The organism is Microbacterium sp. HSID17254, from assembly GCF_003989315.1.
GTDB lineage: Bacteria > Actinomycetota > Actinomycetes > Actinomycetales > Microbacteriaceae > Microbacterium.
This window is the reverse complement of sequence record NZ_RBLT01000010.1, coordinates 56,778-114,220: the sequence shown is the minus strand read 5'-3', so window position 1 is coordinate 114,220 and position 57,443 is coordinate 56,778. Positions and strand designations below refer to the sequence as shown.

Sequence of the window (57,443 nt, the reverse complement as noted above, 5' to 3'; positions counted from 1 at the left end):
GCGAGGGCGTGGGTTAGCGGATGTGGAGGGCGGCCGGCTGCACAGTCACGGTGAACGCGTGCGTATCACCGATCTGCTCCCCGTCGATCTCGAACGGGCGCGGCTCGGGGAGGGTCACTTCGAGCTTGCGGGCGCGGGCGTGGGTGACCGTGTGGGTGCTGGTGGTCTCCTCACTGTTGCCGATGAGGCGTTTCAGACCGTTGTCCCACAGCATCGTCTTGAGCGTTCCCGCCCATTGCACGATCCCTTCCGCGCTGAGCAGCAGGTAGTCCAGTTCCCCGTCGGACGGGTCCGCGTCAGGCAGCAGGGTGAACCCACCCTGCAGGGTGCCGCAGTTGGCGATCAGCAGGGTATGGCCCTCTTCGTCGCGGGTGGGCTGGTCATCGGCGGTGATGTGAAACGGCACGATATCGCTGGCGGACAGCGCACGGCCGAGAGATTCCACATAGGCCAGCCAGCCGACTTTGTCTTTAAGGTCGTCGTTGGTTTCGTCGATCATGTGCGCGTCGATCCCGAAACCGACCATCACCACGAACCCGTGTCGCTCGTGCCCCGCAGCGAGGTCCACGTCCACCCACCCGATATCCACCGGACGGGCCTGCCCGGTGAGTGCCCGGGCGAACGCGGCCGGCACATCGTTCAAAGGGATGTCGAGGTTGCGGGCCAGTAAATTCCCTGTTCCCAGGGGCACGATTCCCATCTCTAGGGAGGTGTCGATTCCGGCGAGGTGTTCGGCGACGGCGCGTACCGTGCCATCTCCGCCGGCAACCACCACCAGATCGGGATTCCATTCAACGGCCCGGCCGGTAGCGCCCCCGCCTGGGTCGTCCTCGGTGGTTTCCCACCAGAAAACCTCAGGTGTGGGGGCGTCGGTGAGGGCGGCGTGAAGGCCCTCGGTGAGGGTGTCCTGGTCGGTTTTGGAAGGGTTCCACACGATCGCCAGGCGACGCGTCATCGAGCACTCCTCTATGCGGACGACCGAGCGAGGGGCGGGACGCAAGATCGCATCCTCACCCCTCTCGTGCGGCCCGGGTGGTTGCCTATTCGGCGTGTTCGTCTTCTTCGGGTTCGAAGGTGGACGAGGTGCCCGTGTGGCCGGCGGCGACGCCGCCGGGGTGGTTAGGGATGGTGCCATCCGCACCGAGCCCGTCGGGCTTTGTGGTGCCCTCTGGGTCGTGGGTGGGCACTTCCACGTCCGGTCCCTCGAGCGAGTTCTCGTCCGAGAGTGGCTTGTCGTGGTCGGTCATGATCTGCTCCTTCGCAGGCGAGCGGGGGTGGGGTGTGGGAGGAAGGGAGCACCTTTCTCCCACGGGACGTATTACTTGACTTCGTCCTTGACGTTCTCCACGCCCTTTTTCACCTTCGCGTCGGCCTGGTCAGCGATACCCTCGGCAGCGAGCTTGTCGTTGTCGGTGGCGTTGCCGATCTTCTCCTTGGCCTTCCCGGTGGCGTCCTGGGCGGCGTTCTTGATCTTGTCGTCGAGTCCCATGAGCGGGTCTCCCTTCTTCTCGCGAGCTCGCGCCGCGGGTGCGGCGTGAGTGGTCACTTCTCGTCAGTGTCGATGACGGCGTCTTCTGCGGCGGCCATCGCCGCAGCCCCCTCTTCAGGCGATTCGGACCCGGCAGCGGCAGCGGTGTTGTCGTCCGTGGCGTCGTCGTGATCCTCGGATGCTTTTGAGCTGTTCTTGTCGTGCGATGCGTCGTGCATGCGTTCTCCTGACGAGGCGCTGTGCTATAGCCGAGGGCGGCGGATCCGCCGAGGCCGGGATTAGCGGTGGGTGAGGCGTCGCAGCAGCCCGACGACGGGTCGCTGCTGCTCACCCTGCTGCGCGCCGAGCACGATGAGTGCGCCGGTGAGGGCGGGCAGCACCCACTGCAGGACCTTCTGCTGACGCTGCACCGCGATCAGCTCGTCCGGCGCGTCCGGGTTCGGTTCGGTGACTCCTTCGCCGCCCGCATCAGCGTGCTTGCTGATCTTCGTGCCAAGGATCCCGGCATACAACGTGGCGGCGGCCGCGGCGATCGTAAGGACGAGTTTCACTTTCGTGTTGGTCCGCGCCTCGGGCTGGGATGCCAGCCTGCTCTTGTTCCCGAGGATCAGCCCGGCCCCGCCGGTGCCGTGCACGAGGATCGCGGCCAGCTGTACTGGCGCCCACCGCGCCCACCCGATCGAGGAAAGCCGGAGCCGTTCGGCGGGGTCGTGTGCTTTCGCCGTCGCCCCGTTCAACCCGACTGCGCCCATCAGGGTTCCACCGAACCAGGCGGCAAGTCCGAGGTCGTGCATCGAGCGTACGAGCGTGTTGCGTCCAGCCATGGTGGCGTCCTATCTGTAGACGGTGCTGAATCGGGTGAGGGTCAGGCTTTGGACTTGCGTCCGACGATGAGGCCGTAGATGAGCAGGACGAGGATCGATCCGCCGATGGCGAGCAACCAGGTCTGCAGAGAGAAGAAGTCCTGCAGGGGGGCGTTGAAGATCAGCCCGCCCAGCCAGCCCCCGAGGAAGGCTCCGACCACACCGAGGAGCAGGGTGGTCAGCCAGCCGCCGCCCTGTTTGCCGGGGAGGATGAGTTTTGCCAGCGCGCCGGCGATAAGGCCGAGGAGCAGAAAGCCGAGGAATCCCATGATGTGTCCTTCGTGTAGGTGGTGGGGGTAGTTAGTTGCGGCGGGTGAGGGTGGTGATCAGGGCGAGGAGGCCAGCGAGGGAGAGGAGGCCGATGGTGACCGTCCGGGTGGGGTTGTGCGCGTACGTGTCCCGCACCCAGCCGACCCCCGCCGCCACACCCTGCTGTGCCCGATCTACAGCTGCCGAAATGGCGGCGCTGATTTCTGCGGTCGTGGAGCCGACTGCTTCCGATGCTCGTTCCCCACTGTTGTAGTCGGGGTCGTTCTCGTCGTGGGTACTCATGGTTGTGCCTGCCTACTTGTTGAGCGCGCGAGTGAGCTTCCGGCTGCCTCGCCTACTTGTTGCGCGGGTTGTGCGGCGTGCGGAGCGCACCCCGGGGCTGTTCCACGCCTTCTTCGCGTTCTTTTTGATGGTGCGGTAGCGGCTGCGTCCGGCGCGCGCGCCGAAGGTGTACGCGCCGAACGCGATCGCCGCGACAAGCAGGATGCGTAGATAGGGCATCGGTGGTTCTCCTTTCCGGGGAGCCGAGGTCAGGCGAGGCGGCGTTCGTCGTGCGCGAGTTTGGCGCGCAGTCCGGAGTGCACGGAGATGTAGGTGGGGGTGTCTTTGCCGGTCAGGGTGGCGAGGTTGGTGACCAACTGGTCCACGTCCTTCACGACTTGCCGGGGCGAGGTGTTCTGCCTCGGGGTGACGCTGATGTGCATCACCGGCTGCTTGCGGATGTCGTTGGCGGTGACGGAGGAGAACAGGATTTCGTCCCGTTGAGTGAGGGAGTGTTTCAGCGCGTCCGAGACGAAGGATTCCTGCACCGTGACCCGTCCCAAAGAGGACTGGGACCCAGTGGACCGCAACACCGTGTGCGTGCGGCCCCCGCCGATGCGGGTGAGGGCGACGATCAGCAAGACCACCAGGAACACGATCAGTGCAAGCGCGGCGATCGCGATCCAGCTGACAGCGGTCGCGCCGATCCGAGTCTGGTCCACGGCGTCCTGCAGCCAGGATTGTCCGGCTTCGGTCGCTCCTGTCCAGTACTCGGTCGCGGTGGGCCAGGCGATGATGGTGATCAGCACCGCACCGATAGCGAGAAGGAGGAGTCCGATTAGGAACAGGAGAATCCTGTTCAGTGCACGGTTGGTGCGATTCATTGCTCATCCTCGTTCTGTTTCGGGCGCTCCACACGAACCCGAGGTTTCAGCGTCGGGGTGAGCTCGTAGGTGTCCAGCTCGGTCTGCACGATGGACTTCAGCGGGGCTTCGTCCAGCGGGACGCCGAAGCCGGGTCGGAGGGTGACATCGACGGTGCGGTGGGACACGCCGACGGTGATGTCCTCTCGGGATAGCCCGGTCTCCTCGCTGAGGTGCCGCGCGACCGACGAGGCGATCACCCCGTTATCGACCAGGACGGCCCGATCCCCGAACCGCATCTGGTGCTTGGGGAGGCGCCCGGGGGCAAGGGCGAAGAACAGGAACACCAACCCGATGACCGCCAGCACCGCACCGGCGAGGACGATGATCCACCCGGGTCGTTCGGTGGGCAGCCCGATCAGGAAGCGTGCTTGCGCGTCTGGAGCCAGAAGCAGCGCCGGCTGGGCGAGGAGGGACAGGACGATCTCCGTGCCCAGGTAGGCGAGCACCAGGATCATCAGCGCCGCGGCGATAACCATCGCGACGGTGCGGGGGGAATGGGATTCCCGGCGCAGCACACGCCGGAGTGCGGGGGTACTCATCGGACTCGTTTCTGCTCGGCGATCACGGCGCCTGTGATGGTGACGTTCACCCGGGTGACCTCGCGGCCGGTGATTCGTCCGATGCGGTCGCGCAGCTGCTCCTGGATGCCCGCGACCCGCTGCAGCACCGGGGGGCCAGCGGCGATCGCGGCCGTGTCCTCAAGGTTCGGGATCGGGAGGGGGGTACGGATGGTGACCGCCATCCCACCGCGCGCCTCGGCGACGTCAATGTTCACGTCGCTACGGTCCACCTTCAGGGTGGTCGCGGCGGTTTCTTCGGCGATCTTGACCAGGACGCGCTCTTTCACGGTGATCCGCCCCGGGGCCGCCCCGGCGGCGACCCGCTGGGGGTCTCCGCCGGGGTGACCGGCTCCTGCCGCGACCATTACGAGGTGCGCCGGCCGGAGAACGCGTTCGCGAGGCCGCGGACGTCGAGCTTGCCCGACACGACTCGGCCCACGAGCGCACCGATCCCCATGAACAAGGCGACCAGGAGGAATCCCCAGAACCCGAACAGCAGGATCGACACGGCAAGGATGACGCCCAGCAGGGCGCCGGTCACGGTCGGGCTCATGAGACGCGCGACTCTTCCTCGTTCTTGTCGTCCGAGGGCAGGTGCACGTCGTTGACCTCGACGTTGACCTCGACGACCTCGAGTCCGACCAGCGAGCTGATCGCGCCGGCGACTGCGGCGCGGACATTGGAGGCGACGTCCTGCACGGGCATCGGGTACTCCACGACGATGGTGATGTCGGCGGCGGCCTGGGTCTCGCCGACCTCGACCTTGACGCCCTGGGCCTTGTCGTCCGCGTTCACGACGTTACGGATCGCGCCGAGCGCGCGGGCTCCGCCGCCACCGAGCGCGTACACGCCGGGAACCTCACGGGCAGCGATACCGGCAACCTTGGCCACCACACCGTCGGCGATGGTGGTGGTGCCGGCGGCGGACTCGTCACCGGCCGGGCGGGGAGCGAAGGAACGGTCGACCCGGGAACCGGTGGCCGGCTTGGGCGCGGCGGGAGTGGTGGGAGCAGCGGGGTTCAGGTCTTCAGCCATGGGAATCCTCTAACGGTAGTGATGAGGCACACAACGGTCTGGTCGGCCGCTGTGTCAGGGCGATATGCTCGCGCTTACAATGTAAGAGTCGCCTCCGGGCACATTCGTCACAAATTGGTTGAAAGAATTTTTTGCGACATGAGTTCACGACGCGACATCCCCTCCCCCGACCTGGTCGAGGTTGCCGACGAGATCCTCGCCGAGCGGGCGATCTGCGGGGATGCGGACGCGTTCAAAGCCCTCATCGTCCGGTACGGGTCCCTAATCCGGGCGTATGTGGCGCGGATCGTGGGATCGCTCACCGACGCGGATGACGTCACTCAAGAGGCTCTCTACACCGCCTGGCGTCGACTGCCGGAGCTGCGCGACCCGGCCGCGGTGAAACCCTGGCTGATGCGCGTCGCGAGCCGGCACGCGTTCGCCCATCTCCGACACCGACCCCCCACCGAGCCACTACCGATCCTGGACGCGGCCTACCCCTCCACCACGGAGCCCGAGACCGTCGCCGTCCGCAACGCGCAGCTGACCGCGTTGTCCCAAGCCCTAGACAACCTCCCGGACCAAGAGAGACGCTGTTGGCTGCTCCGCGAAGTCGGAGAACTCAGCTACGACGACATCGCGAAAGAACTCGACATCCCTCGATCCACCGTTCGAGGCAAACTAGCCAGAGCCCGCGCGAGCATTCACGCGCAGATGGAGGGATGGCGGTGACTGATCACAGCACCACCCGCGCACTGGACTGCGGGAAAACCATCGACGAGCTCAGCGACTACCTCGCCATGGACCGGATCCCCTTCGACCCGACCATCGAAACCTGCCCGGAATGCCTCAACGCCCTACACGCCCTCGACCAGGTCGCCCAGCTCTCCCGCGATCTCCTCGACGATGATGCCGCCCACCTGACCCCACCCCCCGCAGGATGGTTGGACACGATCATGACCAGCATCCACCACGACGTCCGCGCGGGAAGATCGCTGCCCCTGCACCACCCCGACCCGAGGGTGCACCTCAGCGTCACCGAGGGTGCCGTGCGGGCGCTGCTGCGGTCTGTCGCCGACCAGATCCCCGGGACCGTGATCGGCAAAGCCCAGATCAACGGTGATGCTGAGAAACTCGGCGCACCCGTGACGATCAGTGTCACGCTCAGCATCGCCTGGGGCACCCCGATGACCCCGACCGCGCACGATGTCCGCCAGCGCATCTACAACGCGCTCAGTACGCACACCCACCTCAACGTCACAGCCGTCGACGTGACCATCGAAGACGTCCACGGCCACGACACCAGCCGTAGGGAGCAGCCATGAGCACCGAGACCCCCGCCTCTGATCACCAGCCGGCATCATTGCTCAATCCGAACGTTCTGACCGCCACCGTCCGCGACGTTGACGGTGTCACAGACCTGTTCGCGCCCGCATCAGCGATCACCCAGGTCCCACATCTGGTCAGCGCGATCGCCACCGGCCAAGACGAACGCTACAACCGTGTCGACATCGCCACCCGCGGCGTCACCACCGACATCACTGCTCGCATCGGTGTCGGAAGCAGAATCCCCGCCCCGGACACGGCACGCCGCGTTGCCGACACCATCCTCGACAGCATCGGCGACCACCCCGACACGATCATCACCGTGCAGATCTCCCGCATCGCCTGAGGGCAAACCCAGTGACAGGTACGGGCGGCGGCGCTTGCGTGCGCTGCGGGCACGACCCCGACGAACACCACAACACCTGCCGGGTAGACCTGCTCACCCGACGCCGCTGGGACAAATGCCCATGCCCTGGACACCTGGAGCTCGACGCTGACCAATAGCCACCCCAGCGGACACCTGCTCGCCCGCGCCGGTATGCGCGCGTCTATCGTGGGTGTCAAGGCCGGGATCGGCCCTCTCACATCCGGAGGTGCGCACCGTGGCGCAAACCAAGACAGACAAGAAAAAGACGGCGAAGAACGAGAAGAAGAGTTCCACGAAGGCCGCGAAAAAGGCCCTCGACCGCGCCGAAGAAGCCGTGCGGAAGGCCCGCAAGGCGGTAGCCCGATCATCCAAGAAGCTGCGCACCCGCGCCGCAGAGCTCGCCCAAGAATCCCAGGAACTCTCCGCCAAACACGCCAAAGCCCTCCGACGCAGCGTCACCTCCATCGAAGAGAAAGACACCCAGAACCCGTCACCCCCGCCGACCGCTACACCCCTGCCCCGCACGTCAACGCGAAAGGCCCGCTCCGCACAGGAAAGAACGTCTTCCACCCCCACGCTGAAAGAACTCCGCACCCAAGCAAGAGAGCAGAAAGTCACCGGGTACTACCGGATGAACAAAGCTACGCTCGTCGCCGCGCTCACCCCACCGCGCACCTAACTCACCAAGTCAGGATCCCCGACCACCGTGCCGCCATCCCGGGCCAGCAGACGACAGCTGGTGGCAAGAAGACGCCATCTCGTGACGGTGACCCGTTGGTCGCAATGGGCGCCCCCTTTCTCGCGAGTCGCAGACAATGCCCTGGAAGCAGGTTTGCTTGCAGGACTCGTCAGCTTGCGACGTGTCGAGAGATTCCCACGATGACAGTTGGCGCGGCCCCGCGTCGATCACGAAGAGGGTTGCTCGGCTTGGGGAGTTACTAGTGTTCCTTGGCGGCCCTATCGTCGATGACAAACGCCCGTCCAGGGCAGAAACATGTCACGGCAAAGTTGCCTCGGCCCGGCCGAAACCAGCCGATATGAGTGACATCTAGTGTCATCCGACGGCATTTCCGACATTTTCCCCGGGGCAGACGGTCCCCACAGCGCAGCTAGCCCGCTGAACATTTCCATTCACATGAATCCACACCGGTATTCCGGGCGTAGGCTGGAGGGAAGGACGGACCGTCCGAGAAGATCTCCCGGCACCGCGCCCGCCCGGGAAGGAGCCCGAAAGTGGCTCAGTACGACGTCTCGAACCGCTCGGCGATCGTGACAGGAGCGGGCAGCGGCATCGGCCGCGCGGTCGCCCTGCTGCTGGCGCAGAACGGCGCGGCGGTGGTGGTCAACGACCTGAACGCGGAGCACGCGAACGCGGTCGTCGAGGAGATCCGCGCCGCTGGCGGCACCGCGGAGGCGTCGGTCGGCGACGCGACGGACCCGGCCTGGATCGCCTCGTCGGTCGAGCTCGCCAACTCGCTCGCCCCGCTCCGCATCGGCGTCAACAACGCCGGCATCGGCGGCGCGACGGCACCCACCGCGGACTACGAGGAAGACGCGTGGGACAAGGTGATCGCCATCAACCTCAACGCCGTGTTCCGCAACATGAAGGCGCAGATCCCGTCGATCCTCGCCAACGGCGGCGGATCGGTCGTGAACATCGCCTCGATCCTCGGCAGTGTCGGCTTCGCCGGCTCCCCCGCCTACGTCACCGCCAAGCACGGCGTCGTCGGCATGACGAAGACCGCCGCCCTCGAGTACTCCGCGCAGGGGGTCCGGGTGAACTCGGTCGGCCCCGGCTTCATCGACACCCCGCTCCTGGCGAACATGGGCGACGAGGCGAAGGACTTCCTCGTGTCGAAGCACCCGATCGGGCGTCTCGGCCAGGCGGAGGAGGTCGCGAACCTCGTGGTGTTCCTCGCGAGCGACGCCGCGAGCTTCATCACCGGCAGCTACCACCTGGTCGACGGCGGCTACACCGCCCTCTGACGAAGAAACGGCATCCGGCTGCCGGGAACCCGAATCCCGGCGGCCGGATGCCGCGGTCGGCGATCGAGAGCCCCCGCTCCGTTCTCGCCGTAGCCGTCACCGCCCGGGATCCGAGAGCCCTTGAAGAGGATCCCGAGGCGGTGAGGCAGGTCTGCACCCCTCCGTTATCAGGCGGACATCGCGTGCAATTCGCGCGATACCGCATCGAGCGCGAGCTCGGGGTCGGTGAGGTCGAGTCCGCCGGTCGAACCCGCGGCCTGCATGAGACGGGCCAGCAGCGGTCGCTGCAGGGTGACCGACGTCTCGACGACGAAGCGGATCGGGATGGACGCGTGGATCCACAGCGTCTCGGTGCAGTCGGCGCCGGTCTGCACCGTGAGCGCGAACGGCTCGTTGCGCCGCAGCTTGGTGACGGTGGCGGCGCGAAGGTGGGCGAGCAGCTCGTCGTCGATCTCGATCGGCTCGGCGAGGTTCGCGTAGGTGAGGGTTCCCATGTTCTTCTCCTCGTGGCAGAAAACCTGGACGAGGATAGTTTACTAGTTTAACTAGTTAAATCAAATCAATTAGGGAAGATCGCCGAGCTCGTCGGTCAGGCGGCGCAAGAAGCGGGAGATCACGGTCGCCTCTTCCGCAGTGAACTCACCCTCGATGGCTGCCACGCGCTGCGCCAGCTCGTCGCCCTGTCCGTGCAGATCGCGGAGCGACGGCCGGAGGACCTTGGACCGCGCATCCAGGGGGTGCGGCGCGACGACGATCTGCCCCCGCTCCGACATCCGGCGCACGACGCTCGTGACGGCGGCCGTACTGATGCCGAGGTAGGTGGCGAGGTCGCGGGGAGTGACGGGCTTCTCGACGGGCGCGGTGCTGATGAAGTGCATCGCCGCACGGTCGGTATCGTTGGGTTCGCGCCGGGCGGCGAGACGGCGGTTCAACTGCGCGTCGGCGCGACGGAAGTCGTCGACATCGCGAGCGAGCGCTGAGGTCGTGACGTCGGTACTCGTGTTTCCCATGCAGAGATCCTCCTTCCCCGAACCCCATGGTACCTCGGCAACCTGACAGTAAGGCTGTCTAGCGATATCGGGGGCGACCAGGGACTTCCGGAGGTGCGATGATGGAACCCTGCCCCCGAAAGGATGCCATGCCCGAGCCACTGAGCCTCGAGGAGGCGTCGTACATCCGCTACGCCGATCTGCTCGCACGCCTGGAGGAACTCTTCCCCTCCGTCTCGCGACGCCGGATCGAGCAGATCATCGCCGCCGAGACCGATGCGATCACGGGCGGTCTTCTGCGCATCGTCCCGGCCGAGGTCGAGACCGGCGCGATGGAGATGCTCGAGCGGGAGGCCGGTTCCAGCGACGAAGGAGAGGTCGCGTGACCGACAGCACCGGCGAGTTCCACGCCTCCGGGTACTGGTACCCCGACAGCGAGCGCGCCACCACGGTCGACGTGCTCAACATGCTGCGGCGCTACCGCAGTGCCGAGACGGCGATGCGCGCCCGGACGCGCGCGTCGATGGGCATGAACGAGACCGACCTCGTCGCCCTCCGGTTCCTGCTGCGCGAGCAGAAGGCCGGTCGCATCGTGCGGCCGATCGATCTGGCGCGCATGCTCGACATCTCCACCGCGTCGACGACGACGCTCATCGACCGGCTGGAGAAGGGCGGGCACGCGCGCCGCGAACCGCACCCGACCGACCGCCGCGCCGGCATCGTCGTGCCCACCGTGAGCAGCGACGACGAGGTGCGCGCGACACTCGGTGCCATGCACCGCCGGATGCTCTCCCTCGTGGACGACCTCACCGATGAGGAGCGCGTGGTCGTCATGCGGTTCCTCGTAGGGATGACCGCCGCGATCCAGGAGGCCGCCGAGGCGGACGCCGTGCACGGCGGCGCCGATCTCGTGGAGGAGCCGGCCTAGTCCGACGCGTTCCGCGGGCGCCGGGCGTCCAGGAATCCCGCGAGCAGCACGGCCACGAGCGCCGCGACCGGTGCCACCACGAGACCCACGCGCAGGCTCTGCGTCTCCGCCAGCCAGCCGACGAACGGCGGCGACAACAGGAAGCCGAGCCGCAGCAGCCAGGACACCACGGTGAGCCCGACCCCGGGCCGCAGTCCCGGGAGCTCGTCGGCGGCATGCATCGCGGCGGGGATGAGGGTGGCGATGCCGAAGCCCACGGCCGCGAACCCGAGGATCGTGCCGGGCACGCTCGGAAACAGCAGCGCGAGCGTCATCCCAACGGCGGCGATGAGGCCGCCGACCCGCGCCACCCAGCGCTGCCCGAAGCGATCGGTCATCGGATCGCCGAGCAGACGCCCGACGAACTGCGCGCCGACGAGGGCGATGAATCCGAGCGGTGCGACCGCTGCCGCCGCTCCCAGGGAGTCGCCGAGGTAGAGGGTGGCCCACGAGTTGCCCGCGTCTTCGGCGATGGCTCCGGCCATCGCGATGAGGGTCAGGGCGATCACGGCCAGCACCGTCCGCGCCGGAACGCCGCGACGGACCGCGGAGGCGATCTCCTCGGGTTCCGCCACCGCATCCTCCTCGGCCTCGTCGTCGCGGCCGGGCAGGCAGAAGCGGAGGGCGACGAGGGCGACCGTCGCGAACACCGCGGTCGAGATCCCCAGGTGGACGGCGAGCGGGAGCTGCAGGGCGATCGCGCCCGCGGCCATCACTCCGCCGAGCACCGCGCCGATGGACCAGATGGCGTGGAAGGAGTTGATGATCGAGCGCCCGTACCGCCGCTGCACGCGCAGGCCGTGGGCGTTCTGCGCGACATCGGTGATGGCATCGGAGGCGCCGCCGACGAAGAGAGCGATCGCGAAGAGGACGCCGTTCGGGGACAGCGCCGCTGCCAGCAGGCCGAGGCTCGTGAGGACGGTGCCGATGACCGCGATGCGCGCCGACCCGAAGCGGCGGATCAGCGTGGCCGCCAGGAGTCCGGCCGCGATCGCGCCGGCGGGGAAGGCGGCGAGCGCGAGACCGTAGCCGAGGTTGTCCAGGCCGAGGGCGGCCTTGATCTCCGGGTACCGCGGCAGAATGTTCGCGAACAGGGCGCCGTTCGTGAGGAACAGCGCCGAGACGGCGACGCGCGCGCGGCGGGTGGCGCGGTCCGCGGGCGCTCGTCGAATCGATTCGATGGAAGTCACGGATACGACCGTACCCTGTCTCCGGGGTGCTCGCGAGCGTGTCGCGACGGCGCGATGCTCCGGACGCAAGCCCGTTCCCCGTGTCGGCCCCGGGATCTACGCTCGGAGCATGAGCGAGCTCACCCAGCCCACCGGTCGCGAGGACGCCCTTCGGGCTGTCCCCCGCGACGACGGCTCCGCGCCCCGCGCCCTCGTGCTCGGCGCCACCGGCTACATCGGCGGCCGCCTGACCCCGCGCCTGCTGAACGCCGGCTACCGGGTCCGCGTCCTCGCCCGCGACGCCGTCCGCGCCGCCTCCTTCGGCTGGGGCGAGGAGTGCGAGATCTTCGAGGGCTCCGCCGACGACGAGCACGCCGTCGCCTCCGCGATGGACGACGTCGACGTCGTGTACTACCTCATCCACTCCATGTCGGCCGGCAAGGGCTTCGAGGAGAGCGACGAGCGCGCGGCGGCCACCGTTGCCACGGCAGCCGCCCGGGCCGGGGTGCGGCGGATCGTCTACCTCGGCGGCTTGCACCCGGACGACGTGAAGCTCTCCCCGCACCTCCGCTCCCGGGTCCACGTCGGCGAGATCTTCCTGGAGTCCGGGGTGCCCACCCTCGTCCTGCAGGCGGGCGTGGTGATCGGCTCCGGTTCGGCGTCCTTCGAGATGATCCGGCACCTCACCGATGTGCTGCCGTACATGCCGGCGCCGAAGTGGGTGCGCAACCGCATCCAGCCCATCGCCGTGCGCGACGTGCTGCACTACCTGCTCGGGGCGGCACGGGTCGGCGATCAGGTGAATCGCGCGGTCGACATCGGCGGACCGGATGTGCTGCGCTACGGCCAGATGATGAACGGGTACGCGGTGGAGGCCGGACTGCGGCAGCGCGCCATCGCCGCCCTTCCGGTGCTGACCCCGGAGCTCGCCTCGCACTGGGTGAACCTCGTCACCCCGGTGCCGCGCTCCATCGCCCGGCCCCTCGTCGCCTCGCTGCAGAACGAGTGCATCATGAAGGACCACGCCGTCGACGCGCTCATCCCGCGGCCCGAGGGCGGACTCACGCCGTATCGCCGGTCCGTGGCGCTGGCCCTCGGCCGGGTGGACGCGGACGCCGTGGAGACGAGCTGGCAGGACGCCGAGGTGACCGGCGCCCCGAGCGACCCGCTGCCGAGCGACCCCGACTGGGCCGGACGCACCGTCTTCACGGACAAGCGCTCCGTCGCGACGCGCGCGTCCGTCGCGGAGCTGTGGCGCGTCATCCTCGGGATCGGCGGGGAGAACGGGTGGTACTCGTCGCCGCTGCTCTGGGCGGTGCGGGGGCTCATGGACCGCGTGGTCGGCGGCGTGGGGCTCCGACGCGGACGCCGCAGCCGCACCGCCGCCCGCGTCGGGGATGCGATCGACTTCTGGCGCGTCGAGGCGGTCGAGCAGACCGAGGAGGGGCATCTGCTGCGACTCCGCGCCGAGATGAAGGTGCCGGGCGAGGCCTGGCTCGAACTGCGCGCGGTGCCCGACGGCGACGGCGCCCGCTACGAGCAGCGCGCCGTGTTCTTCCCCCGCGGACTCCTCGGCCGGCTGTACTGGCTCGCCGTGCTGCCCTTCCACGGGCTCATCTTCTCCGGCATGGCCGCCCGGATCACCGCAGCCGCCGAGACAGGCGACCACGCCGGTTCAGGCGTCCTGCGTGAGGACGTGCCTGACCCGGCGTGAGCGCCTGAGCTCTCGCGTTCAGTCCTTGTCGGCAGGGGCGTCCATCGCCGCATCGACGGCGGCGTCCACCTCGGCCGGCGGGATGATGTCGATCGCCTCGGTCGCGGCCTCGTACACCTCGGCGAGGGTGTCGTCGACGGTGTCCTCGTCGATCCAGGCGAGGTCGTCCTCCGAGTGGTCGTACTCGACGGGCACGAGCGCGAAGTCGTCGCCGTACTCCTCGAGCCCGGCCATGACGCTGTGGCGGACGGCGGCGCGGGCATAGCGGTCGCGCAGGATCAGCGGATCACGGCGCAGATCCTTCATGAACGCGATCATCATGAACGCCATGATGATCGCGAACGGCAGCGCCGCGATGATCGTCGCGTTCTGCAGCGACTGCAGGCCGCTCCCCTCGGCGCCGCTGACGAGCAGCACGGCCGCGATCACCCCGACCAGCACACCCCAGACGACGGCGACCCAGCGCGACGGCTCCGGGCGGCCCTGCTGGGACAGCGTGCCCATGACGAGTGACGCGGAGTCGGCGCCCGTGATGAAGAAGATCGCGATGAGGAGGATGAGCACGATGCTGGTGATGAGCGGGAAGGGCAGGTTCTCCAGCACCCCGAACAGCACCTCCTCCGGCGGGTCGACGGTGAGCCCTGCGCCGTCCATCTGCTGCTGGATCGCCGTGGTTCCGAAGATCGCGAACCACACGAGCGAGATGGCGGACGGCACCACGATGACGACCGACACGAACTGACGGAGCGAGCGTCCGCGGGAGATCTTCGCGATGAACATGCCGACGAACGGCGACCAGGAGATCCACCACGCCCAGTAGAAGATCGTCCAGCTCGACAGGAAGGCCTGCGCGGCCTCTCCCTGCGATGCGGAGCGGCCGATCATGGTCGGCAGATCGCCGAGGAACTGCACGGCGACCGACGGGATCACGTTGAGGATCAGCAGCGTCGGACCGACGAAGAACACGAAGAACGCGAGCAGGATCGCGACGACGGCGTTGATGTTCGACAGCGCCCGGATGCCCTTGGAGACGCCGGAGACAGCGGAGGCGATGAAGCACGCCGTGAGCACCGCGATGACCGCGATGAGGATGCCGTTGCCGAGCGGTCCGATGCCGCTGACGAGCTCGACGCCGTGGCCGATCTGCAGCGCCCCGAGACCGAGGGAGGCGGCCGTGCCGAACAGCGTCACGATGATGGAGAAGATGTCGATCGTGCGGCCGACCGGGCCCGTCGTGCGGTTCTCGCCGAGCAGCGGGGCGAAGATCGACGAGATCAGCGGCGTGCGGCCGCGGCGGTAGGCGCCGTACGCGATGGCTCCACCGACGAGCGCGTAGAACGCCCAGGCCTGCGGACCCCAGTGGTAGAGCACCTGGGCCTGCGCGGTGTGCATGGCCTCGAGGGTGTTCGCCTCGACGGTGCCCGGCGGCGGGTTCTCGAAGAACGTCAGCGGCTCGGCCGCACCCCAGAACACGAGGCCGATGCCCATGCCCGCCGCGAAGAGCATGGAGATCCACGAGAACATCGAGAACTCCGGCTCCTCGTCGTCGCGTCCGAGCGGGATGCGCCCGTACTTGCTGAAGCCGACGAACAGCATGAACACGAGGATGATCGTGGCGATGGTCGTGAAGAAGAAGCCGTAGTACTCCACGACCCAGGCAAGGACCGTGCTCGTGGTGCCGGCGAGGTTGTCCCCCGCGAACACGCCCCACGCGATGAAGGCGAGGGCGAACGCGGCGGCGACGCCGAACACGAGCGGGTCGGTGCGGTAGGTGCGCCCCGTCTCCTCCACCGACACCCCGGGAACCAGCGCCGGGTGCACGCTGCGCGGCGGGACCGTCGTGATGTCGCGGACGATCTTGCGCGCGGTCTCGGAGGCCTTCGCGGCTTGGCGGTGCGTCCCGGTCACGACGGCGTCGGTGCGCGGACGGGTCGGGGATCCTGCGGAGCGTTCGGTGGGCTTCTCGTCAGGCGTGTCCATGAGAGACCATCTTTCCACCTGTGCGGGCTCAGGCGGACGCGGGACATCAGGCACCCCCGGCGCGGGAGCGCCTGATTCCGCGCGATCGCCTGTTCTGGCGGGGCCGCCCGGCGGGATCTGGGCGGGGCCTGGCGGGTCAGCGGGGGCGGCGGCGACCCAGGAAGAGGGCGCCCAGCAGCGGGAGCACCGAGACCCACAGCAGGGTGATGCCCAGCGGCGGGAGCGGACCGACGAGCAGCGCCCCGCCGATGAGCATCGCCGCGAACAGGACCCCGGAGGCGATCCGCCGCGCGATACCCTCCAGCCGGTCGAGGCGGCGCTCCAGACGCGAGGTGTCGAAGGAGACGTTGCCGTCGTCGACGCGGGTGATGATGTCGTCGATGCGCTTCGGGAGCCGCCAGGTCGTGGCCGCGTTCGCCATCGCCTGCTGCGCCATGTCCTGCATGAGGGTGCCGGACTCGTCGCGGAGCAGCCGCGCGGCGTACGGCTCGGCCGCGTCCCACACGTTGAACGCGGGATCGAGGCCGCTGCACATGCCGGAGGTGAGGGACACGGCCCGGATGAGGAGCAGCATGTCCTCGGGGAGCTGCAGCGGAAGGCGCCGCACCATGTCGCCGAACTCCTCGGCGAAGTCGGTGAACTCCCGCGGGTCCACCCGGCTCAGCTCCGCGAACCCCATCCCGCCGAAGCGCGCGAAGAGGGCGGTCAGCGCCCGCTCCAGCTCGCCGGTGTCGGCCGTGGGGAGGAGTACGCCGATCTCCTTCGCCGCACGGACGAGGCCGCGACTGTCCCGCGCGGTCACCGCGATGAGGAGGGTCCGAAGTCCCTGCCGGAGGTTGTCGGAGACCTCCGCCATCATGCCGAAGTCGATGAACGTGAGCCGGAAGCCGCCCGGGGTCCCTGAGCCCCCCTGGACCCCTGAGCCCGTCGAAGGGACGGGCGTGACGAAGATGTTGCCGGGGTGCGGGTCGGCGTGCACGAACCGGTGCGTGAAGACCTGGTCGAACATGACCTCGGCGAAAGCGTCGGCGACCGCGGAGGGGTCGATGCCGGCCGCCCGGAGCGCCGCGGTGTCGTTGATCTTGATCGCCGTCACGTCGGACAGCGTGAGCACCCGGCGGGTCGTGCGCTCCCAGACGATCTCGGGGGCGGCGACGCGCGGGTCGTCGGCGAAGTTCTCGCGGAACCGCTCGGCGCTGCGGGCCTCGTGGAGATAGTCGATCTCCTCCATGCTCGTGACGGCGAACTCCTCCACGAGGGCGGGGGCGTCCACGCGGTCGGCCACGATCCGGACCCGGGTGAGCCACCGCGCGACCCGGCGGAGGGCGGCGAGGTCGACCGCGACGATCTCGTCGATGCCCGGGCGCTGCACCTTGACGACGACCTCGTCGAGCCCGGTGTCCTCCGCGTCGAGCGCCGACAGCCGGGCACGGTGCACCTGGCCGAGGGACGCGGCCGCGACGGGGGTGTCGTCGAACCAGGTGTACACCCGCTCGAGCGGCATGCCCAGCTCGGCCTCCGCGAGCGCCCGGATCTGCGGGGTGGGCACGGCGGGGACCTCGTCCTGCAGCCCCTCCAGCTCGGCCGTGATCTCGGGCGGGAGCACATCGAGGCGCGAGGACATGAACTGCCCGACCTTGATCATGAGCCCGCCGAGTTCGACCGCGAGCGTATGGAACCGCCGCGCGAACCGCTGCATGCGGCGGGTGCGCGTGCGCTCCGCGACGGAAGACAGCCCGAACCGCGGAAGGACGAGCTCGAACCACCAGATCTTCAGGAACTCACGGCTCGCGAACGACAGGATGCGGCGGTACCGGGCTCGGTGAGGACCCTGTGCCGCCGCTGCCGTCATCGCGTCATCCTTCCGCCGTTCCGCGCCGGACGCCGCACGACGCGGTCAGTCCTGGGCGAGGATCGTGTACAGCCTACGGCGGGCCTCGTCGAGCACCTCGATGGCCTGCTGCACCTGCTCCGCGGAGCCGCTGCGCCCGACCTGCGCGGCCGCGGCAGCGAGGTCGACCCCGGCCTTGGGCAGAGCGCTGTACCGGGCGTCGCGGCTGCGGTCCTTGTCGGAGGACGGCACCCACGGCGGGGTCTCGGTGCTCTCCGCGGCGACGGCCCGGCCAGCCTCGGTGAGGGCGTAGGTCTTGCGCCCGTTCTGCTCCTCGGCCTCGATCAGACCCTCGTCGGCGAGGAGCTGGAGCGTCGGGTAGACGGAACCTGCGCTCGGCTTCCAGGTGCCGCCGCTGCGCTCGGCGATCTCGTTGATGATCTGGTAGCCATGCATCGGTCGCTCGGTGAGGAGCGAGAGGACGGCGGCGCGCACATCGCCGCGGGCCATGCGCGACCCGCCGGAGGGACGCGACTCGAACGACTTACGGAGCTGGTCCATCGCCTCGAACAGCGCTCCGGCCGGACCCTGCGAGCCCCCGAAGAGGTTGCCGAGGCCGCCGGCGAAGTCGCCGCCGTTACTGCCGTTGCCGCTGCCGCCGAACGGGGTGGAGGGGAATGCGTTGTTCATGATGACCTCCCAGTCGTGAACGATACTCAACGATATATCGTTAACGCTGAATGCGGGGTGGGAATCCGGACTCAGGCCGGCGCCAGCACCGCGGCCCCGGTGACGGTCGCATCGACCCCGAGCTCCGCCGATCGCACCCGGGCTGTCGACGGCCCCGGCATCGCCGCCGCGCGGTAGGCGCGGGCGACCTCGGCGAGATACCGCTCCCCGATGGCCGCCACGCCGCCGCCGACGGCGACGACCTCGACGTCCAGGAGCGCCTGCGCCCCGGCGAGCGCGCGACCGAGGAACGCCGCCCCCTCCGCGATCACCTCCTCGGCGACCGCATCCCCGGCACGAGCGGCCGCGTCCACCTCCCGCAGCGTGCGCGCCGCGCCTGTGCGCTCGCGGTACGTCTGCTCCAGCGCCGGACCGGAGGCCACGGCCTCGACGTGCCCGACCCCTCCGCAGCCGCATCGACGACCGGCCAGTCCTGGCGGGAGGGCGAGCTCGGTGTGCCCGACCGATCCCGCCGTGCCGGTCACACCCGCGCGCAGACCATCCGGGAGGACGACGGCTCCCCCGATGCCGGTGCCGACCGTGACCATCAGCAGACCACGCGCTCCCCGCCCCGCCCCTGCCGTGGCCTCCGCGACCGCCGCCGCGTGCACGTCGTTGACGACGGCCACCGGGGCATCGAGGGCTCGGACGAGCGCCGCACGCAGCGGGAAGCCCGCCCAGCCGCTGATCGCATCGGTCGCGGAGCTGATGCCGCCGTCCTGATCGACCACGCCCGCGGTGCCCACGCCGACCGCCGCGAGCTGCTCCCCGCCGCGGATCACATCGATCGCATCGACGACCGCCCGCACGATGGCCTCGCCGCCCTCCCGGGCCGGCGTCGACAGGGTGTGCACGGCCGTGGCGCGACGGCGCGCCCCGCCCGGCTCCGCACGGAACCCCGCGACGGCGATCTTCGTGCCGCCGACGTCGACCCCGACGATCACACCCGCTCCCGGGCGGCCGGCGTCGCCGCGACGAATCGACGCGTGAGGGCGATGGGATCGGTGATCGCTCCGCCGACGACGACCGCGAAGGCCCCGGCGTCGAAGGCCGCGCGCACCTGCGCAGGGGTCTGGTAGCGCCCCTCGGCGATGGTCGGGATCCCCGAGGCGACGAGCGCGGCCACGAGGTCGAGGTCAGTGTCATCCTGACGCGGCGAGTGCGGGGTGTAGCCGGACAGGGTCGTGCCGACGACCGCGGCCCCCGCCTCCCACGCGCGCTCGCCCTCCGCGACCGTCGACACGTCGGCCATCACGGGCCGCCCCGTCGCCGCGGCGATCTCCCCGATGAGCCGGAAGTCCGTGCCGAGCTGCTCCGTCGTGGCGTCCACCGCGATGATGTCGGCACCGGCCTCCGCCAGCCCCGCGGCGAGCGCGCGTTCCGGGGTGATGACGTTGCGGACGCCGTTCCAGACCTTGTGGAGCCCGATGATCGGCGCATCGGTCACCGGTCGCACCCGACGGATGTCCTCCGGCCCGTTGAGCCGCAGGCCGCTCGCGCCGCCGAGCAGTGCCGACTCGGCGAGCGCGCCGATGACGTGGGTGTCTCTCGCGGGGGCACCAGCGGAGGCCTGAACCGAGGCGACGAGCCGGCCGCGGAGGAGGGCGAGGGATTCATGGGTCACTTGAGGGCTCCTGCACTGGCACCGCCGATGAAGAACTTCTGTCCGAGGAGGAAGATCGCCACGGCCGGGAGGGTGAACATCACGCACGCGGCCATGAGCGGCCCCCAGGCCACGTCGTTCTCCCCGAAGAAGGCGTACAGACCGATGGACAGCGTGTACGTCGACTGGTCGTTGAGGTAGATGAGGGGATTGAGGAAGTCGGTCCACGCCCAGACGAACTGGAAGATCGCGGCGGTCACGATGGCCGGGCGCGCCAGGGGCAGGACGATCGTCGCGTAGGTGCGGAACTCGGAGGCACCGTCCAGACGGGCGGCCTCGATGAGCTCGTCCGGCACCGCGAGGAGGAACTGCCGGATCATGAAGATGAAGAACGGCGTGCCCAGGAACGCGGGGACGATGAGCGGGAGATAGGTGTTCGTCGCCTCCAGCCCGTTCCACACGAGGAACAGCGGGATCAGCGTGACCTGCGGCGGCAGCATCATCGTGGCGAGCACGAGGATCAGGAGCGGTCGGGCGCCGCGCCACTTCACCTTCGCCAGCGCGTAGGCGACGAGCGGACACGAGATGACCGTGCCGAGGATGCTCATGCCGGAGACGAAGAGCGTGTTGGCGAGGTAGCGCCACACCGGGATCTGCGCGAACGCCTCGGCGAAGTTGGCCGTCGTCCACTCGGCGGGCAGCAGGGTGGGCGGCGAGGAGAACACGTCGCCGGGCGTCTTGAACGCGGTCGACAGCATCACCAGCAGTGGGAACAGGAACAGCAGCGCAAGCAGCGTCACCGCGATCTGCTGCCGGACGCGGCGGAGCGTGCGCCGGGTGCGACGGGGGCGCACCGGAGCGGAGATGTCAGCGTGCGCCATCGTGGACCCACTTCCTCGAGGTCGCGAGCACGATGAGGCTCACGACGAGCGTGATGATGAACAGCGTCCACGCCATGGCGGAGGCGTAGCCCATCTTCAGGAACACGAAGGCGTTCTGGTACAGGTACATCGCGTAGGACAGCATCGACTGCCCCGGCCCCGAGCCCGCCTGGTTGAGGCGCTCCTGCGACAGGATGTAGGGCTGCGTGAAGATCTGCAGGAACCCGATGATGCTCACGATCACCTGGAACAGGGTCACAGGGGAGACCGTGGGCCAGGTGACGTTCGTGAAGCGGCGCCACGCCCCCGCGCCGTCGAGCTCGGCCGCCTCGTACAACTCCTTCGGCACCTCCTGCAGGGCGGCGAGGTAGATGATCATGGTGCCGCCGACGGTCCACAGCGACATGAGGATGATGGCGGGCTTCGTCCACTCCGGCTGCTGCAGCCAGGCCGGCCCCTCGATGCCGAACCACGACAGGAAGTGGTTGATGAAGCCGTACTGGGCGTTCAGCAGCCAGCGCCACAGGTAGCCGCCGACGACGACCGGCACGATCGAGGGCAGGTAGACGAGCGCGCGGTAGAGCGGCTGGCCCCGCACGGGTGTGTTCAGCAAGTGCGCGCCGGCGAGCGCGATGCCGATCGCGAGCGGCACGCCGAACACGGTGAGCACGGCCGTGTTGGCGAGCGACTTCCAGAACACCCCGTCGGCGAACATCTGGGTGTAGTTGTCCAGCCCCACCCACTCCGGCGACTGGAACAGGTTGAAGTCGGTGAAGCTGTAGTACGCCGACGCCGCGATCGGATAGGCGAACAGGAACAGGAAGCCGACGATGAACGGCGACGCGAAAGCCAGGCCGATCAGCGTGGTCCGGCGGCTGCGGCGCCGCCGGACGGGAGCGCCGGGTCCGGCAGGAGCGTTCTCCTGCCGGACCCGGGGTGCTGTTGCCGTGGTCACGAGGACCGGCTCACTTCGAGGCGTAGGAGGCCATGCGCTCCTCGACGGTCGCGATCGCCTCCTCCGGGGTGGCGGTCAGTCGCACGACCTCGTCGAACGCGGTCGCGAGGTCGGTCGCGTACTCGGCGCTGTACGGACGGCTCGCCAGGGACTTCGCGTTCGGGGACGACGCGGCCTCCGCCCAGACGCCGAAGTCCTGCAGCTCGTCGAACGCAGCGCTGCCGGCGAGGGAGGAGCGGCCGGGGAGGTTGCCGAGCGCGACGGCGAACTTCTCCATGGGCTCGTCGCTCACGAGGTAGGCGAGGAACGTGGCCGCCTCCTCCTTGTGCTTCGAGTTCGCGGGGATGAAGAGGGTGCTCGCGGTGACCTGCGTGCTGTTCTCCAGGTCCGGCGAGGCGGCGGGGATCGCGGTCACGCCCCACTCGAAGTCGGGGGCGATCTTGGCGGCGCTGGCCGACCGCCACTCGCCGTCGATGATCATGGCGACCTGGCCGCTGAAGAACGGGTCCTGCGCGGAGAGGTACTCGCCCTGTCCGGACACGAACGTGGCCATGGCGTCGGCACCGACCGGCTCGATCACGTTGTCCTGATACCACTGCAGGGCCTCGAGGTTGCCGTCTTCCGCGGGGGTCGGGCCGTCCTCGCCGTCCCAGCTCCCGCCGAAGGCGTAGCCGAGGGTCGTGAGGGTGGTGCTGTCGTTCGCCGAGCCGAGTCCGAGCTGCGTGATCTTGCCCGACGCGTCCTTCTTGGTGAGCTTCGGGATGGCGGCGGCGAGCTCGTCCATCGTGGTCGGCGGGGTGACCCCGGCCTCCTCCAGGAGCTGCGGGTTGTAGAGCAGCTGGAAACTGTGGATGGCGATCGGCAGCGAGTAGATCTTGCCGTCGTAGGTCATCTGCTCCATGGCGCTGGGGACGAAGTCGTCGACGTCGATGTCCTCGGCGGCGATCGCCTCGTCGAGCGGCGCGAGGATGCCCTTCGAGGCCCAGGCACCGACGGTGTTGCCGAAGTTGTCGGAGATGTCGAAGGAGCCGTTCGACGACGACATCGACGTGAGCTGCTTCTGGGTGTCAGGGCTGGAGACGCCCGTGACGACGATGTCGTCCTGACTGGCGTTGAAGTCGGCGATGATCGCCTCCAGCGCCTTCGCCTCCTCGCCTCCCCACAGGTACGAGAACGTGATCTCGGTGGGGCCGTCCGCGTCGCCGCCGCCGCCGGCGCAGCCGCTCAGGGCGACGATTGTCGCCGTGCCCAGCGCCCCGGCGACCAGGACGCGTCGGCGCATGTTGTGCTTCACGTGCATGGGGATTCTCCGCTCATCGTTGACCGTGCAAAGGATTGGAATAGACCAATTAAGAACCGCTGAGAGGAGACATTGACACAATCCCGGGTGATCGTCAAGATTGGGTTAGTCCAAACGAGGGGGAACCATGGCGGCGATCGAGGGCCTCACGAAGCACGAACGCGTGCGGCGGCATCTGGAGAAGGTCATCGACCAGGGGCTCGCACCCCACGAGAAGCTGCCGACGGAGCGCGAACTCGCGGAGTCGCTCGAGGTGAATCGGCAGACGGTGCGTCGCGCCCTCGACGAGCTCGAACGGGACGGCCTCGTGTACCGGCTGCAGGGGGCTGGCACGTTCGTGAGCGCCTCGCGGATCAGCAAGGCGTTCGAGCTGACCTCGTTCTCGGAGGACATGCTCGCCCGCAACATGAGGCCCGGCTCCCTCTCCGTCGACGTGGGCACCGCGGCGGCCGGGCAGACCGCCGGATACGCCTTGAACCTCAGCCCGCAGTCGCCCGTCGTCCGGATCCGCCGGGTGCGGACCGCCGACGACATCCCGATCTGCCTGGAGGTGTGCTCGATCGCGGCCGACGCGGTGCCGGGCCTGGAGGACGGCATCGAGGGCGACTCGCTCTACGACGACCTGCGCACCCGTTTCGGCATCACCGCCGTGCGCGCCGACCAGGAGATCCACGCGGTCGTCCTCGACGAGGAGCAGGCGGCCGCGCTGCAGACGCCGCCGTTCTCGCCCGCCTTCCTCGTGAAGCGCACGACCTACGACGCCCGCAGCCGCCCGATCGAGTACGCCGAGTCGGTGTACCGCGGCGACCGCTACTCGTACCTCGTCTCCATCGCCCGCCCCTGATCCCCGATCTGCGACCCCCTTCACCGACGAAAGGCTCCTCGTGTCCGACCCGATCCTCCGCCCGCGCATCGCGCTGCTGCCCCTCGACGACCGCCCGGTGAACGTCAAGCTCCCGGGAGACGTCGCGGCCGTCGCGGGCGTGACCCTCGACGTTCCGCCCGCCGAGATCCTCCCCTCCTACCGGACCGCGGGCGATGCCGACGGGCTGGGCGCCTGGCTGCGCGAGCGTGCCGCGGACCCGGCCACCGTGCACCTGGTGGTGTCGGTGGACATGCTGCTCTACGGGGGACTCATCGCGAGCCGCACGAGTCACGACACCGCTCGCGACGTGCTGGCGCGCCTGGACGTGCTGCGCGAGGTGCGGCGGATGCGGCCCGACCTGCCGATCTCGGCGGTGTCGCTGGTGACCAGGGCGAGCAACTCCTACTCCGCGGCCGAGGAGCCGACCTACTGGACGGAGCACGGCAAGGAGATCCACGCGCTCGGCGGCGACGCGCACCGGCTGCTCGGCGAGACCGAGGTGCTGCCGCTCGACGCGCTGACCCCGGTGCCGGCCGATGTGGTCTCCGACTACTCGTCTCGGCGGCTGCGCAACCACATCGTGAACCTCTCCACGCTCGGCCTCGTGGAGGACGAGACCCTCGACTTCCTGGCGATCACCGCCGACGACACCGCCCCCTTCGCGGCGGGCAGCGCGGAGCAGGTGTGGCTCCGGCACTGGATGCGGATGCTGCCGTCGGGCCGGCGCGTGCTGATGTACCCGGGGGCCGACGAGGTCGGGGCCGCGCTCGTCGCCCGGGCCCTCGCGGCGAACGCCGGGGTGACCGCCTCGTTCTCGGTGGCCTGCGCGGACGCCGCCGGCATGGAGCGCGTCCCGCCGTACGAGAACATGTCGCTGGCGGCGTCGGCGAGCCGGCAGATCCGCGCGGCCGGGGCCGAGGAGGTCGCCGCGGGAGGCGACGTCACCCTCGTGCTGCACGCCCCGGACCCCGACCGGCACGACATGTTCCGCGGGCGGCCGGAGGTCGTCGACGTCGAGGCCGTCGCGGGGACGGTCGCACTCGTGCGGGAGCGTCTGGAGGCCGGGGAGCACGTGGCCCTGGCCGACGTGCGCTACCCGAACGGCGCGGACGAGGCGCTCGTGCGCGCACTGGCGGAGGCCGGACTGCTCGGGCGCCTGGAGGCCTTCGGCGGGTGGAACACCGCCGGGAACACGCTCGGCAGCGTCGTCGCGGTGGCCGCCGCCGGAGTGGTGGGCCGGGCCACCGGCTCCTTCGACGAGCGTGCCGCGCGGATCGCCCTGCTCACGCGGCTGCTCGACGATTTCGCCTACCAGGCCGTGGTGCGCACCGATGCGGGCCCCTCCCTCTTCCCCGACATCTACCCGATGGCCGAGGATGCGCAGGTCGCGACGGCCGAGCGCGTCATCCGTGCGGAGCTGACGGCCCTCCTGGAGTCGATGCTGCCCGCCGAGGACGTGCGGATCGCGGAGCTGACCCTCCCCTGGCGGCGCTCGTTCGAGATCGGTCTCACCCTGCACTGATCCTCCACGGCGGCGGCATACACCCGGGACCGCCGCGAGCCTGGCGCGCTCCACAGGAAGGGATGGTTGGCTGGAATCTCCGGCGGGGGAGATTCGGGCCGGTCACGATCACAGGGGGATGACGTCCATGAGCAGTGCGACCGGGGACGAGGCGGCCGGGGGCCGCGTGCGGGTGAGCGTGGTGGTGCCGGTGTTCCGGCCGAAGGCGTCGTTCGACGACCTCATCGCCTCGCTCGACGCGCAGACGCTGCCCGCGGGGTCCTTCGAGGTCCTGCTCTGCGACGACGGCTCCGGGGAGGAGACGGCCGCGCGGCTCGAGAGCATCGCGAAGGACCGTCCGCATGTGCGCGTGCTGTCGCTGCCGCACTCCGGGTGGCCCGGCACTCCGCGCAACCGGGGTGTCGAAGAGGCCAGAGGGACGTACGTGCAGTTCGTCGATCAGGACGACCGCCTCTACCCGCGGGCGCTGGAGCGGCTGTGCGACTACGCGGACGAGAACGGCTCCGATGTCGTGGTCGGCAAGGAGGTGGGCATCGGACGCAAGCTGCCCGCCAAGATCTTCCAGCGCGACATCCCGCACGCGGTGCTCGGGGAAGACCCGATCCTGGAGATGCTGACGCCGCACAAGATGTTCCGGGCCGCCTTCCTGCGGGAGAACGGCATCCGCTTCCCTGACGGGAAGGTGCGGCTCGAAGACCATCTCTTCGTGATGCAGGCGTACTTCGCCGCCGATACGATCTCGGTGCTCGCGAGCGAGCCCTGCTATGCGTGGGTGAAGGAGCCGGGGAGCGCGAGCTCGGCCCGCATCGAGCCGGAGTCGTACTTCCCGCATCTGGAGACCGTGCTCGACGTGGTCGAGGCGAACACCGAACCGGGGAAGGTGCGGGATCGGCTGCTGCGGCACTGGTTCCGCGGCAAGATCCTCAACAGGATCGCCGGGCGACGGATGGTGAAGTACCCGGCGGAGTACCGCGACCGTCTGCTGGACGTGGTCGTGCCGCTCACGCAGCGTCGTTTCGGACCCGGCGTGGACGCGGGGCTGTCGTTCCCGCAGCGCATCCGCGCCGCTCTGCTGCGCGCCGACCGCCGCGACGACCTGCTCGCCTTCGCCGCCTTCGAGGCCGAGACGACCTGCACCGCCGCCGTGACCTCGGCGCGCTGGTCGCGGGGAGGGCTGCAGCTGACCGTGCGCGTCCGCGTGCGCCGGAACGGCGAAGAGGCCTTCGTGTTCGAGACGGTCGGCTCGGCGGATCATCTGCTGTCCCTCCCGCTGTCGACGACGGAGGATCTTCCCTCGGGCCTGCTGAACGCCCGCAAGGAGCGCCGTGCCGACCGGGTCGACGTGGTCGCGCAGGACACCCCGGAGCCGGGCCAGGCCGCGGAGTCCACCGCGGGTTCGGAGCGCAAGGTCGGCGGGCGCCGACCGAAGCGCCTCGACGCGGTTCCCATCGCCGTGGACCCCATGAAGGTGTTCCGCGAGGACGGTGCGCGCGACGCCGATCTGTCGGTCGCGGTCCGCGTGGCCGGCTGGGTGTTCACGGCGCCGCTGACGGCCGCCCCGGACGTGGTCGCACACCTCGGCCGCTCGCCCCTTCTCGCGGGCCGGCGGGTCGAACTCGTGCGGAACGACGACGGCAGCCTGCGCCTGCACCGGGAATGGCCCGGAGGCGCCTGGCGTGACGCCCTGGCACGCACCGCGCGACGCGTGCGCTCCCGCCTCCGCCGCTGACAGCCCCACAACGCCCCGCGCCCGAACTCCCGCACCCGCGCACCGCACTCAGGCCGCGACATCGAAGCGCGCCCGTCCGCCCAGCCGGGGCGTCCGCCGCGGGTCGACCCACGCCGGCGGGAGGAACCATGGCCGGCCGGCCACACCGGAACCCTCGATGACGATCTCCCACCCGTTGTCATGGATGCGGTGGTGACAGGTCTCGCAGAGCAGGATCCCGTTCGAGAGATCGGTCGGACCTCGGTCGCGTTGCCACCAGCGGAGGTGGTGAGCCTTCGTCATCCCCGGGGGAAGCCCGCACATCGCGCACCCGCCGTCCCGCTCGACCAGCGCCAGGCGTTGGGCTCGGGTGAAGAGGCGCTTCTCGCGACCCCAGTCCAGGACCTCGCTCGCCCCGCCGAGCACGCAGGGGATGACGCCGCCACCGGCAGCCATCCGCCGCGCGGCACCGATGTCGATCACCTGGTCGAGCCCGTCGATCGTCGCCGACCCGGTGCCGACCTGGAGATCGTCGAGGGACACGCGCACGACCACCGTCGCCCCCGCGAGCGGCACCCGATCACCCTCGCACCCGAGCACATGCCCGCAGAAGAGGGCCAGCGCATCGGCCTGGATCATCGCGACCGAGCGCCGGTCGGCGTCCGGCGACCCGGCGTCAGGCGCATCGAGGCGGGCGGCGAACACGGCGGACACGTGCCCGCGGATCGCAGTGACGACCGGCGCCGCGGTCTCGGCATCGAGCTGCGCGTGCAGGTGCACCATGCCGTCACGCTCGAAGAGGCGCAGTCCGCGCCGAGCGCGCTGCGCCTCCGCCCGCGGCGCCACGCCGTCGGGGTCGAGCCACGCTTCGGCGCGGAGGACGAGTTTGCGCACCGCATCGAGCTCGAGCCCCTCGGCTGTGGCGGCCAGCACCCGCTCCGCCTCGGCGATGCGTTCCGCTCCCGCAGCCACGCGACACCGGTCCAGCAGGGCGACGAGGAGTGCAGCCGCCGGCGCTCCGAGGGCACCCGACGCGAGCGCTTCCCGGAGGAGCGGGTACCGCGCGGGCAGCGGCGCGCCGAGCAGATCGCTTCGCGGGGCGGTCGCCTCTCCCACCTTCACCAGACGCTGCGCCTCGCCCGTCGAGATGCCTGTCATCGCGGCGATGAGCTTCGCCGCCGTACGGTACCCGCGTTGCTTCGCCAGGCTGTCGGCACCGAGCTCGGCGCGCGACTCCCGGGCGATGCCGGCCGCCACGTCGACGTGCAGTGCATCGAGTCGGCGCCGCAGGAGTCCGATCGCGTCGGCGACGTCGACGAGCTGCGTGCGGGAGAGCTCAGGCGCATCACCCGCAGAGTCCCACGCCTGGTCGAGACGCTCCATCGCCTCGCGCAACCCGGACATTTTCGACATGCTTCATTTTATCTCCGAAGCGCCCGACTTTCGAAGCTTTGTTCTAATGGATGCCGGCATTTCGCCCCGGCCGACAGGGCACCTCGTCCCAGGTCCGACGCAGGCCCCCACCCGTTCACCTCATCGCATCCTCACGTTCACGCCGCGCGCCTATCTTGAGTGCGGACGCGCGACCGCGCTCACGAAACCAGACAATCTTTGTGCCTTCACCACAAGAACCGGTAGTGTCGCATCGACACACCTCGAAGGCGAGAAAGGGACGAACATGGCCGACAGGCAGCAGAGGCGCTGGGCGCTCATCGGATTGACGGCCGCGGCGGCGATCGCGCTCACCGGATGCACGGCGGGCGGCGACGGAGACGCGGGCGGCAGCGACGGCGGCTCCGGGGACACCCTCATCGTCTACACGAACTCCAACAGCGACGGCCGCGGTGAGTGGATCACCGAGAAGGCGGCCGACGCGGGCATCGACATCGAGATCGTGGGCCTCGGCGGCGCCGACCTGACGAACCGCATCATCGCGGAGAAGAACAATCCCGTCGGCGACGTGGTCTTCGGCCTGAACAACATGTTCTTCGAGCAGCTCAAGACCGAAGAGGCCATCACGGCCTACGAGCCGAGCTGGAGCGGCGAGGTGCCCGCGGACGCCGGCGACCCGAAGGACGGCGCGTTCTGGCCGCTCGTGGAGCAGGCGATCGTCACGGTCTATGACGAGAACCGCATCAGTGACGCGCCCACCGACCCCGACGACCTCTACACCGATGAGGAGTTCGCGGGCCGCTACGAGGTCAACCCCGCGCTCGGCCAGGCAACCCCGCAGCTCGTGCTCGCCAGCATGCTCACCCGTCACCTCGACGAGGACGGCGACCTCGGCGTGAGCGACGAGGGCTGGGACCTGGTGAAGTCGTACTACGCCAACGGCTCCCCCGCCGTGGAGGGCACCGACCTCTACGCCCGCATCACCCGCGACGAGGTGGACTACGGCGTGCTGCCGTCGAGCGGCATCTCCGCCCGCGACGAGGAGTACGGCACCAGCACCGGCATGATCGTGCCCGAGTACGGCGTCCCCTACGTGACCGAGCAGATCGCACAGATCAACGGCACGGACAACGAGGACAAGGCACAGGAGTTCATCGACTGGTTCGGCAGCGCCGAAGTGCAGGGCGAGTTCGCCGCGGAGTTCAACGCCATGCCGGTGAACGAGGGCGCGGTCGAGAAGGCCAACCCCGAGGTCGTCGAGCTCATGGGCACGCTCGACCGTCAGGACATCGACTTCGGTTTCGTGAGCGAGAACCTCGGCGCCTGGGTCGAGAAGGTCACGCTCGAGTACATCGGCTGACCCGCGCAGTCCCGCACCGGCAGAGAGAGAAGACGATGATCCGTTTCGACGACGTCGAGGTCGTGTTCGGCGACCACCGTGCGGTCTCGCACCTCGATCTGGAGATCCAGGAGGGTGAGTTCTTCACCCTCCTGGGTCCGTCCGGATGCGGCAAGACCACCGCCCTGCGCACGCTCGCGGGGTTCATCGAGCCGACCGGCGGCCGCATCCACATCGCGGGTCGCGACGTGACCCGCGTGCCGAGCGAGAAGCGCGGCGTGGGCATGGTGTTCCAGAACTACGCGCTGTTCCCGAGCATGAACGTGCGGGAGAACATCGCGTTCGGCCTCTCGGTGCAGAAGGTGTCGAAGGCCGAGCAGCGGCGGCGCGTGGACGAGGTCGCCGACCGCACCGGGCTCGCCGCGTCGCAGCTCGAGAAGAACGTGGCGGAGCTGTCCGGCGGCCAGCAGCAGCGCGTCGCCATCGCCCGGGCGCTCGCGCTCACCCCCAGCATCCTGCTCCTGGACGAGCCGCTGTCGAACCTCGACGCCAAGCTTCGCGTGCAGCTGCGCGAACAGCTCAAGGAGCTGCAGCACGAGGTCGGCGTGACCACCGTGTACGTCACCCACGATCAGGAGGAGGCGCTCACCCTCAGCGACCGCATCGCGGTGCTCGACGCCGGGACGCTGCAGCAGGTGGGCACGCCGGAGGAGATCTACGACCGCAGCGCGACACCCTTCGTCTGCCGGTTCATCGGCGAGAACAACCGGCTCAGCCCCGCGCAGCTCATCGCGATCGGTGCCGGCCTCGACGCCACGGCCGAGAGCTACGTGCGGCCGGAGAAGCTGCACCTCGCGTCGCCGTCCGCGGCCGCCGCCGGAGGCACGGCGTCGCTCGACGGCACCGTCGCGGAGCGCACGTACCACGGCAGCCACAGCGTCTACACGGTGTCGGCGGCCGACGGGACGCTCCGGGTGAGCGTGCCGGCAGCGGCGAGCGCGCACCGGTGGGACGTCGGCGACGCCGTGCGCATCGACGTCGACCCGCGGTGGATCCTGCAGTACCCGGCGGCGTGACATGAGCGCTCCGCAGAACGACTCCCGCCCGGTGCCGCCGCCGTCCGCGGCCATGACCGACGCCCCCGGCGCCCTGACGACCGAGGCCGCCGAGGCGGGCACCGCGACGAAGCCCCGCCTCCGCCGCGGACGGCCCGGCAGCGTGCGCGCGATGCTCCGCTCGCCGCTCGCCTGGGTGACCGGCATCGTCGTGATCTGGTTCGCCGCCGCCTTCCTCGTGCTGCCGAACGCCGAGCTGCTCGCCGCGACCTTCTTCCCGGACGGCCAGTTCAGCATCCGCGCCGTCGAGAAGCTGCTCGGCAGCGAGCGCGCGCTGAAGACGCTCGGCAACAGCTTCCTCCTCGCGATCACGCTATCCGTCACGGTCAACGTCGTCGGGGTGTTCATCGTGCTGGTGACGCAGTACTTCCAGGTGCGCGGCGCCAAGCTCCTGTGGCTCGGCTACGCCACGACCCTGATCTACGGCGGCATCGTGCTCGCCGCCGGCTACAACTTCATCTACGGCAAGTTCGGCTTCATCACGAACCTGATGGTGAACATCTGGCCGGACATGAACCGGGACTGGTTTTCCGGCTACTTCGCGGTCGTGTTCGTGATGACGTTCGCGACGACGACGAACCACATGCTGTTCCTGTCCTCGTCGCTCGGCAAGGTGGACTACGCGTCGATCGAGGCGGCGAAGCTCATGGGCGCCTCGACCTGGACGATCCTGCGTCGCATCGTGCTGCCGGTCATGAAGCCGATGCTCTTCGCCGTCACCGTGCTGACCTTCCTCATCGGCCTCGGGGCCCTCACCGCGCCCCTCGTGCTCGGCGGCCCGGACTTCCAGACCGTCGCCCCCCTCATCATCGACCTGTCGCGCAGCCCGATCACGCGTGACATCGCGGCGCTGCTGGCGATCGTGCTCGGTGTCGCGACGATCATCCTGCTCGCGATCATGAACCGCGCCGAGAAGTCCGGCGTGTACTTCTCGGTGGCGAAGGTGGCGACGCCGATCCAGAAGCAGCGGATTCGCAACCCGTTCGCGAACGCCGTCGTGCACGTGGTCGCCTACCTGCTCTGGGTGATCTACCTCATCCCGGTCGTGCTCATCGTGATCTTCTCGTTCGTGGACGCGCGGAGCATCCTCGCCGGATCCATCACGCTCGACAGCTTCACACTCGACAACTACATCACCGTGTTCTCCAGCGCGGCGGCCCTCCGACCGTTCATCGTGAGCGTCGTCTACAGCGCCCTCGCCGCGGTCATCGTGGTGGGCGGGCTGCTGTTCGTCGCGCGGATGATGCAGAAGCACCGCAACCTGCTCACCACGGCCATCGAGTATGTGCTGCACATCCCGTGGATCCTGCCGATCGTGCTGATCGCGCTGGCCTTCGTGATGGCGTTCGACGCGCCGCAGCCGCTCGTGGGCAACATCGTGCTCACGGGGACGCCGGTCCTGCTGCTCGTCGCGTACATCTGCGTGAAGATCCCGTTCACGCTGCGGCTGCTCAAGGCCGGGTTCGCGTCCGTGCCGGACTCCCTGGAAGACGCCTCGCGCATCCTCGGCGCCCGCTCGCTGACCACGTTCCGGCGCGTGCTGATCCCGCTCGTGCTGCCGACCGCGGCCGCGATCACGGCGCTGAACTTCAACAGCCTGCTCGACGACTACGACGCCGCGATCTTCCTCTACCACCCGCTGTACAAGCCGCTCGGCGTCGCGATCCAGGAGAGCACGCGCGGGGAGAACAACCTCGACGCGATGCCCATCACGTTCGTCTACACCGTGCTGCTCATGATCATCATGGGTGTCACCATGTATCTCGTGTATGGACGAGGTTCGCGCGCCGGAGCGCCCCGCCGACGGAAGCAGCGCGCATGAGCGGGGCGGATGCCGGGACACCCGCCCTGCGGGTCACGATCAGCGACGTCGCCGCGGCGGCCGGGGTGTCACGCGCGACGGCGACCAGGGCCTTGAAGGGCGAGGGCCGGTTCGCGCCGGAGACACAGGAGCGCATCCTGGAAGCGGCCGAGCGGCTGGGGTACGTGCGCAACACGATGGCCGCCGAGCTCGCCGCCGGACGCACCGGCACCGTCGGTCTCATGCTGCGCGATGCGAGCAACCCCGCGTACGGTCTCCTCTTCTCCCGGTTGCAGGAGGAGGCGCATCAGCGCGGCCTCGACCTCGTGACCGTCACGATCGGCGCCGACGAACAGGGCGCCAAGCAGGTGAATGCGCTGCACCGACTGCTCGGCATGCGCGTCGCCGGGCTCATCGTCGCCACCGGCGGCATCTCCGCGGCGCAGCTCGAGCCGTTCGCCGACCAGGTGCCGATCCTGCGCGCCGGGCGCGTGGAGTCGGCGGGCCGCATCCACACCGCCCACTACGACGACGAGGGCCACGGACGTCTGCTCGCGGAGCACATCGTCGCGCTCGGTCACCGGGCCGTGGTCGTGCTCGCCGGAAGCCCCGAGGCCTCGTACCCCGAGCACCTGCGCGCGCTCGCGATGCAGGAAGTGCTGACCGCGGCGGGCGTCGCCGTGACGATGATCTCGGCCGGCGCGCGTCCCGACGACGGCGTCGACGAAGCCTTGGCAGCCGTGCACGCTGGGGCGACCGCGGTGATGTGCGCCTCGGACTACCGGCAGCTCGCCGTCATGCGCGCCGCCCGCGCGGCCGGGCTCCGCGTGCCGGAGGACGTGAGCGTGACCGGGTGCGACGGCATCCTGCCCGGCGCCGATCTGCTCGGGCTCACCACGCTGCGGATCCCCGTGGAGGCGGTGGCCGCGGCCGCCGTCGAGACCATGCAGCAGCTGCTCACCGCGGACGAGCCGGAGACGCTCGTACGCCGCTCGTTCACGGGAGCCCTCGTCCCGGGCTCCACGGCCGCCGCCGTCTGACATCTGCCCCGACCTGCCTCCGTCCGCCGACCAGGAAGAGACATGATCCTCACCGAACACCCTCGCCCGTCGCACACCTTCGTGCACATCTCCGACACGCACCTGCCCGGTGAGCGGTCGCCGCTGTACGGCAGCGGGGCCGACGCCGACGCGAACCTGGCGGAGATGCTCGACCGGCTCGTCGCCTCGGGGCTCCGTCCCGACGCGCTGCTGTTCACGGGGGATCTGACGGACCGGGGCGATGCCGCTGCCTATAAGAGACTGCGCGAGCTCGTGACGCCCGCCGCTGAGGCGCTCGGCTGCGAGGTCGTGTGGGCGGCCGGCAACCATGACGACCGCCGTGCCATGCGATCGGAGCTCGGACTCGCGGGGGCGGGTGATGAGCCGATCGTCGAGGTGCGGTGGTTCGGAAGGATGCGCGTCATCGTCGTCGATTCGACGGTGCCCGGCGCGCATTGGGGGGAGGTGCCGTCGTCGCAGCTGGACCGGCTGGAGGGAGAGCTGTCGACGGCGGCACCGCAGGGCACGCTGCTGCTCATCCACCATCCGCCCCTGCCCACGGTGCTCGACCTCGCCGTGACGGTCGAGCTGCGGGATCAGGACGCGCTGGCCGCGGTGCTCCGGGGGTCGGACGTGCGGGGCATCCTGTCGGGGCACGTGCACCATCCGTCGTTCGGCACCTTCGCCGGGATCCCTGTCGCCGTGGCCTCGTCGAGCGCGTACGGACAGGACCTCGCGCAGCCCGTCGGCGCCACCCGCGGACAGGACGCCGCACAGGGCTACAACCTCGTGCACGTGTACGCCGACACCATCGTGCACTCCGCCGTCTCGCTCGAGCGCGGGGCGGACGTCGGGGAGCCGGTCGCCGCCGACGAGGCCGGACGACGGATCGCCGGCGTCGGGATCGACTGGCGGGACTAAGCCGTCACGAGGTCGTCATCGGCGTCACCTCGACGTCGATCGAGCCGAACGGGAACGGGCTGAACACGGTCCAGGAGTCGCCGGTGAACTGCTCGAGCGGGATCAGCGCGAACCAGACGTGCGAGACGACGATCGCGACCACCACGAACAGTCCGACTCCGCGCAGGGTCCACTCCAGGGTGCGAAGCGCCGTGCGCTCGTCGGCCGCCTTCATCACCCGACCGAGCGCGAGCAGCACGACGACGGCGATGGCGATGTAGACGAGGGGGCTCGGCGCGAGGGTGAGCTGGATGCACTGCGGAGCCTCGTCGACCGGCTGGCCTGCGGAATCGATGAACCCGCCGTTCGCGTCGACGCCGCCGGGGCAGATGCCCTTGCTGGCGGTCATGAACACGGGGTAGAGGAACGCGGTGATCAGCGACCAGAGGAGGACGCGGCGGATCGCGGCGATGACCACGACGCCGGGGAGCGCGGCGGATGCCGTGTCCGGGGCGGTGGAGGGGGCGAGCGACATGCGGGGCTCCTTCGGGGCGGTCGTGTTCATCCTGGCGGATGTGTGGGGCGGGTGGAAGGGGCGCGGGGTAGGCGACTTGCGCATCAGTCCTAGGCTGGAACGTCTGCCTCCTCTCTGAGACGCCTTCCACTGGAGCGCCATGTCTGCAACGACGGTCGACGACCGCGCCCGCTATCGAGCCCACCCTTCGGTGCTCGATGCGCTGAAGAACCCACGACTGCTGACGCGAGAGGTGCTGGCCGGGCTCGTCGTCGGACTCGCGCTCATCCCGGAGGCGATCGCGTTCTCGGTGATCGCGGGGGTGGACCCGAAGGTGGGGCTGTTCTCGTCGTTCATCATGGCGGTGTCGATCGCGTTCCTCGGCGGGCGACCGGCGATGGTGACCGCGGCGACCGGTGCCGTGGCGCTCGTGATCGCTCCCGTCGAGCCGACCTACGGGCTCGACTACTTCATCGCGACGGTCATCCTCGCCGGAATCTTCCAGGTGGTCCTCGGGGTGTTGGGCGTCGCGCAGCTCATGCGGTTCATCCCCCGCAGCGTGATGCTGGGGTTCGTGAACGCGCTGGCGATCTTCGTGTTCAGCTCGCAGTTCCCGCAGCTGATCGATGTGCCGTGGTTGGTGTATCCGCTGGTGGCGCTCGGAATCGTCGTGATGCTCGTGATGCCGAAGCTCACCAAAATCGTGCCCGCGCCGCTCGTGTCGGTGGTCATCGTGACGGGCGTGGTGCTCGCGTTCGGCATCGCCGTGCCGACTGTCGGCGATCAGGGTGAGCTGCCGCGGAGCCTGCCCTCGCTGTTCCTCCCGAACGTTCCGCTGACGTGGGAGACGTTCACGATCATCGCGCCGTTCGCGCTCGGGGCCGCGCTCGTCGGGCTCATGGAGTCACTGCTCACCGCGAAGCTCGTCGACGAGATCACCGATACCCACTCGAACAAGACGCGTGAGTCGTGGGGGCAGGGTGTCGCGAACGTCCTGTCTGGAATGTTCGGCGGCATGGGCGGGTGCGCGGTGATCGGTCAGACGATGATCAACGTGAAGGCCTCGGGCGCGCGAACCCGCATCTCGACGTTCTGCGCCGGGATCTTCCTGTTCCTCCTGGTCGTGGTGTTCGGAGACTTCGTCGGGACGATCCCGATGGCGGCGCTCGTCGCCGTGATGATCATGGTCGCGATCGGGGCGTTCGACTGGCACAGCGTGCGGCCGTCGACGCTGAAGCGGATGCCGAAGAGCGAGACGTTCGTCATGATCGCGACGGTGGTGCTGGTGCTGATCACGCACAACCTGGCGGTGGGGGTCGTCGGTGGGGTGCTCGTTGCGTCGGTGCTGTTCGTGCGGCGGGTGGCGCACTTCGTTTCGGTTCGTCGAGTTCCGGGGCCGGCGGGCGATGTGGTGACGTATGTCGTGGAGGGGGAGCTGTTCTTCGCGTCGAGCAATGACCTGACGACGTTGTTCTCGTATACCGAGGACCCGGCTCGGGTCGTGGTGGATCTGTCCGGGTCGCATGTGTGGGATGCGTCGACCGTTGCCGCGTTGGATGCGATCGAGACGAAGTACGCGAGCCTGGGGAAGACGGTGGAGATCGTCGGGATGAATGACTCGAGCGGGACGATGCACGGGCGGCTGACGGGCGGGTTCGAGTCCCGTTCGACGCCGGTGCGCTGACTCGACATAGGGACCGTCGCGCAAACCTGCCGCGCGAACCAGGTCGATGTAGTCGGACCATGGCAGCGAAGCCGATGCTCCTCGCCACTTCACCGGCTCCTGGTGGGCAGAGAGATCTGCCGCACGTTCGCCCTACGAGGCGCAACGCTGTGAAGTGGGACGCGATGCGGCTCGGGGTCCCCGTATTGTTCGACGACATCTGGAAAGACGAGCCTTGGAAGTGGAGCCGCAGGGCACCGGCAGGCCGCCGAGGAACGCAACGTAGCCGACGCCGCGCTACAACGGGCGACTTGCCGCGACCTCACGATCGCGGTCTACGGCTCAGCTTCGCGAGCGCGTGCAGTCACGAGTCTGCTGACGCCATTCCCTCCATCCGACCGCTTTACGCCCACCTGCGCCGGCAGGATGACTCGATCGCCAGGATTGTGGTGAGCGCGGCCGGACATCCATCTAGTTACGTTGATGCTGGGTCAACTTGATGCGTGCGGCGACTCGCGGATGGCTTGCGCCGTCCTCAGATCAGCGCATCAGCGAGCAGATTGCCGATCGCCCTGCCCAACGGAATCGGCACGGCGTTGCCGATCTGTCGGGCGATGGCGGTACGAGAACCCGCGAACCGGTAGTCGACAGGGAACCCTTGCAGCACTGCTGCTTCATAGTGCGTGATGGCACGGTCGGCGAAGGGATGCAGATAACGACCCTTCTCCGGTTTGAAGAACTCGGTCCTGATCGTCACCGACGGCTTGTCGAGATGAAGCCGACCCATCACGTCGCCGGAGCCGGACTTATGCTTCCGCCAGCACGGGGCGAGAAGCTCATCCGGGAGGTCGAAGCGATTGCCGCCCGGTGGGATCTCCGCGAATCGTCGAAGTGAGATGTCGGCGTAGTCACGCCCGACGTGGAGCTCTCGCGATGACCACCAACCGCGGTGATCACGGCCGTCGATCTTGACGCGACGATCATCGAGATGGAGGCCAACCCCGTGCGAGATGCCCGAAAAGGCCTCGCCCACGCTGATGTGCTCGTCACGATGATGGCTGGGCTTCGGCAGTCCGGTCTCCGGCATGTCACGATGGCGCCCGATCAGGATCGCGCGCCTGCGCGCCTGAGGCGTGCCGAAGTCCGCTGCATTCAACACATCCCATTCGAACGAGTAGTCACGAAGGATGCCGTTGCTCTCCGTTGATTCCGTGAGTGCTCGGAACTGCGGGGACTTGGCGAACACCGCGACGTTCTCGAGCACGAAGTACTTCGGCTGCGCGCGGATGATCGTCTCTGCGTACTCCCTCCAGAGAGTGTTCCGCTCGTCTTCGACGTTCTGCTTCCCCAGCGTCGAGAAGCCCTGACACGGCGGCCCGCCGACGACGATGTCGACCGACGGCACCACTTCATCCTGCAGCCAATCCTCGATCCCCCCCTGGAAGGTGATGCCCTCCCCATGGTTGAGCGCGAAGGTCGCGGCCGCGTCTCGGTCCTTCTCGACAGCACGCACGACATCGAATCTCGACGATGCCTCGTGCATCCCCTGCGTGAGGCCACCTGCGCCGGCGAATAGGTCGAGGACGGTGATGGCGTTCCCCAACGGTGCCTCCCGGGCGTTCGAGACCCGCAGTGCAGAACGGGTCGATCTGATCCTACGACGTTGCAGTATTGACGGATGGAGACGTCGCCGGCATCCGCGGGATCCGATTCGTGGGCGAGCAGTCCGGGAGCGAGAGCGAGCATGCGCGCTAACCGTGGACGCGATACGGGACCGGAGATGCTCGTACGACGCCTCGTCCATCGGTCCGGTCTCCGATATCGCGTCAGCGCTCGTCCTGAGCGAGACCTGCGCCGCACCGCCGACCTTCTGTTCCGACGGGCTCGGGTCGCTGTGTTCCTTGACGGCTGCTTCTGGCACGGGTGTCCTGATCACCATCAGTCTCCGAAATCGAACGCGACGTTCTGGTCTGACAAGGTCACGGCGAATCGAGCTCGCGATGCCGACACCACCCGTGTCCTCAGCGAACGAGGTTGGTCGGTCGTGCGCATCTGGGAGCATGAGATCCGGACGGACGCACATGACGTGGCCGCCCGGATCGTCAGGGAAGTGCGACGGAGGTCACCCGACCCGTTGCCCGAGAAGGGTGTCGAGAACGGGACCGAAGAACCCGGTCACGTTTCCGCCCCCGACGACGAAAGTCCTGTCGAGTAGGAGGTTCGACGACTCGCACGACGTTTCGGGGGCAAGACTGCACGCGTGGCATGCAGCCAGGTTGAGGCCGTCGATGCTCTGCGGTTCGGATTCGGAGCACACCGGATCGTTCGGGCACCACGCGGCCTGCTGGAGCGCCGCCACGATGCCCTCGACGAGGAGGTCCGGTTCACCCTGCCTCACAAGTCCCCCAAGAGTGCCCTCGACGTCCGACGTGGTCGTGTAGATGAAGATGCCGTAGTCACCCTCCGACTCGCAGTAGATGCGCTCCTTGAGCGAGGCGGCTGTGTACCCGCTGGTGAACGCGAGTTCGCGCATCAGCAGATGCGCGAAGGAGTGGAGCAGCACGTACTCGGCGGAAGCCAGATGAAGCCGCCGACCCAGCACAGAGTGGTTCTGATGATCGAGAAGCGTGGCCGCCAACTGCTGCACTGCCGGCTGATCCGCCCATCTCTTGACGGCCGGGGGATCGAATCGGATGAAGATGCCCTCGCCGTATCCCTCGGCGGCCGGCAACCACGTCTTCTCGAAGGACTGCGTGGGCACCGCCGCGACCGCCGTAGCGTCCGGCGAGTAGCGGCGGAAGCCACGCACGGCGCGCACGTCGCGGAGGCGGTCGATCAGCACCACGTCCTTCACTCGCGCGACGACGCCGTCGACCGCATCGATGCCCTTCGGGTGCAACTTGATCGCACGCGTGACGAAGTCCTCGGTCGGAGTCTTCCCCGTCACAGCGCCCACGAATGCCTCGAACTCGTCAGCCTGGAGCGTGCTCATGATCTCCCGGCGCTCGCCGGGCGAGTCATCGACCTCCAGCAGCGCCTCGATCTCAGCGGCCGGCACGCCGAGGTCTGCGACCATCTGCGTGATCATGACGTCGCGTACCGGTGACGGAGCTCCCCGAAGCCCTTCGAACATCGCGTGCCCGCGGATGGCGTCCTCGTTCTCCGACGCCCGACTCGGCACCGGTGGGATGTCGATGGCGCTGACGGTCTCACTGAAATGCAGGCTCGTGGCCCCACGTTGCTGGGCGTCGAGCGGCTTCCCACAACCGGTCCACTCGTACTCCCACGGCTGCGTGCCGGTGCACTTGAATCCGTCCTTGGCCAGAGCATCGCGGCGCAGCTCTCCGAGTGAGCGGCGTGATCCGCATGCGTCGCACGACACCTGCAGGCTGCTGAGACCGTCACCCGCGCCCTCGAGCGTCTTGAACCGCAGCTTCTCCGCCGACTTGCATTCTCCTTCGGATCCGCGGTGCACCCAGTCGGCCCACGGGACGTCGCTCAGGTGACTGTTCTCCGTGCACACGAGGACGAATCGCATCGGCACCAGACGTCCGTCGCAGGACACCTGAGTGCAGTGCGGCACTCCGCCCGTCTCGAGACTCGCGCTCCACTTGATCAGTCGTCGACAGACCTGACAGAACAACCAGCCGGGGAACCTGACCAGTTCCAGACCTGGCACGGAGCCCTTCTCCGGCTCGTGCGTCGTAGGAGCCGCCCACAGCTCCTGCACGTGCAGCGCATCGGCCAGACGGTCGGACTCCACGCGCTCGCGCACCTTCGGCGAGGGCCAACGATCACCCGTCGGCACCATGAAGGACTGACCGAGGATGTCGACGATCGCTCCCGGCCCGTAGGGGGCGACAGTCTCCGATGCTCGGATCGTCTTCACCGTCGACTCAGCCATTCCGCTCTCCCTTCGCCCGCACCTTCACGACTCTGTCCACGTTCCTCATCGAGTTCATCACCGGCCAACCGACGCCGGGCTCCGTGAACTGCCGAAGCAAGCGCTCGTCCTGGTTCTTGGACTGATAGACGAGGGACTTGCCGGCCGATTCAGTTCGCTCCCTGGCCTCGACCCATTGGAGCACCGCGTCATCGATCTCCTTGCCGACCTCCACGGCTTCGCGTGGATCCGCGCACAGGACATGTTGCTTCAGCAGGGAGACCGCCTTCTTGACGCCGGCCGAGTCCGGGTCGAAGTGGGCGGCATCCGCGTTGCCGTTGCGTCCGACTCCGTGCCTCACGAGTATCACCAGCGCGGCATGCAGTGCACGACGTCGAGCCTGAAGCGACCAGGGTGTGACGCTCGAGGGCTCCACGAACCGATAGTAGGAATTGTGGTAGGCCTGGAATGATTCGAACACCGAACGATCACGCGGTTTCCCGGCTCTGAACATCGTCACGACGAGCCCCGGTGTCGATCCTCGCCCGACGCGCGAGGTCGCCTGGATGTATTCGGCGGTGGTCTTCGTGTGACCGTTGACGAGCATGACGCCCAGGCGCTGCACATCGATGCCGACCGACATGATGTTGGTCGTCGCGAGGGCGTCGATCACTTCGGGATCCTCGGGACCACGCTCGAGCCGATCCAGAAGGCGCACGAGTTCCGCGGAAGGCACATTGCCGTTCAATTCCTCGACACCGTCCGGTCCGATCACGCGGGTCGGACGGTCGCCGCCCGAGCGACGGAACAGGTTGCTCTGCACGTCGTCGCGAAGGATGGTCACGGTCCTGCCGAGCTCTCGCAGGCTGTTGTGATACACCGCGAGGGTCCAGTAGCGATCCTTCGCCATGCCCTCTAGGCCGGTCGACACCGGCGCGTCGAGCAGCTCCGTCGCGATCTGACCGATGGCCCACGACGGCGTGTGCGCCTGCGGCATTATTCCGAGGTACAGGCGACCGGCCGCCTCGGGATCAGGCTCGGAGAAGTGGTTGTCCTCCGCACGAAGACCTGCGGGCGGGAACGCCTCGACCCTCTTCGCCATCAGACCCCTGACCTGCTCTCTCGACGCGCGCGTCGTCGCGGTCGACGCCACAACCTTCGGGGCTGTGCCGTTCCACTGCAGAAGCGCTCCGATCGCTGCTTCGTAAACGCCCACGATCGTCCCGAGAGGCCCGGAGAGGAGGTGCAGCTCATCCTGGATCACGAGTGACGGCGGATCACAGACCGTGTCGATGCCGAACATACGAGCGCCGTCCGAGATCCACGCGAGGCGCGCGAGCTTGTCGACGGTCGCGACGAGCATGGTGGGAGGATTCGCGTAGATGCCCTCGTCGACCACCTGCACCGGAAGCGTGGAAGAGAAAGGACAGTCATCGGCGGGGCAGAAGAACTCGAACCCGTATGCGTCCGCCTTGACCCCGTAGGCGCGATCCTTCCCACTCTTGTGCTTGGGCATGATCGGCGTCGCGCACCAGGGACACTGCAGCAACTGAAACGGGTTGTCCGGCTTGCTCTGCTGGCGCACTTCCCGCAGCTGCTTCTCGGCCTGCTTGAACGTGCCCGGGGTCGTCGTATTACCGAGCCAGAGGCCGATCGAGAAGTCGGGCATACCGTCGAGCCGCTCATCGTCGAGACGCATCAGTTCGAGCGCGCAGATCAGCGTGGCTGCTCGCTGGAATTGCTGCGCGGTGAGAAGACGCATCGTGTAGCGCGTGAGCACGGCCATGCCTCCGCCCTTGACTCCGCGCGCCAACCGACGTCTGATCATCTCGATCGCGGCGAGGCCGAGGTAGGCTTCGGTCTTTCCCCCGCCCGTCGGGAACCAGATGAGATCGACCAGTTCCCGATCGTCATGGGAATCGTGGACGGTGGAAGCGAGTGAACTGAGGATGAACCCGATCTGGAACGGGCGCCAGGTCGGCTCATCCGCCCCCTTATCCTCGAAGAGCCGGCGGCCGTATCTCGTCTCCTTGTCCACGACCTTGCGCTGACGCAGCATCTGCCACCGCATGGCCGTGTTCGCCATCCGGAACGCCTGCAGCACCTGCGCGTCGTCGCTAAGCAGCCTGAGGCCCTCTTCCATCCGAGCGAGCGCGCGCTTCTGCCGTTCGACGATGTCATCGGCAATCTTTCTGTCCTCCGACGCGACCGCGGAGGCATCGGCAGCCTGTCCCTCGATCCACGCCGCATAGTCGCGCGCAACGGAGGAGAGACCGTCGACGAGGTCGGCAGCCGACACCGACTCATCGGCCAACCACCGCATGCGCACGGCATCACCTGAGCCGCGCTTCGCCCGGATCGCGCTGACTTCGGTCTCGGGGATCGTGGTCGTGCGCACGGTCACGGGTGCCGTCTCCGGTGACCATTCCACGGCGACGCCGTGTCCGATGGCGAAGGACGGCTTGTCCCGATAACGGAATGCGAGTTCCTTGTCGTCGTCGGACACCAGCACGCCTGTCTGCGGATAGGGCAGGAGACCCGTCTCATCCGTGCAGGCCAATTCGACCTGGAACAGGCAGAGTTCGGCATCCCGCTTAGCCTCGCCCGCGCCGACCTCGGCGGAGTTCGAGAGCGCGACTGTCGTCAACCACCGTCCGTCGAATCGGCGCGACCTCCACGACAGCGTGGCGCGGCCCTCGAAGACGGGGGTGCTCGAACTCGCGCCGACCTCGATGAACTCCGAGCTCTCCAACGGACGGCGTACCCAGTCCTCCTCGTCGTTCCTCTCGTACACCCCTGCGGCGAGGTCGACTCGGAGCGTCGACCCACCGTGCAGGAACGACACTCCCATCGATGCAGGAGCCCAGCCGAACGCGCCGGTGAGGTTGACGCCGAGGTCCTCGGCCTCCGCGTCTTCCGTCTCGCCCGCCGCCAGCTCGGTCTCCCATTCGAGCCCTTCATCGTCCGAGACGGGACCGACCGTGTCTTCGACATCCTCGAGCTCCACGGCAGCGGCCGCCCCCTGCTCGACCGGGTAGAGCGTGCCGACCAGATAGGCGTACACCGGGCTGCGATGCAGCACCTCGGTCTCACCGCCGTGCGGACCGAGCCAGCGCCGGCGGACCTCGGCGACGACGGCGTTCCTCCCCTCGCGCGCGTCCGTGATCGGCGTCGGTTGCGCCGTGACCTCGGTGGTCTCGATGTCGGTCATGCTTTGCTCCAGAGATAGTCGAACTCGTTGTATGCGAGGTCCTCACCGAACTGCTCGAAAGTGTCCTCGACATTGACGATCAGGCACCGCTCGGTACCGCCGTTGGCCGGTCCACGGAGACCGCGGCCGACCATCTGCAGGTACCGGTTCGGGCTGAACGTCGGGCGCGCGATGTAGAGGGCTCGCACCATCGGGGCGTCGAAACCCTGGGTGAGCAGATCGCAGTTGACCAGCACCTGCGTCTCACCCGACTTGAACTGCTCCACCACGCGACGACGGTGCTGCCGGCGCATGCTCCCGTCGACGGAGTCCGCGTTCACCTTCTCCAGCCGAAGCAAAGCCGCGATCGTGTGCGCCGACGCGACGGATGCGGCGAACACGAGGATCGGCCACGTCGGATCCTGCTCCTTGATGTGCCGGACGACCGTGAGCGTGCGCTGCATGTCCTGACCGATCGCGGCGAGCATGCCGGGCGTGACCTCTTTCATCTTCCGGAACTCGGCGTCCTGCTGGCCGACCCCGACGTCGACACCGTCCAGCACGTGATAGTCCACCTGGGAGAGGACGTTCCATGACCGGAGTTGCGCGATCGGGTCTTCGGGGTCGAGTGACTCCAGCCGGTTCTCACCGAAACGCTGGGCGAAAAGGCGGTTGATCTCATCGTTGCGCCCGCGGAAGGGAGTCGCGGTGAGGCCGAGCAGAGGGCGGTCGGTCCTGTGTGCGGTCAGTCCGAGATGCCGCAGGATGTCGGTGTAGGTCTTCGACAACGCCGTGTGAGCCTCGTCGATCACCACGATCCCCGGCGTCGTGAGCCACTCGTACTGCGGTTCTCCCAGGCGGCGGCCGAGAGTCGCGTCGATCGCGACGACCACATGGAGCTCCTCATCGGATTCATCCAGTTCGTAACCGCTCCAGAACCGGCTCACGTCGAGCGCCCGTTCGTCACCGAAGGCCCGCCAGACCTCCGAGAACGAGTGGATCGCCTGCTCGCAGAGCTCCTCGCTCTGAGCGATCCACAGCACGGGCGACTCGATCTCGCCGGCCTTCATCAGCTTGACGAGCGCCTCCACTGTCACGCGAGTCTTGCCTGCACCGGTGGGCAGGTAGAGGAGACCGCGTCGACCGGCCGGGTCCTCGGCTGCGACCAGTGCTCCGATCTTGTCCGCCACCTCGCGTTGGTAGTCATGCAGCGGATTCAATGTGAGCTTGCCCTGGATGTGGCTGACGGCAGACGGCTTCTTTTCCCGGCTGCCGGCATAGGAGGTGTCGAACCCGAGATTCTTCACGGCGGCCAGCGCTTGCGCGGAGCCGTCCCACTTCTCGGGGACGGGAACGCCGCGCTGACGGAGGACATCACGCAGTTCTCGGACGGAGTCGTACCCGTGCACGCGCACGAACAGCTCGGCGATCCCTCGGTCATCGAGCGTCCCGGTGTTTGACTCGACCGCGGCGAGAAGACCGTCGGGCAGATTGGCCCGCAACGCATCCGCACCCGCGAGAAGCAGAAGACGCTTCTCGTCGTTGCGTGCCGCGCGCGCCGACGCGATCAATTCGCTCTGACGAAGGCTCTCGTCGTGCCGCAGCACCGTCCGCACGTCATCCGCGGTGAGACCGAGCTCGAGTTCGGCGGACAGGACGGCGAGCGCATCATCGATCTCGAGCGAGGCATCGACCGTCACGGCACGGTCCTGATGCGTCGCCTTGAGCCTTTTCTTCCTGGTCCCCCGTGCACTCTGGAGCACGCGATGGATAGATGCGGCGCGCGCGACCGTCGCCCGCCCGAGGGGCACGAGCACGTGGCTCTGAAGGCTCGGATGGATGTCGAGGAGCGGGATGGCCTCGGTCGCGCCCACGATCTCGACCGACTGGTGCAGCGCGTCCTCAGCGGAGATCAGGCCCCACCGCTCGGCGAGACGCGGATCGCCCGAGGCGGTCGGGACGTACGCGACTCCGGCCTCCTCGAGGTCAGCGACTCCGACACCGTCAACGACGATGGCCACCTCGCTGCGCGGGGTGAGAACGACCGAGCCGTTGATCACCGCCGGCACGTGCTCGGGAACCGCGACCTCGGATCGGCGCGCACATTCCTGGATCAGCTCAGCGAACTCCGCAGCATGGTGGAGCGTGTAATCGCCGCGCGCGAGGAAGTCCTCAAGCATGCTCACCGGCACCGACGCGAGGTCCTTGGGCAGCGGCAACCCGGCGACCGCGTCATGGGAGGCCACCGGAAGGAAGGCCGAGAATCTACGCAGCGACCCCGATACCGCGGCGTCCGGTCGCCGTGCACCCAAAGAGGTCTGGATGAGTCCGCGACTGCGCACGGCCCACCATTCCATCGTGGAGACCATGATCTCGGCCCTGCGGCCACGGAGCGGCACGTCCAGCACGAACTGGGTGTTGCCCATCCGCGCGAGGATCGCGTGAGTCCACGCCACACGGTCCTGCTCCGAGAGGTCATCCACCAGCAGATCCAAAGGTCCGACGCCGCGCATGTCGGGGACGGTGATGGTAGGGGCCGACAGGCCATTCGCCGCGAGGTAGCGGCGGACGACGTCTTCGATCGTCGCGACGTAGTCGCCGCGCAGGCGGTCCCTCTCGAGCTCGCGATCGCGCTCCGGGGCGGTGAATGCTCCCGCCGCTGTTCGAAGCGCGATGTTGGGGACGATCGATGCGTCGATCTGACGCATCGCGATGTCCCGTGCGATCGACCCGTCGGCGACGAGATCCGACGCAGCACGCCAGGTGCCGGCCTCCGTGCGAATGAGGACGCGCACCCCTCGCTCACGTATCCCCTCCACGGCACGGGCGGCGACCTGTGGCGTGGCGGTGTTCAAGGTCGCCCAGAGGTGCGCCCATTCGGCTTCGCTCCATCGATCTGTCGCTGAAGCAGCCAGGGCTGAAGCAGCCTCGTCGACCGTGACCCCGCGGAACCGGAGCTGCCGGAGCAGATCGTGAGAAGCGTCCGCGACGTCCGACCGGACGAGTTCCACGCCGTCGGGTACGACGGCGCCCGGGACTGGGAGCAGAACTGTGTCGGACTGATCGGCCCGTACCCATCCACCGCTCTCTACGGGGATGACGCGGGCTGAGAGCGCCTGGTCATGAGTGGGGCGGGCGTTCGCCGCGAGCTCCACGAGGATCCGAAGAGCGCCATCGACTCCTTCAGCGCTCTGGTCGCCGACGAGTTCGGTCAGCCACGCCGCGACGCCCGACTCCTGCGGGCTGCGCTCTTCTTCGTCTCCGCCGAGCAGTGACCGAAGGCGATTGCGGCGGGCAGACGTCGAGAAGCACCGCGCGTGCGGCATGGTCTCGCGGGGAGCACGCTCCTGCCAGATCTCGGCTGCGGTCACCGTCAGGGGACTCCTGACGATGTCAGGTACACCGGTGAAGTATGGCGGCACCTTGAGCGCGCCCGTCACGTCGGGGATCAACGCGCGACTTCTCGCGCGTCTCGGGATCTCGGCCGACAGGAAGCTGTCCGCCGGGCTCCGGCTCTCCCGGCCGCGAGCGGGGAACAGATCGAGATGCGCTCCCAGATCATCCGCCGTCGAGGCGCGCGACACGACGTCGAGGAACAGCTCGGCGCCGACCTCGAGCATGGCGGCGTTCAGCTTCGATGCGACGATCAACGACGTGCGGTCGTCATTCACCTGCCAAGGAGCGTTGAAGATGCCGCTCGCGGTGGTCTGGTCGCGCAACGGAAACCACGCCCAGAGCTGCCCGGGGCTCGCACGTCCCTCGGGCCTGACGGCGTAGGAGATGGTCATCGACTGGCGCAGGGCCGTGGCCGACAGCGTCGAGGCGACGTCGATCGTCGGCGTGTACTCGCGCTCGGCGTAGAGCCAGCGGCTGCGCACGCCCTCGGGATCGACGATGACGACCTGTCCGTCGTTCTGATCGCCCTCGCGGCGGAAGTCCCGCGAGACAGCGGCGGTACCCGGGCGGTCCTGCATCGTGATGCGCAGACGGTCGAGGGCCTTGAAGAAGAGCAGGGACTCGGGCGAGAACGCCTTGAGCTCCTTCCGGAGCCGATCGCCCTCGCGCGTGAGCGGCAGTTTGACGATGGTGGTCGCCCAGCCCATCATCTCCGCGAGGTTCTGATCCTCACGCCTCGCTTCATCTACGTCGACCACACTCGGCACGCGCAGAAGTGGGTAGCGACCGCCGTCAGATGGGATTCCCGCGAAAAGCTCAGACGTCTCGGGGGCATTGAAGGCGAAACTCACCGATCGGCTGTAGATCTGCGGGTGATCACTCACACCGAGCACGGACTTGAATCCGAGCCCGAACCGTCCGATCTCGTCCCCACGCTTGGAGCTCAGGAACGCGTAGGTCACGGCAGTCAATCCGTCGGCGTCGAACCCCGCGCCCTCGTTGGCGCAGTACAGCGCTCCGTCGGCGAGGCGGAACTCCACCATCCCCGGCGATCCGCCTGCGGCGAGCGCGTCCACCGCGTTCTGCAACAGCTCGGGTATCTGTCTCGTGCCGTATCCGCCGGACTTGAAGCTGTCCTCCTGTCGGACATGCTCGACCAGCAGATCGTGGTCTTCCTCGTAGACGCGCAGCGCCCTGGACTGTCTCTCCGAGATGTGATCCTGCAACGCGGGATCCATCAGCTCCGGCCAGCTCATGTCGAACCTCTCCTCCTGTCAGCGGATCAATTCCGCGCCGAGGCGAGTGCTCAGCCGAGTGACGTTACGGAGGACCTCAGACATTCCGCTTCGAACGCCACCCCCTGGCGATCATTATGGAGGAGGTTTCATCCGTTCGCATGAAGTCGAGCAGTCGAACATCCGACGAATCGACAAACTCCTCGAGCGACCTCGGATCGCTACGATGGCGGAGAGCGGATCGACCGCCGGCCGGTCAGGGGAGGGACGAAGTCGTGCAGACATCGCAGTCGGATGCCGCTCAGAGCGCTCTCAACGTGGCCCCCGGCTCGATCGTCACCGTCCGCGACGCGGACTGGCTCGTGACCAAGGTCGATCCGACGCAGGACGGCCTGCTGGTCGAGGTGACCGGCATCTCCGAGCTCGTACGTGACACTCGCGCCGCGTTCTACGAGGGCCTCGACGACATCGTGCCGCTCGATCCGCGAGCGGCACGGCTGCGGTCCGACTCGTCTCCCGGGCATCGAAGCACCCGCCTCTGGCTCGAATCCACGCTGCGTCGCACTCCGCTGCCGCTCGGCGACGGGAGCCTCTCGGTGTCGACGCGGATGCTCACCGACACCCTCGGCTATCAGCGCAGTGCCGTGCGCAAGGCTCTGAGTTCGGAACAGCTTCGCCCTCGCGTCCTCCTCGCCGACACGGTGGGCCTCGGCAAGACGATCGAGATCGGAATGATCCTCTCCGAGCTCGTGCGTCGCGGACGCGGAGAGCGCATCCTCATCGTCACCCCGAAGCACGTGCTCGAGCAGATGCAGTTCGAGATGTGGACCCGTTTCGCACTGCCGTTCGTCCGCCTCGACTCCGTCGGCATCCAGCGGGTGCGCCAGAAGCTGCCGGCCACCCGCAACCCGTTCAGCCTCTACAAGCGCGTGATCATCTCGGTCGACACCCTCAAGCAGGAGCGCTACCTCAATCATCTGCGCCGACAACAGTGGGATGCCGTCGTCATCGACGAGTCGCACAACCTCACCGGCGCCACCAAGAACAATGCCCTCGCCCGCGTGCTCGCCCCGAACACCGAAGCCCTGATCCTCGCATCGGCGACGCCGCACAACGGCCGTAAGGAATCGTTCGCCGAGCTCATCCGCCTTCTCGAGCCGACCGCCGTCTCGCCGGACGGTGATGTGGATCCTCGGGCACTCGATCGCCTCGTGATCCGCCGGCACCGCTATTCCGACGAGGTCAAACGTGAGGTCGGTGACCAGTGGGCGGAGCGCAAGGAGCTGCAGCATCTGGTCGTCGCCGCGTCGCCTGCGGAGGACGCCGTCGCCGACGAGCTCGCCGAGGTCTGGCTCTATCCGCAGGTGAGTAGCCCATACTCAGGGGACAACAAGGGACTCTTCCCCTGGACGCTGGCGAAGGCGTACCTGTCGAGCCCACCGGCTCTGCTCGAGTCCGTGCGCAACCGCATCCGCACCCTCGGCGACTCGCGCACTCTCGAGCAAGATCGAGAGATCGAGGCGCTCAGGCGACTGGAAACTCTGGCGAAGGACAGCACCGAGGGCGAGTCGGCGAAGCTGATGAGACTCGTCACGTACCTGAAGCAGATCGGCATCGCGCGTAGTTCGGCCGAACGAGTGGTCATCTTCTCGGAGCGAGTCGCGACCCTCCACTGGTTGCAACACCGCCTCCGCGACGAGCTCAAGCTCAAGGAGGAGCAGGTCGAGATCCTGCACGGTGGCCTGTCCGATGTCGAACAGCAGGCCGTGGTCGAGTCGTTCAAGCAGTCGTCGTCACCGATCCGTGTGCTGATCACCGGCGACATCGCGTCGGAGGGTGTGAACCTGCACTCGCAGTGCCATGAACTGGTCCACTTCGACATCCCCTGGAGCCTCATCCGCATCGAACAGCGCAACGGCCGCATCGATCGGTACGGTCAGCAGCACCCACCGCAGATCACCACCCTGCTGCTGAGCCCGTCGAATCAGCGTTTCTCCGGCGATATGCGGGTGCTGCAGCGCCTCGTCGAGCGCGAGAACGAGGCCCACGGCGCGCTCGGTGATGCAGCCGTCCTCATGGGGGCGTACAGTGTCGCCGCCGAAGAGAAGGCGATCGAGCAGGCGCTGATGAAGGGCAACTCGCTCGATGACGTCGTTCCGGGGATCGCTGATGTCTCGGTCGAGTCCGACGACCCGTGGCGGGCATTCCTGCAGGGATACACCGAGTCGATCCCTGCCGTGGTGTCCGCCACCGTCGACGACGGCGGCACCACCGGGCTCTTCGAATCGGATGCCGACTACCTGCAGTCCGCCCTGCACGAGGTGTTCGAGACACCCGCGGAGAACCTCGGCGCGGGCGGCGTGGACTGGAAGGTCCACTCCGGGTACGGCATGGTCGAACTGAGCCCGACCGACGACCTCAAGCAACGACTGACTGTCCTGCCGCAGAGCTACCTGCAGGAGCGCAAGGTGCTCGGCGACATGAAGCTCGCGACCACGGAGACCCGGGCCAAGGCCTCGCTGAAGGACGCGCGTGACGACACCGCGGAGCGCCAGAGCCTGTGGCCGGACACGCATTACCTCGGGCCGTTGCATCCCGTGCTCGACTGGGCGGGTGATCGCGTGCTCGCGAAGCTCGGTAGGAACGAGGTCTACGTCGTGCGCGGTGACGTACCGATGCCGACCGTGCTGCTGCTCGGCACTCTCAGCAACGCCCGAGGTCAGGTGATCGCGACCAGCTTCGTGACCGTCGCGGGCGGCATGATCCACCCCTACGCGAGTGCCGGAGAGGCCCTCGCAGACCTCGGCATCACTTCGGCCCAGACCAATCCGGGCGCGATCGACGACGTCGAGGCGCTGCAGTATCTCATCCCGCGGGCGGTGGACCGAGCTGTGGCGCATCTCGAGGTGACCACCGAGGCCGCGGCGGCAGACGCACGCCGGCGGGTCGACGAATGGTCCCAGCGCGTGGACTCGTGGATCGAGACGTCGGGTGACCTCGTCCAGCGAGCGGACCTCAAGGGTCGGCGCTCCGCGGTGAAGGACGAGGAACTCACAGCGCGTTCGATGCTCCCGTCGCGGCATCTCGCCCGACCCCTGCTCGTCGTCGTTCCTGAGGAGGCCTGAGATGGCATCGGATGCGTTCATCGTCGGCGAGGACTGGATCAGCGAGCACTACTTCAACACCGAGTCTGCGAAGCAGTCTTTCCAGGGCCGTGTCATCGCGCGCCGCAAGGATTGGGACGAGCGCGAGAGCGCAGGAGAGAAGACGCCGCGATCACGCATCGCGGCGGCCGGAGGCGCACTCACGGCGCTGCTCTCCGCGGTCGACACGGATGCCGACGACGATGCGGCGATCGAGGTCGATGCCGACCGCCATCGCAGCGAGGTACTGGCACCCCTCGCCGCTGCCCTCGGCTACGAGGACGCTCGTTGGCGCCGCGAGACGAACGGGCCGATCACCCTGCTCGCGCCGAAGGACGCCACCGAGGTGTCGGCCGCGCTTGTCTTCGCTCGCCCCGTCGCCGACGTGGTCGACCTGCTGTCGAAGAACCGGCCGACCCTGCTCGAGCCGTTCCTGCCGGACGATGAGACCGGCGAGGTCCTGTCGGCGGCGCGAGCTCTCTCGTGGTTGTTCACCAGTGATGACGCTCCCGCGTTCGCTGTTGTGCTCAGCGGCGCGAAGGCGCTCGTCGTCGAGCGCGAGCGCTGGGCCGAGGGGCGCTACCTCGCCGTAGATCTTCAGCTCGTGCTCGACCGCAACGAGGTGAAGAAGCGAGGTGGCGAGTTCGATCGCGCCGTCGCCGTACTCGCCGCCGAATCCGTCTCACCCGATGTCGACGGCACCACGTGGTGGGCCGAGACGCTCGAAGACTCGGTCAAGCACACCGTCGGCGTCTCCAAGGACCTCCGCGACGGTGTGCGGGAATCGATCGAGATCGTCGCCAACGAGGTCGTGCGCCGCCGCGCAGCTCAGGGACTCGACCCGTTGCCCGCGAGCGAGGCGAACACGCTTGCCCGACAGTCGCTGAGATATCTCTACCGCGTGCTGTTCCTGCTGTTCGCCGAGGCGTCGCCCGAACTGCGCGTGCTTCCCGTCGGTGCACCCGAGTACGCCCTGGGGTACGGCCTCGACCGGCTCCGCGAGCTCGTTCTCGTCGAGCTCGGCGAGGAATCCCGACACCGCACTCATCTGCACGAATCGCTCGACACCCTGTTCCGCCTGGTCGACGTCGGCCATGGGAAGGCTGCCCCTGCCGACGAGGCTGAGCTCCCCGAGGGGCTCGAGTTCCACCCGCTGAGTGCAGATCTGTTCCGACGCGAGTCGGTCGCCGTGATCGATGCGGTGAAACTCGGCGACGGGGCACTGCAGCGCGTGCTCTCACTGCTGTTGCTCACGCGCGAGGAGCGGACGAAGAAGGGTGGGGACCGGGGTTTCATCTCGTACGCCGACCTCGGCATCAACCAGCTCGGCGCCGTGTATGAGGGCCTGATGTCGTACAGCGGCTTCTTCGCTGAGACCGACCTGTTCGAGGTGGCGAAGGACGGCGACTCGTCGAAGGGCTCGTGGGTCGTGCCCGTCGAACGCGCGCACGACATCGCCAAGCAGCACTTCGTGATGACCGAGGACCCGATCACTCACGAGCGGGTACAGCGACGATATCGAGGCGGCGAGTTCGTCTTCCGCCTGTCGGGCCGTGAACGCCAGACGTCGGCCTCGTATTACTCCCCCGAAGTCCTGACGAAGTTCGTGGTCGGTCAGGCGCTCGAAGAGCTGCTCGATCAGGACGGTCACACCACGTCGGCCGAAGAGATCCTGAGCCTGACTGTGTGCGAGCCCGCGCTCGGCTCGGGCGCGTTCGCCATCGAGGCGGTGCGCCAACTCGCCGACGAGTACCTCAGCCGTCGCGAGCAGGAAGTCGGTGAACGCATCGACCCCGACGAGCGTCCGCGTGAGCTGCAGAAGGTCAAGGCCGCGATCGCTCTGCACCAGGTGTACGGGGTCGACTTGAACGCGACCGCCGTCGAGCTCGCCGAGATATCCCTCTGGCTCGACACCATGGTCGACGGGCTTCAAGCGCCGTGGTTCGGCCTCCGGCTGCGGCGGGGCAACTCGCTCATCGGTGCCCGGCGAGCGGTGTACTCGCAGAAGCAGGTCATCGACAAGGCGTGGTTGAAGGACACCCCGGCCGACATACCCGTCTCGACTCTCGTCGACGACATGCGCGACGGTCGGATCGGGAGCGCGACTTCAGGCAAGATCCATCACTTCCTCCTGCCCGCCGAGGGCTGGGGTGCCGCAGTCGACGCGAAGGAAACCAGGGACCTCGCACCCGAGGCACACTCCACACTTCGCGAGTGGCGCAAGGCGACCCGCGCGAAGCCGTCGAAGAGGCAGCTCGAGCGACTGGTCGGCCTCGGGCATCGGGTCGAGGCGCTGTGGCAATTCACGCTGCGCCGCCTCGAGATCGCCGAGCGACAGGTCTCTCGCGAGCTGACTCTCTGGAACGATCCTCGACCGCCACGCGAGGGTGACGAAGCAGTCGTCGGCCGCGCCGAGGTCGAGGCGTTCCTGAATGACGACAGCGGGGCGTACCGGCGTCTGAGAAGAGTGATGGACGCGTGGTGCGCCCTGTGGTTCTGGCCGCTCACCGACGACCTCACCCAGGGGACCCCACCACCGAACCTCGACGAGTGGCTTGACGGGGTCACCGCACTCATCGGCGGCCACTCGCGCACAACTGCACGCAAGGCGGGTGAGGGAGCCCAGCAGTTCGGCCTGCCGGCAGGGTGGGATGACCTCGCCGAAGCCGAGAAGGACGACCTCGCCTGGTCGAGCGCACTCGATGTCGAGGACGCTCTGACAAGTCATCCATGGCTTCGGGTCACCGAGCGCATCGCCGAAGCGAACGGCTTCTTCCACTGGGAGCTCGACTTCGCGGGAGTCTTCGCACAGAGCGGCTTCGATCTGCAGGTCGGGAATCCGCCATGGGTTCGGCCTCGGTCTGACGTAGATGCCCTGATGGCGGAAGGAGACCCGTGGTGGCAGTTGGCGGTCAAGCCGACCCAGGCAGAGGTCAAGGCCAAACGCGAGCAGACGCTCGCCATCGAAGGAATCCGCGACCTTGTCGTCGACGGCACCGCCGATGTCGCGTGCACTGCCGCGTTCGTCGGTTCTCCGATCCTCTATCCGCACCTGGCCGGTCTGCAGCCGGATCTCTACCGATGCTTCATGGAGCTGACCTGGTCTCATCTCAGTCCCACGGGGGCTGTAGCTCTGATCCACCCGGAGAGCCACTTCACGGATGAGAAGGCGGGTTACCTGCGCCAAGCGACGTATGAGCACCTGCGACGTCACTGGCAGTTCATCAACGAGCTCTCATTGTTCGAGATCCACCACCTCGTCTCGTACGGCGTGCATGTGTACGGCGCTGCACAGAAACCGCAGTTCAGCATGGCGACGAACCTGTACCACCCGGAGACGGTAGTCGGATCCCTTCGACACAATGGCGATGGGCCGGAACCAGGGATCAAGAACGTCGACGGCAAGTGGGATCTCAGCGCACACAGCGGTCGCATCACGATCGTCGACGACGAAGTGCTTCGGTCATGGCACGGGCTTCTCGAGGACGAGTCCACGCCGATCCGAAGGACGCGAATGGTCTACGCGGTCAACCAGGCCACGGCGGCGGTGCTGGCGAAACTCGCCGACGCGCCCCGGCTCGGATCGCTCGGGCTCGAGTTCTCGCGCGGCTGGGATGAGAGCATCGACCGCAAGAAGGGCGTGTTCGACGTGCACTGGGGCGAGGTGGAGTCGTGGGACCAAGCGATCCTGCAGGGCCCGCACCTGTTCATCGGCAACCCGTACTACAAGTCACCGAACTCGACGATGCTCCACAATCAGGACTGGTCACCGGTGGACCTAGAGACGCTCGCGCCGAATGCGATGCCCGTCACCTCCTACAAGCCCGCCAAGCCGCGCGCCGAATACGACGCCGCCTACACGCACTGGGGCCCGGACCGAATCCCTGCGCGCGACCGCTATCGCATCGCGTGGCGGGCCATGGCTGCCAATACCGGCGAGCGGACCCTCATCGCGGCGATCATTCCACCTGGAACAGCACACATCAACGGAGTTTTCTCGGTCGGAGCAGTCGAAACGAGCGGCACAGGTCTCGCTGACGCCGCGGTGTCGGCGATGAGCATCGTTAGCGATGCCGCGGTGCGGGCCGCTCCGAAGAGCGGCATCTATCAGAATGTGTTCTACCGATTGCCTCTTGCCGTTCATCCATCCTTGCGGGGAGAAGCTCACAATCGATTCGGGCGGCTACAGAGTCTGACCAATGTGTTCGGCGACTTTTGGTCTTCACTTGAGCCGAGAGCGGACGACGAGTGGGCCGGTGGATTTGAGTACCCGGGGCGACCGAAACTCGGATTGAGCGCTCCCGATTGGACCCCCGAAGTCCCCCTGCGCCGAGCATCGGACCGCCGCCAGGCGCAGGTCGAGATCGACGCCATCGTCGCGCTTTCCCTCGGCATCACCGCCGACGAACTCTGCACGATCTACCGCACCCAGTTCGCGGTGCTCTTCGGCTACGATCGCAACGCCTACTTCTACGACGCCAACGGACGACTCGTCCCGAACGACGTGCTCAAGGTCTGGCGACAGAAGGGCGAGACGATCTCACAGGAGGAGCGCACCGCCACGAATGCGTCGGGTAACACCTATAAGTACGAGCTGCCGTTCGTCACGCTCGACCGTGAGGCCGACATGCGTCAGGCCTACGCGCACTTCGAGAAGATCCTGCAGGAGCGGTCGTGAGTGAACTGCTTCCCTCGCGTGAGGCGGTGCAGATCCGCGAGGCTCTGACCGACTACCTTACGACCACCTTCGCGCTGTCGGACGTCGACGCACAGCGGTCACTCACCGAGTTCCTCACCGACCCCGAAGCAGGCATCTTCCGCGGGCCGTTCGTCCGGGCACGCATCCCGTTCCGAACGGCGGACGACGGATGGCGCGAGACACTCGACTGGTACGAGGGACACACGCCCTACGGTCACCAGGCCGAGGCATTTCGTCGTCTCAGCAGCTCGAACCTCGGCGATCAGCCCGACGGATCGGTCAAGGCACACCCCCTTCCGACGCTCGTCGTCACCGGTACCGGCTCGGGGAAGACCGAGGCGTTCCTGTATCCGATCCTCGATCATGTGCTGCGGGCGAAGGCCGCAGGTGCTGACGGCGTGAAGGCTCTCATCCTCTATCCGATGAATGCACTGGCGAACGACCAGGCGCGACGCATCGCCGAGATGATCCGCGGACACGGTGCCCTCAAGGGCGTGCGCGCCGCGCTCTACACCGGCGAGCAGGCGGGCGCGAAACGCACGCGGGTCACCGACGACGGTCTCATCAACCACCGCGAGACGATCCGCGACGATCCGCCCGACATCCTGCTCACCAACTACAAGATGCTCGATCAGGTGCTGCTGCGACCGACCGACCGACCGCTCGTCGAAGCGATGGCGCAGGGCCTGCAATACCTGGTACTCGACGAGTTCCACACCTACGACGGCGCGCAGGGCACCGATGTCGCGATGTTGCTGCGGCGACTCGGGCTCGCGCTGCGTCGCTCTCGCGGAAGCGCACGCCCACTCGACCCCGCGTTCGGAGCCTTTCCGCTGGGCGACGTGACGCCGATCGCGA

General features: G+C 68.1%; 52 protein-coding genes (1 of these 52 only partly in view). 22 read left to right on the top strand and 30 right to left on the bottom strand.

From position 1 onward, the window contains the following. Positions 1-13: 13 nt before the first annotated feature. The 13 genes from D8M34_RS08335 to D8M34_RS08280 all read right to left on the bottom strand — a co-directional run bounded on the left by D8M34_RS08335 (position 14) and on the right by D8M34_RS08280 (position 5,404). Entirely contained in the window at positions 14-955 is a 942-nt protein-coding gene (locus tag D8M34_RS08335; RefSeq protein WP_126893729.1) for a diacylglycerol/lipid kinase family protein, read from the bottom strand. Between the two features lie 85 nt (positions 956-1,040). Further along, the gene (locus D8M34_RS19205; RefSeq protein WP_126893728.1) at positions 1,041-1,247 is read right to left on the bottom strand and encodes a hypothetical protein; all 207 of its coding nucleotides are present in this window, start codon (positions 1,245-1,247) and stop codon (positions 1,041-1,043) included. A gap of 71 nt (positions 1,248-1,318) precedes the next feature. Further along, positions 1,319-1,489, bottom strand: coding sequence for a CsbD family protein (locus D8M34_RS08325; RefSeq protein WP_126893758.1), 171 nt, complete (start codon positions 1,487-1,489; stop codon positions 1,319-1,321). 53 nt (positions 1,490-1,542) lie between these two features. After that, the gene (locus tag D8M34_RS19345; protein ID WP_153245000.1) at positions 1,543-1,707 is read right to left on the bottom strand and encodes a hypothetical protein; all 165 of its coding nucleotides are present in this window, start codon (positions 1,705-1,707) and stop codon (positions 1,543-1,545) included. Between the two features lie 60 nt (positions 1,708-1,767). Next, on the bottom strand, positions 1,768-2,313 hold the full coding sequence (locus D8M34_RS08320) for a hypothetical protein (protein WP_126893727.1): 546 nt from the start codon (positions 2,311-2,313) through the stop codon (positions 1,768-1,770). A 41-nt stretch (positions 2,314-2,354) separates the two neighbouring features. Next, positions 2,355-2,621, bottom strand: coding sequence for a GlsB/YeaQ/YmgE family stress response membrane protein (locus D8M34_RS08315; RefSeq protein ID WP_126893726.1), 267 nt, complete (start codon positions 2,619-2,621; stop codon positions 2,355-2,357). Between the two features lie 31 nt (positions 2,622-2,652). Then, positions 2,653-2,904, bottom strand: coding sequence for a hypothetical protein (locus tag D8M34_RS08310; protein WP_126893725.1), 252 nt, complete (start codon positions 2,902-2,904; stop codon positions 2,653-2,655). Between the two features lie 12 nt (positions 2,905-2,916). After that, a complete protein-coding gene (locus D8M34_RS08305) occupies positions 2,917-3,123 on the bottom strand; it encodes a hypothetical protein (RefSeq protein WP_126893724.1) in 207 nt (68 codons plus the stop codon). Positions 3,124-3,152: 29 nt separating this feature from the next. Beyond that, positions 3,153-3,767, bottom strand: coding sequence for a hypothetical protein (locus D8M34_RS08300; protein WP_126893723.1), 615 nt, complete (start codon positions 3,765-3,767; stop codon positions 3,153-3,155). Then, positions 3,764-4,348, bottom strand: a complete 585-nt coding sequence (locus D8M34_RS08295) for a DUF6286 domain-containing protein (protein ID WP_126893722.1) — start codon at positions 4,346-4,348, stop codon at positions 3,764-3,766. Before D8M34_RS08295 ends, D8M34_RS08300 begins: the two co-directional genes overlap by 4 nt. Then, positions 4,345-4,656: an NTP pyrophosphohydrolase gene (locus D8M34_RS08290; RefSeq protein WP_126893721.1), complete on the bottom strand. Its 312-nt coding sequence runs from the start codon at positions 4,654-4,656 to the stop codon at positions 4,345-4,347. Before D8M34_RS08290 ends, D8M34_RS08295 begins: the two co-directional genes overlap by 4 nt. A 77-nt stretch (positions 4,657-4,733) precedes the next feature. Continuing rightward, positions 4,734-4,922 carry a DUF2273 domain-containing protein gene (locus D8M34_RS08285; protein WP_058632868.1) on the bottom strand — a complete coding sequence of 63 codons (189 nt, stop codon included), beginning with the start codon at positions 4,920-4,922 and terminating at the stop codon, positions 4,734-4,736. Next, entirely contained in the window at positions 4,919-5,404 is a 486-nt protein-coding gene (locus tag D8M34_RS08280) for an Asp23/Gls24 family envelope stress response protein (protein WP_126893720.1), read from the bottom strand. The genes D8M34_RS08285 and D8M34_RS08280 overlap by 4 nt, the downstream gene beginning before the upstream one ends. A 138-nt stretch (positions 5,405-5,542) precedes the next feature. Between D8M34_RS08280 and D8M34_RS08275 the strand changes: the two genes are divergently transcribed. The 5 genes from D8M34_RS08275 (at position 5,543) to D8M34_RS08255 (ending at position 9,062) form a co-directional block, all read left to right on the top strand. Then, positions 5,543-6,115, top strand: a complete 573-nt coding sequence (locus tag D8M34_RS08275; RefSeq protein ID WP_126893719.1) for an RNA polymerase sigma factor — start codon at positions 5,543-5,545, stop codon at positions 6,113-6,115. Further along, the gene (locus D8M34_RS08270) at positions 6,106-6,708 is read left to right on the top strand and encodes an Asp23/Gls24 family envelope stress response protein (RefSeq protein ID WP_126893718.1); all 603 of its coding nucleotides are present in this window, start codon (positions 6,106-6,108) and stop codon (positions 6,706-6,708) included. The genes D8M34_RS08275 and D8M34_RS08270 overlap by 10 nt, the downstream gene beginning before the upstream one ends. Further along, entirely contained in the window at positions 6,705-7,055 is a 351-nt protein-coding gene (locus D8M34_RS08265; protein ID WP_126893717.1) for a hypothetical protein, read from the top strand. The genes D8M34_RS08270 and D8M34_RS08265 overlap by 4 nt, the downstream gene beginning before the upstream one ends. A 256-nt stretch (positions 7,056-7,311) precedes the next feature. Continuing rightward, positions 7,312-7,755, top strand: coding sequence for a Rho termination factor N-terminal domain-containing protein (locus tag D8M34_RS08260; RefSeq protein ID WP_126893716.1), 444 nt, complete (start codon positions 7,312-7,314; stop codon positions 7,753-7,755). A 554-nt stretch (positions 7,756-8,309) separates the two neighbouring features. Next, positions 8,310-9,062: an SDR family NAD(P)-dependent oxidoreductase gene (locus D8M34_RS08255; RefSeq protein WP_062633228.1), complete on the top strand. Its 753-nt coding sequence runs from the start codon at positions 8,310-8,312 to the stop codon at positions 9,060-9,062. 167 nt (positions 9,063-9,229) lie between these two features. Here D8M34_RS08255 and D8M34_RS08250 read toward each other — a convergent pair whose 3' ends face one another. After that, the gene (locus tag D8M34_RS08250) at positions 9,230-9,556 is read right to left on the bottom strand and encodes a DUF7882 family protein (RefSeq protein ID WP_126893715.1); all 327 of its coding nucleotides are present in this window, start codon (positions 9,554-9,556) and stop codon (positions 9,230-9,232) included. 69 nt (positions 9,557-9,625) lie between these two features. Beyond that, positions 9,626-10,072: a MarR family winged helix-turn-helix transcriptional regulator gene (locus D8M34_RS08245; RefSeq protein WP_085604560.1), complete on the bottom strand. Its 447-nt coding sequence runs from the start codon at positions 10,070-10,072 to the stop codon at positions 9,626-9,628. A 128-nt stretch (positions 10,073-10,200) separates the two neighbouring features. Between D8M34_RS08245 and D8M34_RS08240 the strand changes: the two genes are divergently transcribed. Together D8M34_RS08240 and D8M34_RS08235 are read left to right on the top strand one after the other, a co-directional pair. Further along, positions 10,201-10,437, top strand: a complete 237-nt coding sequence (locus D8M34_RS08240) for a hypothetical protein (RefSeq protein ID WP_025104060.1) — start codon at positions 10,201-10,203, stop codon at positions 10,435-10,437. Then, positions 10,434-10,979, top strand: coding sequence for a MarR family winged helix-turn-helix transcriptional regulator (locus D8M34_RS08235; protein WP_025104061.1), 546 nt, complete (start codon positions 10,434-10,436; stop codon positions 10,977-10,979). The genes D8M34_RS08240 and D8M34_RS08235 overlap by 4 nt, the downstream gene beginning before the upstream one ends. Here the strand turns inward: D8M34_RS08235 and D8M34_RS08230 are convergent. Further along, on the bottom strand, positions 10,976-12,199 hold the full coding sequence (locus D8M34_RS08230) for an MFS transporter (protein ID WP_161973052.1): 1,224 nt from the start codon (positions 12,197-12,199) through the stop codon (positions 10,976-10,978). The two genes, D8M34_RS08235 and D8M34_RS08230, sit on opposite strands and share 4 nt — an antisense overlap. A 118-nt stretch (positions 12,200-12,317) precedes the next feature. Between D8M34_RS08230 and D8M34_RS08225 the strand changes: the two genes are divergently transcribed. Continuing rightward, positions 12,318-13,901 (top strand): SDR family oxidoreductase, encoded by a 1,584-nt coding sequence (locus tag D8M34_RS08225; RefSeq protein WP_126893714.1) that lies wholly within the window; start codon positions 12,318-12,320, stop codon positions 13,899-13,901. Positions 13,902-13,919: 18 nt separating this feature from the next. Here D8M34_RS08225 and D8M34_RS08220 read toward each other — a convergent pair whose 3' ends face one another. The 8 genes from D8M34_RS08220 to D8M34_RS08185 all read right to left on the bottom strand — a co-directional run bounded on the left by D8M34_RS08220 (position 13,920) and on the right by D8M34_RS08185 (position 23,180). Further along, positions 13,920-15,881 (bottom strand): BCCT family transporter, encoded by a 1,962-nt coding sequence (locus D8M34_RS08220; protein WP_126893713.1) that lies wholly within the window; start codon positions 15,879-15,881, stop codon positions 13,920-13,922. Between the two features lie 136 nt (positions 15,882-16,017). Then, positions 16,018-17,733 (bottom strand): ABC1 kinase family protein, encoded by a 1,716-nt coding sequence (locus D8M34_RS08215; protein WP_126893712.1) that lies wholly within the window; start codon positions 17,731-17,733, stop codon positions 16,018-16,020. 45 nt (positions 17,734-17,778) lie between these two features. Further along, entirely contained in the window at positions 17,779-18,402 is a 624-nt protein-coding gene (locus D8M34_RS08210; protein ID WP_025104066.1) for a PadR family transcriptional regulator, read from the bottom strand. Positions 18,403-18,473: 71 nt separating this feature from the next. Next, entirely contained in the window at positions 18,474-19,385 is a 912-nt protein-coding gene (locus tag D8M34_RS08205; RefSeq protein ID WP_161973049.1) for an ROK family protein, read from the bottom strand. Next, complete coding sequence (locus D8M34_RS08200; protein ID WP_126893710.1) at positions 19,382-20,065, bottom strand: N-acetylmannosamine-6-phosphate 2-epimerase; 684 nt, start codon at positions 20,063-20,065, stop codon at positions 19,382-19,384. The genes D8M34_RS08205 and D8M34_RS08200 overlap by 4 nt, the downstream gene beginning before the upstream one ends. Beyond that, positions 20,062-20,925, bottom strand: a complete 864-nt coding sequence (locus D8M34_RS08195; RefSeq protein WP_126893709.1) for a carbohydrate ABC transporter permease — start codon at positions 20,923-20,925, stop codon at positions 20,062-20,064. Before D8M34_RS08195 ends, D8M34_RS08200 begins: the two co-directional genes overlap by 4 nt. Then, positions 20,912-21,880 (bottom strand): carbohydrate ABC transporter permease, encoded by a 969-nt coding sequence (locus D8M34_RS08190; RefSeq protein ID WP_174235376.1) that lies wholly within the window; start codon positions 21,878-21,880, stop codon positions 20,912-20,914. The genes D8M34_RS08195 and D8M34_RS08190 overlap by 14 nt, the downstream gene beginning before the upstream one ends. A 10-nt stretch (positions 21,881-21,890) precedes the next feature. Beyond that, positions 21,891-23,180, bottom strand: a complete 1,290-nt coding sequence (locus D8M34_RS08185; RefSeq protein ID WP_025104070.1) for an ABC transporter substrate-binding protein — start codon at positions 23,178-23,180, stop codon at positions 21,891-21,893. Positions 23,181-23,307: 127 nt separating this feature from the next. On the opposite strand from D8M34_RS08185, the gene D8M34_RS08180 reads away from it, so the two are divergent. The 3 genes from D8M34_RS08180 to D8M34_RS08170 all read left to right on the top strand — a co-directional run bounded on the left by D8M34_RS08180 (position 23,308) and on the right by D8M34_RS08170 (position 27,296). After that, a complete protein-coding gene (locus D8M34_RS08180; RefSeq protein ID WP_126893708.1) occupies positions 23,308-24,024 on the top strand; it encodes a GntR family transcriptional regulator in 717 nt (238 codons plus the stop codon). 40 nt (positions 24,025-24,064) lie between these two features. Further along, positions 24,065-25,567: a DUF4127 family protein gene (locus D8M34_RS08175; protein ID WP_126893707.1), complete on the top strand. Its 1,503-nt coding sequence runs from the start codon at positions 24,065-24,067 to the stop codon at positions 25,565-25,567. 127 nt (positions 25,568-25,694) lie between these two features. Continuing rightward, positions 25,695-27,296 carry a glycosyltransferase family 2 protein gene (locus D8M34_RS08170; RefSeq protein WP_161973048.1) on the top strand — a complete coding sequence of 534 codons (1,602 nt, stop codon included), beginning with the start codon at positions 25,695-25,697 and terminating at the stop codon, positions 27,294-27,296. A gap of 48 nt (positions 27,297-27,344) precedes the next feature. Here the strand turns inward: D8M34_RS08170 and D8M34_RS08165 are convergent, their stop codons facing one another. Further along, positions 27,345-28,688, bottom strand: coding sequence for an HNH endonuclease signature motif containing protein (locus tag D8M34_RS08165; RefSeq protein WP_238695622.1), 1,344 nt, complete (start codon positions 28,686-28,688; stop codon positions 27,345-27,347). A 265-nt stretch (positions 28,689-28,953) separates the two neighbouring features. Here D8M34_RS08165 and D8M34_RS08160 point away from each other — a divergent pair, with 265 nt between their 5' ends. From D8M34_RS08160 to D8M34_RS08140, 5 genes are all read left to right on the top strand, one after another. After that, a complete protein-coding gene (locus D8M34_RS08160; protein ID WP_126893705.1) occupies positions 28,954-30,027 on the top strand; it encodes an extracellular solute-binding protein in 1,074 nt (357 codons plus the stop codon). A 35-nt stretch (positions 30,028-30,062) separates the two neighbouring features. Further along, the gene (locus D8M34_RS08155; RefSeq protein WP_126893704.1) at positions 30,063-31,082 is read left to right on the top strand and encodes an ABC transporter ATP-binding protein; all 1,020 of its coding nucleotides are present in this window, start codon (positions 30,063-30,065) and stop codon (positions 31,080-31,082) included. Between the two features lie 151 nt (positions 31,083-31,233). Next, positions 31,234-32,943, top strand: coding sequence for an ABC transporter permease (locus tag D8M34_RS08150; protein WP_164498165.1), 1,710 nt, complete (start codon positions 31,234-31,236; stop codon positions 32,941-32,943). After that, positions 32,940-33,962 (top strand): LacI family DNA-binding transcriptional regulator, encoded by a 1,023-nt coding sequence (locus D8M34_RS08145; RefSeq protein ID WP_126893703.1) that lies wholly within the window; start codon positions 32,940-32,942, stop codon positions 33,960-33,962. The genes D8M34_RS08150 and D8M34_RS08145 overlap by 4 nt, the downstream gene beginning before the upstream one ends. A gap of 42 nt (positions 33,963-34,004) precedes the next feature. Further along, a complete protein-coding gene (locus tag D8M34_RS08140; protein WP_126893702.1) occupies positions 34,005-34,883 on the top strand; it encodes a metallophosphoesterase in 879 nt (292 codons plus the stop codon). Positions 34,884-34,887: 4 nt separating this feature from the next. On the opposite strand, the gene D8M34_RS08135 is transcribed toward D8M34_RS08140, so the two are convergent. Further along, positions 34,888-35,397, bottom strand: a complete 510-nt coding sequence (locus D8M34_RS08135) for a hypothetical protein (RefSeq protein ID WP_126893701.1) — start codon at positions 35,395-35,397, stop codon at positions 34,888-34,890. 139 nt (positions 35,398-35,536) lie between these two features. On the opposite strand from D8M34_RS08135, the gene D8M34_RS08130 reads away from it, so the two are divergent. Then, entirely contained in the window at positions 35,537-37,060 is a 1,524-nt protein-coding gene (locus tag D8M34_RS08130; RefSeq protein ID WP_126893700.1) for a SulP family inorganic anion transporter, read from the top strand. Between the two features lie 514 nt (positions 37,061-37,574). On the opposite strand, the gene D8M34_RS08125 is transcribed toward D8M34_RS08130, so the two are convergent. Further along, positions 37,575-38,642, bottom strand: coding sequence for a DNA cytosine methyltransferase (locus D8M34_RS08125; RefSeq protein ID WP_174235375.1), 1,068 nt, complete (start codon positions 38,640-38,642; stop codon positions 37,575-37,577). A 75-nt stretch (positions 38,643-38,717) separates the two neighbouring features. On the opposite strand from D8M34_RS08125, the gene D8M34_RS19525 reads away from it, so the two are divergent. Then, positions 38,718-39,254, top strand: a complete 537-nt coding sequence (locus tag D8M34_RS19525; RefSeq protein ID WP_126893698.1) for a very short patch repair endonuclease — start codon at positions 38,718-38,720, stop codon at positions 39,252-39,254. Here the strand turns inward: D8M34_RS19525 and drmB are convergent. Then, entirely contained in the window at positions 39,162-40,943 is a 1,782-nt protein-coding gene (gene drmB / locus D8M34_RS08115) for a DUF1998 domain-containing protein (RefSeq protein ID WP_126893697.1), read from the bottom strand. The genes D8M34_RS19525 and drmB overlap by 93 nt on opposite strands. Beyond that, complete coding sequence (locus D8M34_RS08110) at positions 40,936-43,767, bottom strand: helicase-related protein (RefSeq protein WP_161973047.1); 2,832 nt, start codon at positions 43,765-43,767, stop codon at positions 40,936-40,938. Before D8M34_RS08110 ends, drmB begins: the two co-directional genes overlap by 8 nt. On the opposite strand from D8M34_RS08110, the gene D8M34_RS18970 reads away from it, so the two are divergent. Then, positions 43,753-44,151: a hypothetical protein gene (locus D8M34_RS18970; protein ID WP_161973046.1), complete on the top strand. Its 399-nt coding sequence runs from the start codon at positions 43,753-43,755 to the stop codon at positions 44,149-44,151. The two genes, D8M34_RS08110 and D8M34_RS18970, sit on opposite strands and share 15 nt — an antisense overlap. Here D8M34_RS18970 and D8M34_RS08105 read toward each other — a convergent pair. Beyond that, entirely contained in the window at positions 44,130-48,764 is a 4,635-nt protein-coding gene (locus D8M34_RS08105) for a DEAD/DEAH box helicase (protein ID WP_126893695.1), read from the bottom strand. The genes D8M34_RS18970 and D8M34_RS08105 overlap by 22 nt on opposite strands. A 254-nt stretch (positions 48,765-49,018) precedes the next feature. On the opposite strand from D8M34_RS08105, the gene D8M34_RS08100 reads away from it, so the two are divergent. The 3 genes in view from D8M34_RS08100 to D8M34_RS08090 are tightly spaced (at most 1 nt apart) and all read left to right on the top strand, a layout consistent with a single transcriptional unit that may run on beyond the window. Further along, entirely contained in the window at positions 49,019-51,868 is a 2,850-nt protein-coding gene (locus tag D8M34_RS08100) for a helicase-related protein (protein ID WP_238695621.1), read from the top strand. 1 nt (position 51,869) lies between these two features. Next, positions 51,870-56,564, top strand: a complete 4,695-nt coding sequence (locus D8M34_RS08095) for an Eco57I restriction-modification methylase domain-containing protein (RefSeq protein ID WP_126893693.1) — start codon at positions 51,870-51,872, stop codon at positions 56,562-56,564. Then, on the top strand, positions 56,561-57,443 hold the 5' portion of the coding sequence (locus D8M34_RS08090) for a DEAD/DEAH box helicase (RefSeq protein WP_126893692.1). 5,498 nt of this gene lie beyond the right edge of the window; only the first 883 of its 6,381 coding nucleotides appear in the window; the start codon lies at positions 56,561-56,563; its stop codon lies beyond the right edge, outside the window. The genes D8M34_RS08095 and D8M34_RS08090 overlap by 4 nt, the downstream gene beginning before the upstream one ends.

Coding starts and splice junctions, on each gene's coding strand:
- D8M34_RS08335 (WP_126893729.1), bottom strand. CDS start 955: ATGACGCGTCGCCTGGCGATCGTGTGGAACCCTTCCAAAACCGACCAG.
- D8M34_RS19205 (WP_126893728.1), bottom strand. CDS start 1,247: ATGACCGACCACGACAAGCCACTCTCGGACGAGAACTCGCTCGAGGGA.
- D8M34_RS08325 (WP_126893758.1), bottom strand. CDS start 1,489: ATGGGACTCGACGACAAGATCAAGAACGCCGCCCAGGACGCCACCGGG.
- D8M34_RS19345 (WP_153245000.1), bottom strand. CDS start 1,707: ATGCACGACGCATCGCACGACAAGAACAGCTCAAAAGCATCCGAGGAT.
- D8M34_RS08320 (WP_126893727.1), bottom strand. CDS start 2,313: ATGGCTGGACGCAACACGCTCGTACGCTCGATGCACGACCTCGGACTT.
- D8M34_RS08315 (WP_126893726.1), bottom strand. CDS start 2,621: ATGGGATTCCTCGGCTTTCTGCTCCTCGGCCTTATCGCCGGCGCGCTG.
- D8M34_RS08310 (WP_126893725.1), bottom strand. CDS start 2,904: ATGAGTACCCACGACGAGAACGACCCCGACTACAACAGTGGGGAACGA.
- D8M34_RS08305 (WP_126893724.1), bottom strand. CDS start 3,123: ATGCCCTATCTACGCATCCTGCTTGTCGCGGCGATCGCGTTCGGCGCG.
- D8M34_RS08300 (WP_126893723.1), bottom strand. CDS start 3,767: ATGAATCGCACCAACCGTGCACTGAACAGGATTCTCCTGTTCCTAATC.
- D8M34_RS08295 (WP_126893722.1), bottom strand. CDS start 4,348: ATGAGTACCCCCGCACTCCGGCGTGTGCTGCGCCGGGAATCCCATTCC.
- D8M34_RS08285 (WP_058632868.1), bottom strand. CDS start 4,922: ATGAGCCCGACCGTGACCGGCGCCCTGCTGGGCGTCATCCTTGCCGTG.
- D8M34_RS08280 (WP_126893720.1), bottom strand. CDS start 5,404: ATGGCTGAAGACCTGAACCCCGCTGCTCCCACCACTCCCGCCGCGCCC.
- D8M34_RS08275 (WP_126893719.1), top strand. CDS start 5,543: ATGAGTTCACGACGCGACATCCCCTCCCCCGACCTGGTCGAGGTTGCC.
- D8M34_RS08270 (WP_126893718.1), top strand. CDS start 6,106: ATGGCGGTGACTGATCACAGCACCACCCGCGCACTGGACTGCGGGAAA.
- D8M34_RS08265 (WP_126893717.1), top strand. CDS start 6,705: ATGAGCACCGAGACCCCCGCCTCTGATCACCAGCCGGCATCATTGCTC.
- D8M34_RS08250 (WP_126893715.1), bottom strand. CDS start 9,556: ATGGGAACCCTCACCTACGCGAACCTCGCCGAGCCGATCGAGATCGAC.
- D8M34_RS08245 (WP_085604560.1), bottom strand. CDS start 10,072: ATGGGAAACACGAGTACCGACGTCACGACCTCAGCGCTCGCTCGCGAT.
- D8M34_RS08240 (WP_025104060.1), top strand. CDS start 10,201: ATGCCCGAGCCACTGAGCCTCGAGGAGGCGTCGTACATCCGCTACGCC.
- D8M34_RS08225 (WP_126893714.1), top strand. CDS start 12,318: ATGAGCGAGCTCACCCAGCCCACCGGTCGCGAGGACGCCCTTCGGGCT.
- D8M34_RS08220 (WP_126893713.1), bottom strand. CDS start 15,881: ATGGACACGCCTGACGAGAAGCCCACCGAACGCTCCGCAGGATCCCCG.
- D8M34_RS08215 (WP_126893712.1), bottom strand. CDS start 17,733: ATGACGGCAGCGGCGGCACAGGGTCCTCACCGAGCCCGGTACCGCCGC.
- D8M34_RS08210 (WP_025104066.1), bottom strand. CDS start 18,402: ATGAACAACGCATTCCCCTCCACCCCGTTCGGCGGCAGCGGCAACGGC.
- D8M34_RS08195 (WP_126893709.1), bottom strand. CDS start 20,925: ATGGCGCACGCTGACATCTCCGCTCCGGTGCGCCCCCGTCGCACCCGG.
- D8M34_RS08185 (WP_025104070.1), bottom strand. CDS start 23,180: ATGCACGTGAAGCACAACATGCGCCGACGCGTCCTGGTCGCCGGGGCG.
- D8M34_RS08180 (WP_126893708.1), top strand. CDS start 23,308: ATGGCGGCGATCGAGGGCCTCACGAAGCACGAACGCGTGCGGCGGCAT.
- D8M34_RS08170 (WP_161973048.1), top strand. CDS start 25,695: ATGAGCAGTGCGACCGGGGACGAGGCGGCCGGGGGCCGCGTGCGGGTG.
- D8M34_RS08165 (WP_238695622.1), bottom strand. CDS start 28,688: ATGTCGAAAATGTCCGGGTTGCGCGAGGCGATGGAGCGTCTCGACCAG.
- D8M34_RS08160 (WP_126893705.1), top strand. CDS start 28,954: ATGGCCGACAGGCAGCAGAGGCGCTGGGCGCTCATCGGATTGACGGCC.
- D8M34_RS08155 (WP_126893704.1), top strand. CDS start 30,063: ATGATCCGTTTCGACGACGTCGAGGTCGTGTTCGGCGACCACCGTGCG.
- D8M34_RS08150 (WP_164498165.1), top strand. CDS start 31,234: ATGCTCCGCTCGCCGCTCGCCTGGGTGACCGGCATCGTCGTGATCTGG.
- D8M34_RS08145 (WP_126893703.1), top strand. CDS start 32,940: ATGAGCGGGGCGGATGCCGGGACACCCGCCCTGCGGGTCACGATCAGC.
- D8M34_RS08140 (WP_126893702.1), top strand. CDS start 34,005: ATGATCCTCACCGAACACCCTCGCCCGTCGCACACCTTCGTGCACATC.
- D8M34_RS08135 (WP_126893701.1), bottom strand. CDS start 35,397: ATGTCGCTCGCCCCCTCCACCGCCCCGGACACGGCATCCGCCGCGCTC.
- D8M34_RS08130 (WP_126893700.1), top strand. CDS start 35,537: ATGTCTGCAACGACGGTCGACGACCGCGCCCGCTATCGAGCCCACCCT.
- D8M34_RS19525 (WP_126893698.1), top strand. CDS start 38,718: ATGGAGACGTCGCCGGCATCCGCGGGATCCGATTCGTGGGCGAGCAGT.
- drmB (WP_126893697.1), bottom strand. CDS start 40,943: ATGGCTGAGTCGACGGTGAAGACGATCCGAGCATCGGAGACTGTCGCC.
- D8M34_RS08105 (WP_126893695.1), bottom strand. CDS start 48,764: ATGAGCTGGCCGGAGCTGATGGATCCCGCGTTGCAGGATCACATCTCG.
- D8M34_RS08095 (WP_126893693.1), top strand. CDS start 51,870: ATGGCATCGGATGCGTTCATCGTCGGCGAGGACTGGATCAGCGAGCAC.